This window comes from Acetobacter lambici (assembly GCF_011516885.1).
In the GTDB taxonomy this organism is placed as follows: Bacteria; Pseudomonadota; Alphaproteobacteria; order Acetobacterales; family Acetobacteraceae; genus Acetobacter; species Acetobacter lambici.
Genome location: NZ_WOTD01000015.1, coordinates 1 through 57671 on the forward strand (window position 1 = coordinate 1; position 57671 = coordinate 57671).

Annotated in this window: 49 protein-coding genes, 1 tRNA gene, 1 pseudogene and 2 riboswitches (1 of these 53 running past the window's edge); of the genes and pseudogenes, 19 read left to right on the forward strand and 32 right to left on the reverse strand. The window is 58.9% G+C overall.

Features of this window, described 5'->3' with window-relative positions; translation table 11 throughout:
- Positions 1-143 precede the first annotated feature (143 nt).
- The 7 genes from GOB86_RS16595 to GOB86_RS08405 form a co-directional block, all read right to left on the reverse strand.
- On the reverse strand, positions 144-977 hold the full coding sequence (locus GOB86_RS16595; protein WP_165991896.1) for an SDR family NAD(P)-dependent oxidoreductase: 834 nt from the start codon (positions 975-977) through the stop codon (positions 144-146).
- Between the two features lie 477 nt (positions 978-1454).
- Positions 1455-2897, reverse strand: coding sequence for a glycosyltransferase family 39 protein (locus tag GOB86_RS08380; RefSeq protein WP_165991897.1), 1443 nt, complete (start codon positions 2895-2897; stop codon positions 1455-1457).
- A gap of 484 nt (positions 2898-3381) precedes the next feature.
- On the reverse strand, positions 3382-4707 hold the full coding sequence (locus GOB86_RS08385) for an outer membrane beta-barrel protein (protein WP_165991898.1): 1326 nt from the start codon (positions 4705-4707) through the stop codon (positions 3382-3384).
- 211 nt (positions 4708-4918) lie between these two features.
- Positions 4919-5470, reverse strand: a complete 552-nt coding sequence (locus GOB86_RS08390; protein ID WP_165991899.1) for a flavodoxin family protein — start codon at positions 5468-5470, stop codon at positions 4919-4921.
- A gap of 199 nt (positions 5471-5669) precedes the next feature.
- Positions 5670-6308 carry a ubiquinol-cytochrome c reductase iron-sulfur subunit gene (petA, locus tag GOB86_RS08395; RefSeq protein ID WP_165991900.1) on the reverse strand — a complete coding sequence of 213 codons (639 nt, stop codon included), beginning with the start codon at positions 6306-6308 and terminating at the stop codon, positions 5670-5672.
- A 22-nt stretch (positions 6309-6330) separates the two neighbouring features.
- Positions 6331-7107, reverse strand: coding sequence for a cytochrome c1 (locus GOB86_RS08400; RefSeq protein WP_165991901.1), 777 nt, complete (start codon positions 7105-7107; stop codon positions 6331-6333).
- Positions 7107-8300: a cytochrome b gene (locus GOB86_RS08405; RefSeq protein WP_408737355.1), complete on the reverse strand. Its 1194-nt coding sequence runs from the start codon at positions 8298-8300 to the stop codon at positions 7107-7109. The genes GOB86_RS08400 and GOB86_RS08405 overlap by 1 nt, the downstream gene beginning before the upstream one ends.
- A gap of 382 nt (positions 8301-8682) precedes the next feature.
- Positions 8683-8830, forward strand: a riboswitch (FMN riboswitch).
- Positions 8831-8949: 119 nt separating this feature from the next.
- On the opposite strand from GOB86_RS08405, the gene ribD reads away from it, so the two are divergent.
- The 6 genes from ribD to GOB86_RS08435 all read left to right on the forward strand — a co-directional run bounded on the left by ribD (position 8950) and on the right by GOB86_RS08435 (position 16212).
- Positions 8950-10002, forward strand: coding sequence for a bifunctional diaminohydroxyphosphoribosylaminopyrimidine deaminase/5-amino-6-(5-phosphoribosylamino)uracil reductase RibD (gene ribD / locus GOB86_RS08410; protein ID WP_408737354.1), 1053 nt, complete (start codon positions 8950-8952; stop codon positions 10000-10002).
- Positions 9984-10586 (forward strand): riboflavin synthase, encoded by a 603-nt coding sequence (locus GOB86_RS08415; protein WP_165991903.1) that lies wholly within the window; start codon positions 9984-9986, stop codon positions 10584-10586. The genes ribD and GOB86_RS08415 overlap by 19 nt, the downstream gene beginning before the upstream one ends.
- Positions 10571-11908, forward strand: coding sequence for a 3,4-dihydroxy-2-butanone-4-phosphate synthase (gene ribB / locus GOB86_RS08420; RefSeq protein ID WP_242012566.1), 1338 nt, complete (start codon positions 10571-10573; stop codon positions 11906-11908). The genes GOB86_RS08415 and ribB overlap by 16 nt, the downstream gene beginning before the upstream one ends.
- A gap of 46 nt (positions 11909-11954) precedes the next feature.
- On the forward strand, positions 11955-12443 hold the full coding sequence (gene ribH, locus GOB86_RS08425) for a 6,7-dimethyl-8-ribityllumazine synthase (RefSeq protein ID WP_165991904.1): 489 nt from the start codon (positions 11955-11957) through the stop codon (positions 12441-12443).
- A gap of 54 nt (positions 12444-12497) precedes the next feature.
- Positions 12498-13508 carry a lysylphosphatidylglycerol synthase domain-containing protein gene (locus GOB86_RS08430; protein WP_165991905.1) on the forward strand — a complete coding sequence of 337 codons (1011 nt, stop codon included), beginning with the start codon at positions 12498-12500 and terminating at the stop codon, positions 13506-13508.
- Between the two features lie 109 nt (positions 13509-13617).
- Positions 13618-16212, forward strand: a complete 2595-nt coding sequence (locus GOB86_RS08435; RefSeq protein ID WP_165991906.1) for an MMPL family transporter — start codon at positions 13618-13620, stop codon at positions 16210-16212.
- A 143-nt stretch (positions 16213-16355) separates the two neighbouring features.
- Here the strand turns inward: GOB86_RS08435 and GOB86_RS08440 are convergent, their stop codons facing one another.
- From GOB86_RS08440 to GOB86_RS08470, 7 genes are all read right to left on the reverse strand, one after another.
- A complete protein-coding gene (locus tag GOB86_RS08440; RefSeq protein WP_165991907.1) occupies positions 16356-17615 on the reverse strand; it encodes an NAD(P)/FAD-dependent oxidoreductase in 1260 nt (419 codons plus the stop codon).
- Positions 17616-17722: 107 nt separating this feature from the next.
- Positions 17723-17959: a DUF3297 family protein gene (locus tag GOB86_RS08445; protein WP_165991908.1), complete on the reverse strand. Its 237-nt coding sequence runs from the start codon at positions 17957-17959 to the stop codon at positions 17723-17725.
- Between the two features lie 83 nt (positions 17960-18042).
- Positions 18043-21387: an efflux RND transporter permease subunit gene (locus GOB86_RS08450; RefSeq protein ID WP_165991909.1), complete on the reverse strand. Its 3345-nt coding sequence runs from the start codon at positions 21385-21387 to the stop codon at positions 18043-18045.
- Between the two features lie 44 nt (positions 21388-21431).
- Entirely contained in the window at positions 21432-22238 is an 807-nt protein-coding gene (locus GOB86_RS08455) for a DUF4097 family beta strand repeat-containing protein (RefSeq protein ID WP_165991910.1), read from the reverse strand.
- Positions 22239-22247: 9 nt separating this feature from the next.
- Positions 22248-23210 (reverse strand): efflux RND transporter periplasmic adaptor subunit, encoded by a 963-nt coding sequence (locus GOB86_RS08460; protein ID WP_165991911.1) that lies wholly within the window; start codon positions 23208-23210, stop codon positions 22248-22250.
- A 15-nt stretch (positions 23211-23225) separates the two neighbouring features.
- The gene (locus tag GOB86_RS08465) at positions 23226-23426 is read right to left on the reverse strand and encodes a DUF1656 domain-containing protein (RefSeq protein ID WP_086645545.1); all 201 of its coding nucleotides are present in this window, start codon (positions 23424-23426) and stop codon (positions 23226-23228) included.
- 4 nt (positions 23427-23430) lie between these two features.
- Entirely contained in the window at positions 23431-25515 is a 2085-nt protein-coding gene (locus GOB86_RS08470) for an FUSC family protein (RefSeq protein ID WP_165991912.1), read from the reverse strand.
- A gap of 282 nt (positions 25516-25797) precedes the next feature.
- On the opposite strand from GOB86_RS08470, the gene GOB86_RS08475 reads away from it, so the two are divergent.
- Together GOB86_RS08475 and GOB86_RS08480 are read left to right on the forward strand one after the other, a co-directional pair.
- Positions 25798-26946: a metallophosphoesterase family protein gene (locus GOB86_RS08475; protein WP_165991913.1), complete on the forward strand. Its 1149-nt coding sequence runs from the start codon at positions 25798-25800 to the stop codon at positions 26944-26946.
- Positions 26943-29621, forward strand: a complete 2679-nt coding sequence (locus GOB86_RS08480) for an AAA family ATPase (RefSeq protein ID WP_165991914.1) — start codon at positions 26943-26945, stop codon at positions 29619-29621. The genes GOB86_RS08475 and GOB86_RS08480 overlap by 4 nt, the downstream gene beginning before the upstream one ends.
- Here the strand turns inward: GOB86_RS08480 and GOB86_RS08485 are convergent.
- A pseudogene (locus tag GOB86_RS08485) lies at positions 29622-31081 on the reverse strand (carbohydrate porin).
- Between the two features lie 214 nt (positions 31082-31295).
- On the opposite strand from GOB86_RS08485, the gene moaB reads away from it, so the two are divergent.
- On the forward strand, positions 31296-31850 hold the full coding sequence (moaB, locus tag GOB86_RS08490; RefSeq protein ID WP_165991915.1) for a molybdenum cofactor biosynthesis protein B: 555 nt from the start codon (positions 31296-31298) through the stop codon (positions 31848-31850).
- Positions 31843-32421 (forward strand): DJ-1/PfpI family protein, encoded by a 579-nt coding sequence (locus GOB86_RS08495; protein WP_165991916.1) that lies wholly within the window; start codon positions 31843-31845, stop codon positions 32419-32421. The genes moaB and GOB86_RS08495 overlap by 8 nt, the downstream gene beginning before the upstream one ends.
- An 86-nt stretch (positions 32422-32507) precedes the next feature.
- Here the strand turns inward: GOB86_RS08495 and folE are convergent, their stop codons facing one another.
- From folE to GOB86_RS08525, 6 genes are all read right to left on the reverse strand, one after another.
- Positions 32508-33116: a GTP cyclohydrolase I FolE gene (folE, locus tag GOB86_RS08500; RefSeq protein WP_165991917.1), complete on the reverse strand. Its 609-nt coding sequence runs from the start codon at positions 33114-33116 to the stop codon at positions 32508-32510.
- A 17-nt stretch (positions 33117-33133) separates the two neighbouring features.
- A complete protein-coding gene (gene apaG, locus GOB86_RS08505; RefSeq protein ID WP_165991918.1) occupies positions 33134-33604 on the reverse strand; it encodes a Co2+/Mg2+ efflux protein ApaG in 471 nt (156 codons plus the stop codon).
- Between the two features lie 217 nt (positions 33605-33821).
- Positions 33822-35030 (reverse strand): O-succinylhomoserine sulfhydrylase, encoded by a 1209-nt coding sequence (gene metZ, locus GOB86_RS08510; protein ID WP_165991919.1) that lies wholly within the window; start codon positions 35028-35030, stop codon positions 33822-33824.
- Between the two features lie 121 nt (positions 35031-35151).
- A riboswitch (SAM riboswitch) is annotated at positions 35152-35231 on the reverse strand.
- Positions 35232-35337: 106 nt separating this feature from the next.
- Positions 35338-36321, reverse strand: coding sequence for a bifunctional GNAT family N-acetyltransferase/(deoxy)nucleoside triphosphate pyrophosphohydrolase (locus tag GOB86_RS16370; protein WP_165991920.1), 984 nt, complete (start codon positions 36319-36321; stop codon positions 35338-35340).
- Positions 36314-37420 carry an aromatic ring-hydroxylating oxygenase subunit alpha gene (locus GOB86_RS08520; protein WP_194301137.1) on the reverse strand — a complete coding sequence of 369 codons (1107 nt, stop codon included), beginning with the start codon at positions 37418-37420 and terminating at the stop codon, positions 36314-36316. Before GOB86_RS08520 ends, GOB86_RS16370 begins: the two co-directional genes overlap by 8 nt.
- A gap of 113 nt (positions 37421-37533) precedes the next feature.
- Entirely contained in the window at positions 37534-38403 is an 870-nt protein-coding gene (locus tag GOB86_RS08525; RefSeq protein ID WP_165991921.1) for an ATP-binding protein, read from the reverse strand.
- 130 nt (positions 38404-38533) lie between these two features.
- Between GOB86_RS08525 and yajC the strand changes: the two genes are divergently transcribed.
- A complete protein-coding gene (gene yajC / locus GOB86_RS08530) occupies positions 38534-38878 on the forward strand; it encodes a preprotein translocase subunit YajC (RefSeq protein WP_165991922.1) in 345 nt (114 codons plus the stop codon).
- Between the two features lie 27 nt (positions 38879-38905).
- Here yajC and GOB86_RS08535 read toward each other — a convergent pair whose 3' ends face one another.
- Positions 38906-41170: a primosomal protein N' gene (locus GOB86_RS08535; RefSeq protein WP_165991923.1), complete on the reverse strand. Its 2265-nt coding sequence runs from the start codon at positions 41168-41170 to the stop codon at positions 38906-38908.
- Between the two features lie 104 nt (positions 41171-41274).
- Between GOB86_RS08535 and GOB86_RS08540 the strand changes: the two genes are divergently transcribed.
- Genes GOB86_RS08540 through GOB86_RS08550 form a run of 3 tightly spaced genes read left to right on the forward strand, consistent with a single transcriptional unit; the run spans position 41275 to position 44179 of the window.
- Positions 41275-42264: a tyrosine recombinase XerC gene (locus GOB86_RS08540; protein ID WP_165991924.1), complete on the forward strand. Its 990-nt coding sequence runs from the start codon at positions 41275-41277 to the stop codon at positions 42262-42264.
- Positions 42265-42269: 5 nt separating this feature from the next.
- On the forward strand, positions 42270-43235 hold the full coding sequence (gene pip, locus GOB86_RS08545) for a prolyl aminopeptidase (protein WP_165991925.1): 966 nt from the start codon (positions 42270-42272) through the stop codon (positions 43233-43235).
- A complete protein-coding gene (locus GOB86_RS08550) occupies positions 43232-44179 on the forward strand; it encodes a retroviral-like aspartic protease family protein (RefSeq protein ID WP_242012567.1) in 948 nt (315 codons plus the stop codon). Before pip ends, GOB86_RS08550 begins: the two co-directional genes overlap by 4 nt.
- A 48-nt stretch (positions 44180-44227) precedes the next feature.
- On the opposite strand, the gene GOB86_RS08555 is transcribed toward GOB86_RS08550, so the two are convergent.
- The 5 genes from GOB86_RS08555 to groES form a co-directional block, all read right to left on the reverse strand.
- Positions 44228-44710, reverse strand: a complete 483-nt coding sequence (locus tag GOB86_RS08555) for a hypothetical protein (protein ID WP_165991926.1) — start codon at positions 44708-44710, stop codon at positions 44228-44230.
- Between the two features lie 214 nt (positions 44711-44924).
- On the reverse strand, positions 44925-45347 hold the full coding sequence (gene arfB / locus GOB86_RS08560) for an alternative ribosome rescue aminoacyl-tRNA hydrolase ArfB (protein WP_165991943.1): 423 nt from the start codon (positions 45345-45347) through the stop codon (positions 44925-44927).
- 113 nt (positions 45348-45460) lie between these two features.
- Positions 45461-46861 carry an ammonium transporter gene (locus GOB86_RS08565; protein WP_165991927.1) on the reverse strand — a complete coding sequence of 467 codons (1401 nt, stop codon included), beginning with the start codon at positions 46859-46861 and terminating at the stop codon, positions 45461-45463.
- A 303-nt stretch (positions 46862-47164) separates the two neighbouring features.
- A complete protein-coding gene (gene groL / locus GOB86_RS08570; RefSeq protein ID WP_165991928.1) occupies positions 47165-48805 on the reverse strand; it encodes a chaperonin GroEL in 1641 nt (546 codons plus the stop codon).
- Between the two features lie 52 nt (positions 48806-48857).
- Positions 48858-49151: a co-chaperone GroES gene (gene groES, locus GOB86_RS08575; protein WP_059024221.1), complete on the reverse strand. Its 294-nt coding sequence runs from the start codon at positions 49149-49151 to the stop codon at positions 48858-48860.
- Positions 49152-49363: 212 nt separating this feature from the next.
- Here groES and GOB86_RS08580 point away from each other — a divergent pair, with 212 nt between their 5' ends.
- A complete protein-coding gene (locus tag GOB86_RS08580; protein ID WP_165991929.1) occupies positions 49364-50032 on the forward strand; it encodes a dienelactone hydrolase family protein in 669 nt (222 codons plus the stop codon).
- 141 nt (positions 50033-50173) lie between these two features.
- Positions 50174-50377 (forward strand): cold-shock protein, encoded by a 204-nt coding sequence (locus GOB86_RS08585; RefSeq protein ID WP_025827469.1) that lies wholly within the window; start codon positions 50174-50176, stop codon positions 50375-50377.
- 24 nt (positions 50378-50401) lie between these two features.
- On the opposite strand, the gene GOB86_RS08590 is transcribed toward GOB86_RS08585, so the two are convergent.
- From GOB86_RS08590 to efp, 4 genes are all read right to left on the reverse strand, one after another.
- The gene (locus tag GOB86_RS08590; protein ID WP_165991930.1) at positions 50402-53353 is read right to left on the reverse strand and encodes an ATP-dependent DNA helicase; all 2952 of its coding nucleotides are present in this window, start codon (positions 53351-53353) and stop codon (positions 50402-50404) included.
- A gap of 63 nt (positions 53354-53416) precedes the next feature.
- A complete protein-coding gene (locus GOB86_RS08595; protein ID WP_165991931.1) occupies positions 53417-54211 on the reverse strand; it encodes a class I SAM-dependent methyltransferase in 795 nt (264 codons plus the stop codon).
- Positions 54212-54262: 51 nt separating this feature from the next.
- Entirely contained in the window at positions 54263-55093 is an 831-nt protein-coding gene (locus tag GOB86_RS08600) for an inositol monophosphatase family protein (protein ID WP_194301141.1), read from the reverse strand.
- A gap of 47 nt (positions 55094-55140) precedes the next feature.
- On the reverse strand, positions 55141-55707 hold the full coding sequence (gene efp / locus GOB86_RS08605; RefSeq protein WP_165991933.1) for an elongation factor P: 567 nt from the start codon (positions 55705-55707) through the stop codon (positions 55141-55143).
- 149 nt (positions 55708-55856) lie between these two features.
- Here efp and GOB86_RS08610 point away from each other — a divergent pair.
- The 3 genes from GOB86_RS08610 to GOB86_RS08620 all read left to right on the forward strand — a co-directional run bounded on the left by GOB86_RS08610 (position 55857) and on the right by GOB86_RS08620 (position 57173).
- Positions 55857-55946: transfer RNA gene (locus GOB86_RS08610), tRNA-Ser, on the forward strand.
- A 361-nt stretch (positions 55947-56307) separates the two neighbouring features.
- On the forward strand, positions 56308-56583 hold the full coding sequence (locus GOB86_RS08615; protein WP_165991934.1) for a hypothetical protein: 276 nt from the start codon (positions 56308-56310) through the stop codon (positions 56581-56583).
- On the forward strand, positions 56556-57173 hold the full coding sequence (locus GOB86_RS08620; RefSeq protein WP_253544447.1) for a class I SAM-dependent methyltransferase: 618 nt from the start codon (positions 56556-56558) through the stop codon (positions 57171-57173). Before GOB86_RS08615 ends, GOB86_RS08620 begins: the two co-directional genes overlap by 28 nt.
- 114 nt (positions 57174-57287) lie before the next feature.
- Here the strand turns inward: GOB86_RS08620 and GOB86_RS08625 are convergent, their stop codons facing one another.
- A protein-coding gene (locus tag GOB86_RS08625) for a coniferyl aldehyde dehydrogenase (RefSeq protein WP_194301138.1) crosses the window boundary here: on the reverse strand, positions 57288-57671 show its final stretch. The gene runs 1053 nt beyond the window's last position; the window shows 384 of its 1437 coding nt (coding positions 1054-1437); its start codon lies off the right edge, out of view; its stop codon occupies positions 57288-57290.

A 57671-nucleotide genomic window follows, 5' to 3' on the forward strand; every position in this document is an offset into this window, starting at 1 on the left:
TCGATATCGCCTGCCATGCCTGGAACCAGCTCGTCGATCAACCATGGCGCATCATGTCAATCGGACTGCGCAAGTGGGCTCATGGGTTATAGCAATCAACGGTTGGTATTAGCAGGCGTGCTTCCCGCCAAAGTGGTCAAAAACTACCCGGACTGACCGGAACGGTTTTTCAACAGGCTCTTCCGGTATCGTGTGCGGCTTGCTTTGGCCCATGCCGTCATGAATGGTAGGCAGAGACGTAAGAACCGGGGAGACCACAGGAAGAGACTGCAAAACAGTCTGTCAAAGCTCGATGGAAAGTTTTCTACATGCTTGCCAACGCCGTTTGAAAGAATCCAATTGGCTATTGCTTCTGGTTCTTGCGGTGCAGACATAAAGTTTAGAACCGAACCGCCATGTTCCATTTCCGTGGCGAGCATGGATGTGTTCACGCTCCCCGGGAATATGGAAGAAACATGAATCTGCTGGGGCTTGAGTTCCTGCTCCAACGCCAGAGCAAATCCGCGCAAGCCGAACTTGGATGCGGAATAAACGCTGCTTCCGGCCAGAGGAAAAATACCCGCCATGGAATTGGTATAGATAATATGCGAGCCTTTTGCCATCATGGGCAAAATGGCATTGGTCAACAGCATAACGCCAACCAGATTGATCTGAACCTGCTCTGTGGCAAGGCCATGCTCAAGCGTAGCTACGGACTGGGGGGAAATAACGCCCGCACAAAATACGAAAAGATTGATACTGTCACAGGTATTCCCAATAGTCCGGGCAGCGTCTTCAATAGTTTTTGAATCCGTCAGGTCGCATGTCAGCATGCAATCTACATATGCTGTGTCCACCGCGGGGTTTACCTGACGTGACAACCCAATGACCCAATACCCACGTTGGCGCAACTGATAACACAAAGCGCGCCCTATGCCGCCAGAAGCACCGCTTACAACGGCGGTTTTCTGGCCAGTTTTCTTGTTTTTTTCAAACAAAACAATTGCCTATCTCAACAATTCCCGATCCGACTTACATGCGGCAGGCCATGATTATGCTGCCAGCAATTGTGTTTTTCATGTACCATACCTTATCAGTCTTGTCTTCCTTGATCGTGCTTGATACCAGTTTAGTGGAGATGAGAATCATTCCTGATTTTGAACAGAATAAGTGGGGAAAAGTGAAAGCCTTATGGTTGTCTGCACAAGCCCACTAAAGATTTCTGTTCGGAGCCGGAGTTATATTTTTTAATTCTTTAACATTCATCCCCCAACGCATAGGTCCTGCTCACTTGTATCAGTAAGTCAGAAGGATGTCGGCCAATTGGTCTTGTTATATGGCCAAACGGGGTTGTTGAATAATAAACGTTATATATTCAGGCAGGTTCCTGCAAAAAACCCACAATATAGTTTGTGGCTGCGTTCTATTCCTTTGGGTGCAACTCCTGCCTGGAGCGCACCATCAAGTCCAAGCCTTTAGTGGGCCAGCATCTCCGAATTTGTCTGAGGTTGGGCTGGCTGCACTAATTTGTAAATTGAGAGTGAGAACTTGTTCGGTCGTGATGGCCGTACATTTATTGCATAAATTAATTGGTAATGTGCCTGTATCCACTGGCATACCGGCACTTCAACCTGATGGCGCGCGCAGGCATCATAGGGCATAACAACGTAAGGTGCGTTCTGCTGGAGGTCCTGTAGGTAATGTTGCCATGCCTGCTGGCCATACATGATGTCTATATGGGTATAGAATAGGTAAATATCAAACGGCTTGAGGTCAGCCATATAAAATACTGATTCATGAGTTCGAATATTCAGAACCTTTTTTTGACCAATTTCTTTGTGGATCGCAGCATAGTTTACCCGGTTGCTAAAGCGCAGGGTGTTGTAGTTCTTGTGAGTATTCTGCACCATAAAAAAAGCAACGGATGCAAAGAAGGGTATAAGCATATACCCTGTAGATGCCGCGCCCTGCCGCAACAGAATAGCCCACATAATGGCAGCGGGCACAAAGCAGAGCTGGAAGTAGTGGTCAAAGGGATGACCCGACAAGATGGTTGCCGGTAGGGACGATAAAAACCAGAGTGGCAACAGTAAGTTTTTGCGGTTTTCTTCAGTCCAGTTCAATGGGGAAAAACGTCTGCACCATGCAAGCAGGATGGGGCTAAGCAGTACAAGATCAATCGTGTTCCAGAGTAGGCCACGCAACCGCTCGTGCCATGACCCGCTATAATGGTGCAGGAAGTTCTGTTGCATGGAAAAATACGTCTGTAACGCACCGTGCCCAGCCATGATGTAGGGCGAGAACAGGAGCATCAACCCAGTCATGCTCCCCAGTAAAGTCAGGCCGCAGCGTGAGAGGCGGAACCAGCCGGGGGAAAGCAGCAGCACGGCGGCAGGAGCCGGAAGGCAGAGTGCTGAGAGGTAATTGACATTAACAACAAAGGCCGCCACGCAGCCTGCCAGAAAAAACAGGCTATTTTGATTGTTTTCCAGACCTTTGAGCATGAGGGTCAGGCATAAAGCTTCCCCCGTAAGTAGAACGAGTTCGGAGTTACCCGAAAGTATGTCGAACATAGATCCACAGACGATCAGCAGTATAAAAGCTGTCCGTCTGGAAAATTCACCAAATGCATGGCAAATGCAGGTAATAAGACCAATTAAAACAAATGCGAGAAGAGTAAATTTGCCTCTATAAAATGGAGTTATCTGGTCCCATAAGCCATAAAACAGGTCAACGCCAAATGGTTTATGGTCAAATCCGTAGGAATGAGGGAAGAGATGGTACCGTATTATGCCGCGCCCTAAAACGGTATAGTAAGCGGGGTCTTCATTTGAAAAAGGGATCAGTAGGTAGCTCAGGATATAAATAAAAACAGCCAGAAGCAGGCCGTATTTTAGGGCTGTATACCCTGTTGGCACGCGGCAGTCGGGGAGCAGGGCCGAAAAAACGGCATCTGTTCTGTTTTTTTTCTGCGGCATGCCATAAAACCCGACAGTGTAAAGACAGCATGCCCTTACAACTAATTAAGGCAGGATGTAACTCTTTATCGCAAACAGTAACCCCCACAGCATGGGGTGCCTATCCTGTTGGGTTTGTGGCTGTTGGAGTGGTGAGTTGAGCGGAACTGTTCCTCATCCATCTTTTCAAAGCACATGAAAATGGCCAAAATGCTGTGGGATGTATGGGGGTGTGCACCTGAGCGTTGGTTGCCAGTCGGTCTGGTGGCGCATCTTGTTGGTGGCGTGCTGTTGCGCGGGTGGCTCTTTTGCGCATGGCCCATAGGCTGCGCACGCATGGCGGCGATGGAACGAGATCAATACATGTGGCACGCCCACCTCCATTTGGGTGGCGGGCGTGCCAGAAGTTGTTTTTGTTCAGGCTAACTGTGGGGGCGTGTGTGCTTTAGAAGCCGATCACTGCGTCCCCACCAAAGGTGAACATGCCGTTGTTGCGACCGCCATTAAAGGGCGTGGTGCTGTTAAGCGCGCGGTCAAACCGGATTTCCGGGCGGAGTTGGAAGACGCGCACATGGTGCCCCAGATCTGGGCGGTAAGCGACGTTAAGCGAGAGATCGCCGTAGGTGGTGCCGTGGCCACTTGCGCCGGGCACAAGATCGGCCGGGCGGCCTGCAATGGCGTTCATATAGGAGTTATTGCCGCGGAAGGAGGCGACCAGCGAGTTGTTGTTGTCGCGGTAGATTTCGCCACGGTAGTTAAACGTAAAGTCCTTATTGATCTTGTAGCTCAGGAAGCTGACAAAGCTCTCGGCATCCGTGCCTGCAAACTGGCCGCGTGCGCCAATGCCGCGTACACCTTCGTCGTGCAGGTAGTTGAATTCGGCCGTCAGGCTCAGCTTGTCGTTGACCTGATAGGTCGCGTTAATATCGTTCCAGAAGCGCTGGGCATGGTTGGCTTCGTAACGAGAGATCGTGGAGGAGCCACGCCAGACGTCTTCTGGCCCCACGCGGCTGAGTTCGACAATCCGGAGTTTGCCGCCCAGCAGATTGTTCAGGTTAAAGCCAAAATAGCCCGCAGGCTTGTCGTTGTTGTCCGACGAGCCAAAGGTTGTCTGGTTGCCGGTATCAATCCCGAAAGTGACGTCCAGAATGGGAGTGACATGCCAGTTGAACATCGCGCCCACATGCTGGAAGGGCACGGAGTATTCAGATGTATAAGCCAGCGTGTAGAAGGCGCGGGAGGCGGGGTCCAGCCCTTCCACACCCATGGGGGCCTGTAGAATACCGGCCTGCATGTCCAGCCCGCCGGAGGTCAGCCAGGGCAGGTGCACGTCAACATGGGCCTGTGCGGGAATAAGCTGGTAGCGGGCCTTCCATTCCTGATCGGACACGCCGACCAGATGGTAGTACCGTGCGTCCGAACCATAAAGACCTTCGAGCGTAAAGCCAATCTGGTAGGTGTTCTTGCTCGGATCAATGGCTTTGGAGAGCGTGAATTCCGCCTGGTTCAACTGGACCTGATTGGCATGGTCGGCCAGAAAGTCACCAAAGTTGTAGCCGGGATTGGGGCGGGCCGGGTTAGCCATGATACCGCCTTCAATCTGGCCGATCAGCGTAACATCGGACAGCCAGTGCGACAGGTCGGACCCCCCACTGGAAAAAGCTGAAAACGGGTGAACCTGTGCCTTTGCCGACTTAAAAGGAGCGGCCACCAGAACAGAAGCAACGCTTAAGGCAATGGCAAAACCTGATTTTTTTCTGGACAGATTCATTACTCAGATTCCCGCACTTTTATTGTATTTATATGTGCTGCTAAGGTGATTGACTAGTCCGATTGGTAACATTCCGATATCAGAATGAAATAGCAAAAACGACAAGCGGGTATCACAGTTGCGTGATACCCGCTGACAATGGCGCGGTTTTATTTATCTTTTTAAAGAATAGACCATCACCACGCAATTTCCTGCCGTATAAATACGGATTTCATGCAAATCGTTCTGTAATTTCGGCAATGCGCAGGCCAAATGCAGTGGCCGTATCCAGCCCACCTTGTGGAATTTCGTCCACGCTGGCGTCAGAGGGGCTTTGCACCAGCAGGCCGGTGGAGCCGCCAAGGGCGTTCAGGTCTGTGTTTTTGGCAGCTTTGGTGTTGGAGGGCAGCATGCCAAGGCTGATCCAGATGCCGCCATGCTGGCCTGCAAGGGTTTGCAGCCATGCCAGTGTTACCCCTTTGTCGCCTGCTGGGCTTGCGCTGTTGGTAAAGCCCGCGAACAGCTTGTTCTGCCAGCCCCGCATGAACCATATTTTGGATGAGGCATCCGCGAATTTTTTGAACTGCCAGCTTGCGTTGCCCATATAGGTGGGCGCGCCAAACACAATGGTTTTGGCTTCGGCCAGCTTGTCCCATGCACTGTCGGGCAGGTCACCATTCTCATCAATGGCAATCAGCTCGGCTTTGGCACCTTGGGCAAGGTGTTCCGCCACTTTGCGGGTGTGGCCATAACCTGAGTGATAAACAACAACAATCCCGGACATATCTGCAATTCCCTGTGTATTTTAAGGCCGGACCGCAAAGGGCCTGCCCCGATTACACAAGCATGGCGTAGTCCGTCATGGCTGATAAGCGGCTTTTGGGCAAAAGCATTTCACACCATGGGTGTGAGCTTTGTGTGCGGTGAGAGTGGGGAGAAGGGCTGGAAAAACCCCGCCAGACACGGAACAGGCGGGGAAGGGGTTAGATCTGCTCTATGGTCGAAAAATCGAATGTTTCCCCTTTGGGGTTCTCGCCCAGCCGGATCACTGTGGCAGACGCCATGGCGTAAGGGGGTACAGGCAGGTTGTAAGGTGCTGGAGCGCCTTTTTGCACCCGTCCCGCCAGATCAAACTTGGAGCCATGGCACGGGCAGCCATACCCGCCCGATGCCTCCGGCCCGCTCCCCTGAGGGGGGATGTAGGCTGGCACGCAGCCCAGATGTGTGCAGATGCCAACATAAACCCCGTATTCGGGGGCAATGGACCGGTGCCAGTTGCGGGCATAGCCGGGCTGCTGGTTGGCGGTGGAGCCGGGGTCCTTGAGCTGCGCGCTCAGCTCCGCATTTTGCAGGCTCGCCAGTTCTTCAGGCGTGCGGCGGATAATAAAGACCGGCTTGCCCTGCCATACGGCCACCATCTGCTGGCCGGGAGCAAGGCGTGTAATATCCACATCAACCGGCAGGTGGGCTGCAGCGCTGTCCTGGGGTTGCAGGCTTTCCACAAACGGAATGGCGCAGGCCGCAATGCCTGTGACCGTGCCAGCCGTGGTGACCATGCCCAGAAAGTCGCGGCGGCCGGGGGCCTGTTCGGGAGCTGGGTTGGTGTCAGTCTCGCGTGTCATGGTTGTGCGTGCTTTCCGTTCTTCACTGCGTTTTCAGGCGTTTCCAGATTTTGCGTTTCCATGCAACGGCCAGCGCCAGAAGCACGGCCAGATAGGCCATAACGGCCTTGCCAATACTATGGCGTTCATTGCGGTGCGGATCGGACGCCCAGACCAGAAAAGTGGTTATGTCGCGTGCCTGCTGTTCCACCGTGGCGGGTGTGCCATCGGGGTAATGGATCATGCCGTTCATCAGGGGCGGGGGCATGCCAATCATGTGGCCTGTGGCCCAGTCGTTATAAAACTTGCCTGGCACCATGGGGGCATCGGCTGGTGGTGGCATGCGGTAGCCGGTCAAAAAAGCATACAGCCAGTCTGGTCCGCCGGGGTGGGTCATGGCAAGGCGGGACTGATCGGGCGGGGCCACGCCCCCCATCATGGCCGCAGCGGCTGCATCGCTGGGGAAGGGGGAGTTTAGGTGGTCGTCGGGCAATCCGGGGCGCGTGGTGGGTTGCCCCATGGCGTCTGGCGCGCCGGGTTGTGGTTTGGCTTTTGCGGTTTCGGCAATCTGCTGCTGGGTCAGGCCAATGCCAGCCAGATCGTTATAAGTCAGGTTACGCATGCCATGGCAGGTGGAGCAGACGCGCTGGAACACCACAAAGCCGCGTTGCAGGCTGCCTTTGTCATACTGGCCCAGTGGGCCGTCAAAGCTCCATGCCTGATGCGGGGGTGTTTTGTCCGGCTCATTGGCCAGCGCTGCACCGGACAGGCCAAGCGCCACCAACAGACCCAGAGCGGGGCGGGTAAAAGGACTCCGCATCAGTGATCTCCTTCCGCGGCGGCAATGGAGGCGGGGAGGGGGCGTGTTTTTTCCCGGCTTGAGGCAAGGGGGAGCAGCACCACGAAGTAGCTGAAGTAATAAATCCCGGCCAGTCGCGCCACAATCAGCCATCCGCCCTGAGCATGGTGCTTGCCCGCCGCTGCCAGCAGAATAAAAGCCGCGACAAGCCCGAACAGGCCAATCCGGCAGAGCGGGCGGAAGCGCATGGAACGCACGGGGGAGCGGTCCAGCCAAGGCAGGGCAAACAGGATAAGAAGGGATGCGGCGGAGGACACCAGCCCGCCAAATTTGGAAGGAACGGACTGGAGCAGGCCATAAAAAGGCAGAAAATACCATTCCGGCTCAATATCCGCCGGTGTGTGCATGGGGTCGGCCGGAGTGTAATTATCCGCCTCGATCAGCACATTGGGCCAGAAGAACATAAGGGCCGCAAACACCATGGCGAACACGATAAGGCCAACCAGATCCTTGCTGATGTAATAGGGGTAGAACGGCACGGTATCCTTTGGGGTGCGTGGTTCAACTCCCAGCGGGTTGTTGGAGCCATTGACATGCACAATGGTCACATGCAGCCCAACAACCCCAACGACCACAAAGGCCAGCAGAAAGTGCAGGACAAAAAAGTGGTGCAAAAACACATCCCCCAAATGGTCCCCGCCCGCCATAATGTGCTCAAGGCTTGGCCCAATGCCGGGTATGGCGCCCACGGCTTTGGTAATCACGTCCGCTCCCCAGTAGGACATCTGGCCCCATGGCAGCATGTAGCCTGCAAAGGCAGTGGCCATGACCAGCACCAGCAGGAGCAGGCCGCTCAGCCACAGCAGCTCACGCGGAGCCTTGTAGGAGCCGTAATACAGGCCACGGAACAGGTGTACGTAGAGTGCGGCCAAAAACAGGTTGGCCCCGGTCATATGCATGGCCCGTAGCAGCCACCCGCCAGCAAGCTGGCGATCTATGGCCTCGACCGACAGAAAAGCCCCCGCATTAGTGGGGGTGTAGTTCATGGCCAGAAAAATGCCGGTAGCCAGCATAAGCAGCAGAACAACAGTGAGAATGGCGCCAAAATTCCACAACCCGTTCAGGTTACGGGGTAGGCGGAAGTCAATATATTCAGCCCGGAAGGCGGAAATAACAGGCAGGCGTGCCTCCACCCACCCGGCAAGGCCGGTCATGGCCACGGGGGATGAGGTGGTTTGGGGGGCCGGGTCTGGCTTGGTCATGGCTGGTCCATGGGGGTTGAGGGAGCACCAACATACAACGCGAATGCAACCGGAGGGAAGGAACACAGGGTAAGCAAGGGGAAAACCTGCCAGAACTCATGGTTGCAAAAGGGCCGCCCGCTTGGTCCACGGCTGGACCGGGGCTGCGTGTGCCTCTCATAACAGTGTCGGAATGTTAGGCAAAGGGGGGTGGCTTTGCGTGGCGTTCCAACGGGGCTGGTGGGGGGTGTGTCAGGGCTGCCCGGATCAGCCATAAGGAGATGTGAAGTGTTTTGCCCTTGCAACCCGCAGGGCTTGGGGCCATCATATTAACAGAGCACCCGCTGTGTGGGTGCGACGTTCTCAGGGCAGGGTGTAATTCCCTACCGGCGGTAAAGGGGTGGTGCGCTACCCCAAGCCCGCGAGCGCCTGCTTCGGCAGGGTCAGCAGATCCGGTGTAATTCCGGAGCCGACGGTCATAGTCCGGATGAGAGAGAACGAAAAAGAGAGACTCGTTTTTTGTCCGTTATGCCGGAGTCCGGTTTGCGTGCAAGGAGCGGGCGACCTTTTTTGACGCCCTGAGTCCGTCTGTAACGTGCAGGTATGGACTGAAGAGAACAGGGTGAACAGCATTTCACAAACTTTCTCCCACGCAATGCCAGAGCGTGTTGGCGCAGCCTTTGATCTGGCTGTGTTCGAGGCGTGGCGCTTTGCCGGGCAGACAGCGCCAAACCCCGCCGTGGGGTGCGTGTTGCTGGACGCACAGGGAGCCGTGCTGGTCATTGCCGCCCACCATAAGGCAGGTGAACTGCACGCCGAACGTCTGGCCGTGGAACAGGCGCGCGCCCTGGGTGTGGTGGAGCGGATTCATACCGCTGTGGTCACGCTTGAGCCATGCAACCATACCGGGCGCACACCCCCCTGTACGCAGGCCCTGCTTTCTACCCCCGTGCAAACGGTCTGGATTGGTTGTGCAGACCCCAACCCCCATGTGCCCGGCGGAGGGGCAGCCTATTTGCAGGCCCAAGGGCTGGCTGTGCGCTGGCTGGCCCACGCGCCCAATGGTGCGGCCTGCATGGCGCGCTGCCGTGCGCTGCTGGCCCCGTTTGCATGGCGTATGGTGCATGAGCGGCCGTGGATTACGGTCAAACAGGCCGTTAACGCCCAAGGCAGCATGGTGCCCCCCGCAGGCAGCACAACCTTTACAACCGCGCAATCGCTCCAGTTTGCCCATGCCCTGCGGCGGGTGACGGACGGTATTGTTACGGGCACGGGCACAATACAGGCTGACCAGCCCGCCTTTACCGTGCGGCATGTGCCAGACCACGCCAGCCGTCGGCGCGTGCTGGTGGTGTGTGGGGCGCAACGCAATGTGCCGCCCCACTGGCTGGCACAGGCCGAGCAGCGGTTTGATGTGTTGTTCTGCCCAGATTGCGCCGACCTGCCCGCCCTGCTGGCTAACACGTCGGCCCTGTGGGTCATGGTGGAGGCCGGTCCTACCCTGCTGCGCGCCATAAGTGCGCAGGGTCTGTGGGATGACTGGCTGCATATCGGGCAGGACGCGCAGGGGTGTGACCATTTTTCTGTTTCCACCCGACACGACATCTCCCCCCTTTCCCTTTTCCCTCAATGGGCAGAATGCACGCAGGAGCAGGCATGTTTTCCGGTATTATAGAATCCCTCGGTCAGGTCCTTAAGGTGGAGCAGGGTGCTCGCTCCCTTATGCTGGAAGTACAGACCGGGCTTGCCGATGTGGCCGAAGGCGAGAGCATTGCCGTTAATGGTGTGTGCCTGACAGCCGTTGCTCCGGCACAGAACATGCCCGTCCGTTTTTTTGTGAGCAGCGAGACACTGGACCGCACCATGCTGGGCACGCTCACGGCAGGCTCACGGGTTAATCTGGAACGCGCGGTCACGCCTTCCACCCGTTTGTCGGGGCATATTGTGCAGGGGCATGTGGACGGGCTTGGCCGGTTTGTAGGCGCGACCTTTGTGGGCGATGCCCGGCGTGTGGAATTTGATATTCCAGCAGACCTGCGCCGCTACATGGTGGAAAAAGGCTCCGTCGCACTCGATGGGATCAGCCTGACACTGAACGAGGTGGGGGCTGTGCATGATGGTATGTTCCGCATTGCCCTCATGATCATTCCGCACACATGGGACCACACCACGCTGGGCACGCTCAACGTGGGGGATGCGGTGAATGTGGAAGTGGATATCATTGCAAAATATGTGGAGGCACAATGTCAGGCAAAATGACACAGGGGCAGACCGCACCGCTCCAGCCTTCCGGGCGTCTGTTGCGCGCGCTGGACGCCGTGCGCGCGGGCCGCATGGTCGTGATGGTGGATGATGAGGACCGCGAGAACGAGGGAGATCTTGTGATGGCGGCCGAATTCATGACCCCGCAGGCCATGAACTTCATGATCACTCATGCCCGTGGGCTGGTCTGCCTGCCCCTGACTGCGGAGCGGGTTGCGCAGCTTGAACTGCCCATGATGGTCCGCCAGAGCGACAACACCGCCCAGTACGGCACGGCCTTTACCGTGTCGATCGAGGCGCGGGAGGGTGTGAGCACGGGCATTTCCGCAGCGGATCGCGCGCAGACGGTACTGGTCGCCACAGCGGATGATGCCGGGCCTGCGGATATTGCATCCCCTGGGCATATCTTCCCCCTGCGTGCCGAACCCGGTGGGGTGCTGGCGCGCATTGGTCATACGGAAGGCTCCATTGACCTGCTGCGCCTTGCAGGGCTCAAGCCCGCCGCGGTGATCTGCGAAATTCTGAACGAGGACGGCACAATGGCCCGCCGCCCTCAGCTGGACGTGTTCGCCCGCCAGCATGACCTGCCCATTATCTCCATTGCCGAACTGGTGACGTGGATCGGGGCTAACGGTCTGGCACCTGTTGCTCCGCAACCCGCTGCGGCTCCCGTGGCGGCGGAAGAGACCGTGCCCGATCTGGCCAAGGCCGCCCTGCCCAGCGTTTATGGCGGGAACGATCTGATTATCCACGCCTTTAAGGACGAAAACGGCGTGGAGCATGTGGCTCTGGTCAAGGGCGATGTGCGGCCCACAGGCCCGGTGCCGCTGGTGCGCCTGCATTCCGAATGTGTAACAGGGGATGCGCTGGGCTCCCTGCGGTGCGACTGCGGGTCCCAGCTTCAGGCGGCCTTGCAGGCCATTGGGCAGGCGGAGTGTGGCGTGCTGGTGTATGTGCGTGGGCATGAAGGGCGCGGCATTGGTCTGGTCAACAAAATCCGTGCCTACGAATTGCAGGATGCGGGGCTGGATACGGTGGAGGCCAACCACAGGCTGGGCTTTGCCACCGATGCGCGGGACTGGCGGGCAGCGGCCGGTATTCTGCGCAGCCTTGGCGTGGGGCAGCTTGATCTGCTGACCAACAACCCCGACAAGGTGCGCGCGCTGGAAAGCCGTGGCTTTGTGGTGCGCAAAAGACTGGGGCTGGAAATTCCGGCCAACACGTTCAACCGTGCCTACCTGCATGCCAAGCGCCAGCGCATGGGCCACCATCTGAGCTGCGATGCCCCAACCCCGGCGCTGCACACAGTTTCTGCCTGATCTGAATTATATCACGACGTAGCGATTATTAAGGAAAATACGACCCATGGGTACACGTTCCCCCGTTACTCTGCCTGACCTTAAGGCACTTTCCCCCGCTCCCCGTCTGGCGCTGGTTGTCAGCCGGTTTAATGAGACGGTAACAGGTGGCCTGCGTGATGGCGCCATTGCATGGCTGGGCGAGCACAACATTGCCGTGGCCGAAGGTGATGTGTTTGCCGCCCCCGGCGCGTTTGAAATGCCCCTGCTGGCACAGGCACTGGCCAAAAGCGGGCGGTATGAAGGCGTGATCTGCCTTGGCTGCGTGGTCAAGGGTGATACCGCGCATTTTGAATTTATCAGCCTTGGGGCGACCATTGGCATCATGCAGGCAAGCCTTGCAACGGAAGTGCCGGTCGCGTTTGGTATCCTCACCACTTATTCGGAAGAACAGGCGACTGTGCGTTCTTCGGATGATGTGCATAATAAAGGGCGTGAGGCCGCTGCGGCATGTGTGGAATCTCTTGCTCTCCTGCGCCAGATCAGGGAGGGGTAAAAGGAGCCACATGCCGGGGTCAGCAGCGCCTGGGGCATGGGATGGGGAGACTGCATGAAGCGCATCACTCTTGTGGCCGGCGTTCTGGGGCTGGGCCTGACGGTATGGATGCTCTCGCGCTTTGGCGCGCAGGCCATTTTTGCGCTTGTGATGACTGGCGGCTGGGGAATCCTTGCCGCCATTGTCTTTCATGGTGTTCAGGTTTCCCTTTCCGCGCAGGCGTGGCGTATTATTGCACGGCGTGACCTGCCCCCGCATCTGCCCCTGCGTGACTTTTTCATGCTCCGCTGTGTGCGCGAAGGGGTGAATAATCTGCTGCCCGTAGCGCAGGTGGGGGGGGAGGTTGTCTCCAGCCGCCTGCTGGCCCGGCGCGGTCTGGGTCTGCGCCGGGCCGCGGCCGCTACCATTTGTGACCTTACGATCGAACTGCTCAGTCAGGTGCTGTTTACGGTGGCGGGTCTGCTGTTACTGCTTGCTCTGGTCCAGCGCTCCGCCGTGACCGACAGGCTGCTCGAAAGTGCACTGGTCCTTGCCGTTATTGGTGTTGCCGTATTTGCCAGCCAGTGGCTTGGAGCCGTGGCGGTGGTGGAAAAGCTGCTGGAGCGGATTGCCGCCCATCTGGGCTGGGGCGGGGTTGAGGGTATTCGCGGTATTCATCAGGAAGTGCTGGGTCTTTACAAAACCCGGCGCAACGCGGTGACCTGTCTGGTCATCCAGTTTGCGGCATGGGCGCTGGGGGCGGTGGAAGTCTGCCTGATCCTGCATTTTATGGGGCATGACTGCTCGCTGGCGACCGGCTTTGTGATTGAGGGCGTGGGCGAGGCCGCCAAGTCCGCGGGCTTTGCCGTGCCCGGAGCACTGGGTGTGTCAGAGGGGGGGTATATGGTTGTCGGCGGGCTGTTTGGCATTGCCCCACCTGTTGCCATTGCGCTCTCGCTTATCAAGCGCCTGCGCGAAATTGCGTGGGGTCTGCCCGCTCTGGTGCTGTGGCAGTGGCTGGAACACGCATGGTCCGACCACGGGAAAAGCGCGGAAAAATCCCATTTTCCCCATTCTGGACGGTAAAAGAAGAGTGGTCTGTGTATATCGTCACTTGCATCGTGCGAAGCTGTTAGGCAAACCAAGGCGGTTTTGTGCCTGACGCCATGACTTTTCTAGGATCTTGTCGTTTATCATGCTCTTTGCACCCATAGGTCGTTTTATCACCCTCTGTGCGCGCCATGCGTGGCTGGTCGTGGCACTTTTTTGCGTGCTGTCAGGTGCTGGTGTTTATGCGGGCATGACACAGCTTGGCGTGACCACGGATACGAGCAAAATGCTCTCCCCCCGCCTCCAGTGGAAACAGCGCTCCGATGAGATGGCCCGCCTGTTCCCGCAAAAGGAGAACCTGCTGGTCGCGGTGGTGGAAGCCGATCTGCCAGAAGAAGGGCAGGAAACAGCCCAGCAACTGGCCACAAAGCTGGCGGCGGACCACAAGCACTTTGCCTTTGCCAACAGGCCGGATGCCAACCCCTACCTTGAGCGCAACGGGCTTATGTTTCTGGAGCCCAAACCTCTGGCGGGGATCCTGAACGACACAATTGCGGCCCAGCCCTTTTTGTCCGCTCTTGCGCAGGACCCGTCCGCGCGCGGGCTTTTTGGAGCACTCTCCCTGATAGCGGAAGGGGTCAAGACCGGGCAGGCCAATCTGGCTGGTTTTCAGGCACCCCTGACCGGCTTTGCCAATACGCTGGAAAAAGCAGCGGATGGTCAGGCGACTCCCCTGTCATGGCAGCGTCTGCTGGGCGGGCAGTTGTCCGACCTTGCCGGGCGTTACCAGTTTGTTATGACCCAGCCCATTCTGGACTATGGCTCCTTCCAGCCCGGAGGAGAGGCCACGGACGCCATGCGCGACGTGATCAAGGATCTTGAATTCGTGCGCACTGGCCACGCCAAGGTCCACCTGACCGGGCAGGTGCAGCTTGATGATGAAGAGTTTGCAACCGTGGCCGAAGGCATGGTGGCAGGGCTTGTCGGGTCCTTGCTGCTGGTCACACTGTGGCTTGCGCTGGCCGTGCGGTCATGGCGCGTGGTGCTGCCGATTGTGGTAACACTTGTTGTGGGGCTGTTGCTGACAACGGGCTTTGCTGCGGTGGCCGTGGGCACGCTCAATCTGATTTCGGTCGCATTCGCCATTCTGTTCGTGGGGATTGCGGTGGATTTTGCCATCCAGTTTTCCGTGCGCTTCAGGGCACAAAGCCCGATTGCCACGGGCAAGGATGGCATGTATGAAGCCCTGCGCATGACGGGGGAGGAAACGGGGCATCAGATTCTGGTTGCCTCCCTTGCCACGTCCGCCGGGTTTTTGGCGTTTACGCCCACAGCCTTTCTGGGCGTGGCCCAGTTGGGGCTGATCGCGGGTATTGGCATGCTGGTGGCATTTGTGTGCACAACCACCCTGCTGCCCGCGCTGCTGTGCATCTGCCACCCGCCGCTTAACTGCCCCAGCATGGGGTATGCGTGGATGAAGCCGGTGGATGTTAAAATCCGGCATCACCGCAAATGGCTTCTGGCGTTTTTTGGCGTGGTTGCGGTTGTCGGGCTGGCGCTGGTGCCTGCCTTGCAGTTTGATGGAGACCCGCTGCACACCAAAAACCCCAACTCCGAGGGCATGCGTGCGCTCAGCCTGCTGATCGGCAACCCGCAGACATCCCCTTACAGCGCGGAGCTTCTGGTCAAGTCTCTGGCGGAAGCCGAGAAAGAAGCCGATCGTCTGGATGAACTGCCCGATGTGCATGACGTCATGTGGCTTGGTTCATACGTGCCCAACCAGCAGCCAGAAAAACTCGCTCTTATTCAGGATGCGGCCTCCATGCTGCTGCCAACCCTGATTGTGCCCAACCCCAAGCCCGCACCCACTGCGGCAGACCTGCGTGCCGCTGCGGCCAGCACGGCCAAGGCTCTGGCAGAGGTGCAGGACAAGCTGCCAGCCAACGACCCGCTGCGCAGGATTGCTGCGGCACTGACCCGTCTGGCCACAGCGCCAGATGCTACGGTTGAAGCCGCGAACACAGCACTGGTACGCTTTTTGCCGCCAGAACTGGCACAATTGCGGAGCATGTTGCAGGCTGGGCCTGTGAGCATTCATGATGTGCCGCCAAGCATTGCAAACGACTACCTGCTGCCCGATGGCCGCGCTCTTGTGGAAGTCCACCCCAAAGGGGTGATGAGCAGTTCCGGCGCACTGCGCAAATTTGTTGCGTCCTTGCAGAAGGTCGAACCCGATATGGCCGGTACGGCGGTGGATATTGTGGAAAGTGCCCGCTCCATTGTGCGTGCGTTCGAGCAGGCCGCGGGGGCTGCTGTGGTCATGATCGCCATTATCCTTATGATCGCGCTGCGCAGGGTTAAGGATATGGCGCTTGTGCTGGCTCCGTTGCTGCTTTCCGCGCTGATGACGGTCATTCTGGTCGTGCTGCTGCCCGAAACGCTGAACTTCGCCAATATTATTGCGCTCCCCCTGCTGCTTGGGGTTGGTGTTTCCTTCAACATCTATTTTGTTATGAACTGGCGCGATGGGGTTCAGTTTCCGCTGGCGTCTCCCACAGCGCGGGCCGTGCTGTTCTCGGCCCTGACCACGGGTACGGCCTTTGGCTCGCTCGCCCTTTCTCACCATCCCGGCACGGCCAGCATGGGGCGTCTGCTCCTGCTATCGCTGACCTGCACATTGTTGGGTACATTGGTGTTTGTCCCAGCCCTGCTGCCCAAAAGACCGACTGACGACGTTTGAGCCCAAGGGGCACCGGGCGCATCAGGTTGCCCGGTCATGCGCGTAAAAAAACCTCCCCGGTTTGCGGGGAGGTTTTTTTATTGGCTACGCGTTAACCCTGCCGCACCAGACTGAGCGGATGCGGCAGGGGGTGGAGATATATGTCAGTTCTTGGACCAGTCAGGGTGGTGCGGCACTTCAATGTCGCGGCCCTTGAGCATCATGTCCCAGTAAACATGGGGGAACACGGTGGTCTTGAGGAACCATGCAAACCGGCTGGGCTTACGCTGGTCGTAGGGGAAGCTGGGAGCGGGCTTGCCGCCATACAGGAACTCGGCCAGCACGATCTTGCCATACGCCACGGTCAGCGGGCATGCGCCGTATCCGTCATACTGCCCGCTCAGTGAGCGACCATCGAGCGATGCCAGAACGTTGCGTACAACCACGGGGGTTTGTGCGCGGGCTGCTGCCATGGTCTTGGCGTTGGAGGTGTTCATAACATCCCCAATACCAAAAACGGTGGGGTATTTGGCGTGCTGGAGCGTTGTGGCGTTTACGTCCAGCCAGCCTGCGGCATCGGCCAGCGGGCTCTTTTTTACAAAGTCAGGGGCACTCTGGGGTGGGGTGACGTGGAGCATGTCAAACTCCCGAACCACCTTTGTTACCTTGCCGTCGGGTCCGGTTACCGCAAAGGTGGCCTTGCGCTCGGGCCCGTTTACGGCAATCAGGTTATGTTTGTATTGCAGGTTAATGCCGTAGTAATCCACCGCCTGCTGCAAGGCGGGGCGGAAGTAGGCCACACCAAACAGTGCGTCCCCCGCAAGGCAGAAGTCCACACTGGTGCGGTTGAGCGTACCCTGTTTGCGCCAGTGGTCAGCGGCAAGGTAGGCAATTTTTTGCGGAGCGCCCGCGCATTTGATCGGCATGGGCGGCTGGGTGAACAGGGCCGTGCCCCCCGCAAGGGACTGGATGCAGGTCCAGGTGTATTCCACCGTATCCTTGGAATAGTTGGAGCATACGCCATTGCGGCCCAGTGTTTCGCTCAGGCCTTCAATCTTGTCCCAGTCAAGCTGTAGGCCGGGGCAGACGATCAGGCGGCCATAGGCCACGGTGCGCCCGTCCTCAAGCGTGAGGGTATTGTTTTCTGGCGCAAAGGTGCTGACTGCCGCGCGCAGCCATGTGCAGCCCTTGGGAATAAGCCCGCCTTCCTGCTCCAGTGTGTCACGCAGCTTCATGACCCCTGCGCCAACCAGCGTCCAGCCCGGCTGGTAAGCGTGGGTTGTGGCGGGGTCTATAATGGCAATGTCCAGTGTGGGGCGTTCGCGCAGCATGCGGGCTGCAACGGCAATGCCAGCGGACCCGCCGCCAACAATAACAATGGTGTGCCTGATGGTGGCTTCCGTGCTGGGTGCTGTTTGGGTCATGGAGTGGTTTCCCTTCTGGTCGACCTTGAATTATGCGTGACACTATTCCAAACACTGACAATTAAATAAAGTATTTAATTGTCAGTGCGCCATGCTCTGGCGGAAGGTCAGTCCTTAAGCCAAACTTCAACCGGGCCGGTCAGTTTCATGGTCAGGGGGTTGCCGCGGCGGTCAACCGTCTTGCCAACAGCCACACGGACCCAGCCTTCGCTGACGCAGTATTCCTCAACGTTGGTTTTTTCCACGCCCTTGAACCGCACGCCAACACCGCGTTCGAGCAGGGCTTCGTTATAGAACTCGCTGTTGGGGTTGACGGAAAGACGGTCAGGCATTGCATCGGACATAATGGAAACTTCCTTGGTAAAACGATTGTTCGAACGGTGTTTTAAAAGCTTTTGAGCAGAAAGGCCATGCAATGCCAGCCGTGTTATGGCGCGGTGTTTGGCCGGGTGGTGCCCCCACGCGCCAGCTTGCGCCGAAACCACGCCGCGGCGTTATGGGCAAAGGCTGCCAGCCTGTGCATGAGCAGATAGACAACGGGGGTGGAATACAGGGTAAGCAACTGGCTGGTAGCCAACCCGCCCAGAATGGCAATGCCCAGCGGCAGGCGTAGCTCCGCTCCATAACCGCGGCCCACAATCATGGGAATGGCGGCAAAGGCTGCGGCCATGGTGGTCATAAGAATGGGGCGGAAGCGGGTCAGACATGCCGTTTTTATGGCCTCATGCGGGGGCAGGCCCTGTGTGCGCTCGGCATGGAGGGCAAAGTCGATCATCAGAATGGCATTTTTTTTGACGATCCCCACAAGCATGATCACCGCAATCATACTGATCAGCGAGAAGGGCTGCCCGAACAGCCAGAGTGTGAGCACCGCGCCAAAAGCTGCCGAGGGCAGGGTGGACAGAATGGTCAGTGGCTGAATGTAGCTTTCGTACAGAATGCCCAGAGTGATGTACATGGTGGTAATGGCGGCCACAAACACCAGAGCCTCGTTCACCAGATCCTTGTGCAGGTCGCCTGCCTCGCCCGAAAAATCGCCTTTCAGGCTTTCTGGCGCGTGCAGGTCACGCATGGTCCGGCGGATTTCGGTCTCCGCATCACTGAGTGAATGACCAGCGGCAAGGTCGAAGGAGAGTGCTCCAGAGACAAACCCGTTCTCGTGGCTGACCTGCAGTGGGGTAGGGGCACTGGCAATGCGGGCAACCGTGGGCAGGGGCACCATGGTTTCGGACGCGGCGGAAACGGCCGAACCATTGGAGGCCCCGGCTCCACCCCCGGCCAGCCGGTTGGCAATGGCGTTGCGGAAGGACTGTTCGGACAGGTTATCGCTGCGTGTGTCCGTGGCGTCTGCGGGTTTGCGCACCCGTATGGTGTTGGAGGCCACAGCCCCCGATGCCGTGCCGCCAGCAGTGGAGACCCACAGGGTTTTCAGCATTTCCGGGTTATCGCGGAACTGCTTTTGCACCTCCATGATCACGTAATAGGTTGTGAGCGGGGTGGAAATGCTGGACGCCGTGCGCTGGCCATACGCATCGTACAGGGCGTTGCCAATAAGCTGCGGGGTTATCTGGTAGCGGGCTGCGTTGTCGCGGTTGATCAGCACATGCAGCGCCATGCCGTGCCCGGTCGTGTGGCTGCTGACCCCGCTCAGAATGGTGCTTTTGCGCAGGGCTTCGGTCACGCGGGGCACCCACAGGTCAATATCGGCCTCGTTTTCGCTCCGGAAAACAAAGCTGTAAGCCCCCTCATGCACACGCTGGCCGCCACCGTTAATGTCACCCGCGTTGGAAATGCTGGCCGTAAGCCCCGGTATGGTGCGCACGGCCTGCTGAATATAGGCGGCAATGGCTTCGGGCGTTTGCGTGCGCTGGTCTTTGGGTTTGAGCTGGGCGTAGACCTCCGCCTCGTTCGCGGCATCCTCCCCGGTAAAGCCGATCACGCTCTCCACCCCCGGAGCTGCCTGCATGGCATCGAGCACCGTGCGCGCCTTGGTGGACATGGCAGAAAAGGAGGATGTCTGGTCCACGCTCAGGTAGCCTTGCAAAAGGGCAATGTCCTCCGCAGGCAGAACGGTTTTGGGGATAATGATGATCAGCCCGATGGTGGCTACAAAGCTGAGCGGGAGTGAAAACAGCGTCCACCATGGGTGGCGCAAAGCCACATCAAGCGAGCGTTGGTAAACACGCATCATCCATGCCAGCGCATGGTCCGTGGCATCGGCCAGCAGGTGGGCTGCACGGACGAACGGATTGGCTGATTTTGGGAGTGGTGCCTGCGCGGCAGGATGCACTTCCAGAAAACGGGCGCACATCATGGGGGTGAGCGATACGGCCAGAAAAAACGAGACCGAGACGGCAATGGTCAGCGTCATGGCGAATTCAAAAAAGATTTTGCCCGCAATGCCCCCCATGAGCAGCAGAGGCAGAAAGACCGCAATCAGGGAAATGGTGATGGACAGAATGGTAAAGCCGATTTCCTGCGCGCCCTGCAATGTGGCCTGCATGCGGCCCATGCCTTCTTCCATGTGGCGGGCAATGTTTTCCACCACCACAATGGCGTCATCCACCACAAAGCCGGTCGCAATGGTCAGCGCCATGAGCGAGAGCGTGTCCAGCGAAAAACCCAGCAGGTGCATGAAGGCCAAAGACCCGGCGAGTGAGACCGGCACCGTAATCGCGGGAATAAAGGTGGAGCGCCAACTCCGCAAAAAGGCGAGCACGACCAGCACGACCAGCACGACCAGCAGGACGGAGCCAAGCAGGGTCTCCTGCGTGTCCTCCAGCGCTCCACGGATGGACACCGAGCGGTCCGAAACCAGCGTAAACGCCACATCCGTAGGCAGGGCATTGCGCAAAATGGCCGCGCGTGTGCGAATGGCGTCTGTGACCTCGATCACATTGGTGCCCGGCTGTGCGCGAATAATGGCCAGTACGGCGGACTGCTTGTTGTACCACCCGGCTGTGCGCTCGTTCTGGGGGCCGGAGCGTACCGTGGCCACGCTGCTCAGCCGTACGGGGCGGTTGTTGCGGTAACCAATCACCAGATCGCGGTACTGTTCGGGGCTGTGGGCCTGATCGTTGGTTTCCAGCGTTAGCCGCTGGCCCCCGGTTTCTATGAATCCTTTGGGGGTGTTGGCGTTGGCCGAGGCAAGGGCGGAACGCACATCCTCAAACCCGATGCCATACTGGTAGAGCAGTTGGGGGTTAACCTCCACACGGATGGCAGGTTTGTCCGAGCCGACAATATCCACCCAGCCAACGCCCTTGACCCCGGCCAGCATGGGTTTGAGGTGTGTTTCCCCCAGATCACGCAGGGCGGTTACGTTGCGCGTGGCGGAGGTCAGGGCCGCAACCATGATCGGGCTATCCGACGGATTGGCCTTGTAATACTGGGGCTGGTCCAAAAGTGTGTGGGGCATGTCCGCCCTTGCCGCGCGCAGGGCGGCCTCCACATCCCGCGCGGCACCATTTATGTCTCGGTTATTATCAAAAAACAGCAGGATAAACGCGCTGGAATCCGTGGTGTCCGAGCGCATGCTGCTTACGCCCGCAATCTGGCCTAGCCTACGCTCCAGCGGGGTGGTGACCGCACTGGCCAGTTGCTGGGGGGAACTGCCGGGTTGGGAGGCAATAACGTAAATAACCGGGACAGAAATATTGGGCAGGTCCGCCACCGGCATGGCGCGGTAGGCAAAAAGCCCCGCCACCATAAACGCAACCGCCATAAGGGTTGTGCCAACGGGGCGCATAATGAACAGCCGACTGAAAGACACCGGCAAGGCTCCTCTGGCTTTGTTGGGTATAGTGAGTGTGCCTGCTAGTTCTGCTGCGCAGGGGGGACGCTGGGCAGATTGACATCTATCCGCCCCTTGCCATCGCGCTCGGTCGCTATGGTGCCGGTTGCCTTGTACACGCTAATGCCACCTGCGCCCTGCACATGCAGGGCCGCAACGCCCGTTGTGCCACCAAAGCTGGCCTGGCCCTTGCCTGTATTATTGATGTCCAGTGCCCTGAGCGTGCCCGAGGGGACCGTAAGGCTTGCCGTGCCAGCAAGGTAGACTGCCAGTGCCGGGGCGTTGGCCTGATGGATGGTAATGGGGGCCGATACTGTGGAGCGCAGGCGGGCCGATCCGGCCAATGTGCCTATACTAATAGGGCCGGTGGAGTCCGATGCCAGATCAACAGGGCCGGTCCTGCCAAGGTCAATCGCGCCCGAACCGGACTGAATGGACATGGGGCCACTCCGGTCGTCAATAACAATGCGTGTGGCCTGCGGGCTGTCTATGGCCAACGGCATGGCCGAGGGCATGTGCAGTTCCAGATTTTGCCCGGTGGGGCAGCCTACCTGCGTTAGGGTTATGGTGCCATCTTCTGCCGTGGTGCTTTGCAGGCCCAACGGCCAGATCCCCCCAACGTCCACCCTGCCGGATAGGGTCTTGTCGGTGACAATATGCAGGCTGTTCAGGCACGGCGCGCTAACCTGTACCCGCTGGCCGGGTTGTCCCGCGCATAGGCGGCGGAGGTCAGGCACAGACCAAGGGTGCAGAGCACAGCAGTCAGGCGGGGCAGGGCAAAGGAATGGCGCATAGCTGTGTTTGTGCCAGCATGGGGGGCGGGCGTCCATACTCTATCCCTAATGCCGCGCGCCGTTGCCCCCCGTGCCGCCCATAAGGGCATCATGCAGCCTGTCCAGTGCTTCGGTCAGGGAATCATGCGCGCGTTTGCCCTTGCTGCCAACAATAGTAACTGTGGTGGTCATGCCCGCGGCAAGCTGGGTGCCGGGGGGAATGCTGTCAATCTGTACGCGTACGGGAATACGCTGCGCCAGCCGCACCCATGTATAGACCGGGTCCACAGATGGCAGCCCTTGGGTGGAAGGCGTTGCATTGGGTGTGGCAATACCGCGCGTAATGCTGGTGACATGCCCCCACATGGGCTGGCGGTAGCCCATAAGGTCCAGTCGGGCGGGGTCGCCAATATGGATGGAGCGGATTTTGGTTTCCTCAAAATATCCGTCAACCCAGTAGGAGGAAGCGTCAATCACCTGAATATTGGCTTTGGCGGCGGTGGCGTAGTCACCTACGCGCATGATCAGGTTGGTAACGTACCCGGTTACGGTGCTGCGCACATGGGTTCGATCAAGGTTGATATTGGCTTGTGAGAGTGCTGCCATGGCCGAGGCATACTGCGCCTTGGCAACCTCCGCCGTGGCCTGGAACACCTGTTTTTCCTCGCGGGAGGCAGCGGCGTCGGTCAGGTTGTTGCGACGGTATTCCTGCGTGGCCTTGAGCACCATGTCCGCCTGACGTTCGTTGACCAGTGCGGTGGCCGACGCCACATCCACCTTAAAGTCAAACGGATCAATATCGTACAGAACATCACCTGTATGGACAAACTGGTTATCGCGCACCTTGATGTCGATAATCTGGCCCGAAACACGCGGCGCAATATCGGCCACCTGTACGCGCACCTGCCCGTTACGGGTCCATGGGGCGGCGGTGTAATAATCCCACAGCACAAAGCAGACCACGGCCGCAATGGCCAGAATTATGCCGGTCGTAACAAATTGCAGAAGGCGGCGCGCACGTTCAAACACGGCGGAAAAGCCCTTTCACAGCAGGATGGTATAAAGGCCGATAAGGCCGATAAGGATGCCAAATTCGGCCAAAGGCAGGTTCCACACCACGCGGCGTGCACGCACCTTGGCCAAAAGCGGGTTGAGTGCGAGCAAGGTGGCAATGGCCAGCCCCGCATGCACCACAAAGGAGGAAACCAGCAGACCGCCAATATCCAGAACAGGCTGGAGTTGCATCATCTTAGCGGGCCTTCCACTGCTGGTCGGGTACGGGCAGCAGGTCATATAGGTGTAGGGCGGAGCGGTTGTGTTCGAGCAGCCTAATGGCTCCCACCATGGCGGATACGGCGGCAAGGGCGGTGGCCATCTGCCCATGTGGCAGCCCAATGGCATGGTCGAGCAGAATGCGGGCCTTGTGCTTCATACGCACAAGGGCTGCATCCACGTTGTAAATAATGGTGGAGCGGTAGGCGGATTCCGCATCCAGCCGGATGGCGGGAATGGTGGCCGCGCGTTGCAGGTGGCGGCGGGCGCGGGCCAGTTCAAGGTTGAGCGTATCCAGGCTGGCAAGGCGGGCAAAAACACGCTGGCGCGCTTTGTTGGCGGGCAGGTAGCGGTTCCATTCCAGAATACGGCATAGCCGGTCGTAATGGCGGCTGATCAGGGCGGAGCCAGCCTGCTCGCCATGTCCTTCAAACTGGAGCAGCAGGTCATGCCCGATGGTAATGCCCACCCGGAAGCGCCTGCGTGATGCGGAGGGAGGGAGGAGGAGGACCAGCGAAATAAAGATCATGATCGCGGCAAACAGGTACAGCACATTACGGTCAATAAAGGCCGATGGCTCGTAATTCTGCTGGTCGGCTACCCCCAGAATAACAAAAAAGAACACCCCGGCATTAAACCCGATCGTGGCTGTTCGAGGGTGCATGAGCAGCAGGCACCCGCCAAAAATAACGGGAATAATGACCAGCGCCAGAAAAGGCATGTCCGCCCCATGGGGGAGAATGCCAAAGTTGAGCACGGCCGCCACAAAAATGGCCAGTGGTGTGCCCAGGAGTGCGCCCATGCCAAAGCCGCGCACATTGTAGGTTGTGGCCGCAAGGGTGAGGATGATCGCAACCTGCGAGAGAGCGGAATACGTGGCCGGAATATCGGAAATAATGCACAGCCCTGCTGCCACGGAAAACCCGATGAGTGTGCGCAACCCGTTCAGCAGGGCGGCAATGACGTCATCATGCTGGTCAATTTTAAGCTCGGGGGCCTGTGTGCGTGCGCGTTGGCCGTGTTCAAACGCATCTATGCCATCCACCGCCCATCGTGCGTCGGACAGAAGGGCCATGGAGCGTTCAATCAGCCATGCCTCATCCAGAGTTGGACCAAGGCAGAGTTCGTTTTCGTGCGCTTCGCGCGCTAGGTCTTCCAGATCATGCACCGCTTGTGCCGGGGAATCGACGGGGGTGCCATCTCCAAAAGAATTGCGGATGTGTTTGAGCACCGTGGCCGAGACCTCCCCCTTGCGCAGCACAAGAGCAATGGCCTGACTGCACGAGAGCATTTCCAGCAGCGCCACCATGGCCGAGTGCGCGCCTGCAAGCCGTAAGCGTGCATCGGGCAGTTCGGTCTTGGCGAAGGAAATTTGCGAGGTCAGGGCAATAATTTCCCCCGCAAGGCCCGCGCAGGCCATGCTGTCGGGAATGCTGTGGCCAGCCAGTGCGTCCTTGGCAATGCGGCGCACCATGTCCGACGTGCGGCGCAGGTTGGCTGTCAGTTTTTCAAACGCAGTGGGGGAGCCAAAAATGTCGTTGATCGCGGCGGTGGAGGCAATGCCTACAACAATGCAGGACACGCGGTTGACCGTAACATCAAAAATGCCCGCCGGGTTATCAATACAACTGATCCCCACAATAGCGACCGTATAGCCCGAGAGCATGGCCGCGTAGGCCCGGAAGTCGCGCTCAAGCGTGCCAACTATGGTGCACAGGGTCAGCCACAGCGCCACCCCCCCCAGAAAAACCCCCCGTTCCTGATTGAAGCAGGCGGTCAGAAAAAGCGCGACAAACGCGCCAATAATAGTGCCCGCCAGACGGTACAGCGCCTTGGAGAGCACCTGCCCACGCAATGGCTGGGCCAGAATCATAACCGTAACAGCCGCCGTGCCGGGGGAGGAAAGTTGGAGCCAGAACGCGGTGCCAAGTGCCAGCACGGCAGACAGCCAGGTCCGCAGGCAGAACAGGAACCACCCGGGAGAAAACACGGAGGGCGGGAGTTGGAGGAACCAGCCCCGCCACCCCGGTCTGTGCATAAAAGCTGTTTTCTCAGCGGTCATTCTGGTCTGCTTTTGCTGTGGCCACTGAGGTAGGATTGCCCCCGAATCCGAATTGACAGGCGTATATTAAAATAAAATATAATGTTTGAGGAAAGTTCTGCCCATAGTCTGGCATTGCGTTAAACGCGCAGCAGACCTGAAGCATAAGCCTGCAAACTATAATGGGGCTAATCAACTCTGGGTCTGGCGCACGCATGGCTGTTATTGGCGGCATGGTTGTGCCTACCATCATGCCATATTCCGTCTTGTCGATCTATTGGTGGTGCAGGCACAACAGTGTGTATGAAAATTGTTCATACCTCCGACTGGCAGATCGGCCGGACCTTCAGCTTTGTAAATGATGATGCACTGGGCGCGCTTCAGGCGGAGCGGCTGAATGTGATCGAACGCATAGGTCTGCTGGCCCGCGCAGAGGGTGCCGCGCATGTGCTGGTCGCAGGCGACGTGTATGAACACGAAACCCCCTCCGAGCATACATTGCGCCAGCCCATGGAGCGCATGCGCCAGTTTGCGGATATAAGCTGGCACCTTATTCCCGGTAACCACGACGCCCATATTCCCCAAGGGGTGTGGACCCGCCTGCTGCGCGACAATGCGGCCCCCGACAATGTCAAGCTCCACCTTGATCCCGCACCGGTGGAACTGGATGCCGCGCATAATGCGTGGCTGTTGCCCGCCGTTTTGCAGCGGCGGCACACCCTGTCCGACCTTACGGCTTATATGGATGACGCCCCAACGCCAGAAGGGGCCTTGCGCATTGGGGTTGCCCACGGCTCGGTCGTAGGGTTCGGGAATGAGGACGAGGCCCAGAACAACCCCATAGCCATAGACCGCGCAGCCCGGGCCGGGCTTGCCTATCTGGCATTGGGGGACTGGCACGGTTATCGCCAGATCAACGAACGCACGGTGTATTCGGGCACGCCGGAGGTCGACCGCTTTGGCACAGGGGGTGCTGGTGGTGGTGAATGCGTGGTGGTGGAGTTTGCTGGCCCCACGGCCCCGCCACGGCTGAGTACACACAAAACCGGGCGCTTTATCTGGCGCAAGTTTGAGAACGTGGTGCTGACCAGTGGTGCGGATATAGAAGCGCTGGAAAACCGTGTGCGCGCCATAGCCCCCGAACAGCCCCATACCATTCTGGCATGGCTGGAGGTCAGCGGCATGCTCGGGGTGGATGATCTGGCATTGTATGAATCCCTGATCGACCGCCGCCTGCGTAGCGCGCTGACCTGTCTGCGCCTGACGGGCGCTCCGGGGCTTGCCGCGGGGGAGGATGATCTGGACATGCTTGGTACGTCCGGCCCCGTGCGCGCGAGCGCTGCGGCCCTGCTGGAGCAGGTCAATGCCGGAGGGGCCGAGGCCGCCGTGGCGCAGGAGGCACTGCAAAGGCTCTTCCTGCTCTGGGGCGAAGTACGGAGGGCCGCACAATGATCCTGACCGACATCCAGATCGAAGCCGTGCGCCGCTTTGCCTCCCCCATTCGGGTCGAAGGGCTGGGGGCGGGGCTGAACGTTCTGGCTGCCCCGAACGAGGCGGGAAAATCCACAGTGCTCAAGGCCTTGCGGGCAGCCCTAACCCTCAAGCATGGCTCCAAGGCCCAGCCGTTCAAGGACCTGCTGCCCTATGGGGGTGGCTCCCCCCATATTGGGGTGGCGTTTACGTGGAACGGTCAGTCCTGCTGGTTGGAAAAAAAGTTTGGCAACGGCAATCTGGCCCGGCTTGATCTGGGGGCCGAACGGTTTGACGGGGAGGAGGCGGAAGAACGCCTGCAAGCCCTGTTCGAGCTGGAAAAAATCAACAAATACGAAGCCGCAGGGCTTTGGAACGCCCTGTTGGTGGAGCAGGGCGAAAGCTTTGCCCAGCCCCCCCTGCAAGGGGCAGGGCGGGCAAGCCTTCAGGCCTGTCTGCAACAGAGCCTACAGGGGGTTACCGGCACGGCCGAGGCCAGCGCCATGCTGGCATTGGTGAGCAAACGGCTTGCCCAGTACCAGACCGCAACCGGCAAGGTCAGCCAGCGCATGCGGCAGGTGCAGGAGGCAAGCGAGCACGCCCATGCGCTGGTCGCCACACTTGTTGCCCGCCGGGAAGCACTGCATGAGGACATAAACGGGCTGGAGCAGACCCGCCGCATGCTGGCCGAGAGCGAAAACCCCGAACTGCGCAGGCAGGCGGAGGAAAAGCTTGTTGCCCTGCGCCACAAGCGCGATCTGCTGCTTGGACTGGCAGCGCAGGAGCAGGCTGCACAGGCACAGTTGAATGCAACCGAACAGAATTTGCAGCATTTTCAGGCCGAGCAGGAACGCCGTCAGACGCGCAGAGCCGACATTGCCCGGCTTGAGCAGGCACTGGCCGAAACCCGGCTTGGGCAGACCGAACTGGAACATCTGGCCCATGATGCGGACCAGAAGCTGGCTCAGGCGCAGGCTGGGTTGGGTGCGGCCTCAACCCGGCACCAGCAGGCCCGGGCCACTTTGTCCCGCGTGAGGCAAAGGGCCGCACAGGTGCATAACCAGCAGGCGCTGGCGCAGGAACGTACCGCTTTTGAGCGTGCCGACGCCGCATGCGCAAGGCTGGAAAAAGCACAGGCCACCCTGCGCGTTATGCCAGTGGATGCGGCTTTTATGCGGCGGCTGGCCAAAGCCGTGCAGGGGGTGCAGCAGGCTCAGGCCCGCATGCAGGCCCAGGCCACACGGTTTGTGGCCACCTTGCAAGCTGATGCAGCAGGCACCGTATGGCTGAACGGCCAGCCCTGCCCACTGACCCCCCAGTCCCTGACAGACGTGAGCGAACTTGTGGTGGATGGCGTGGGACGCTTTACCATAAGCCCCCCCACCCAGCAGAGCGAGGCTCTCCATACCGCCCTGGCAACCGCCCAGACAGCTTTGGATGACCTGCTGGGGGAGGTGGGGTGCCACAGTGCCGATCAGGCCGAAAGCCAGCATGAGGCCCGCAGGCAGGCCGAACGTGCGGTGGAACAGGCCAGTGCCGAGTGTATGGCCCTGCTCAATGTGCCACAGGCCAGCCACATAGGGAGTGCTCTGGACCAGCAACGCCAGAAGCTGAACGAGCGGGAAGCCCTTTTTGCCAAGGAGCAGGCGGCACAGGCGGACTTGCCCGTAGAGGATGCCGCACAACTGGATGAGGAACAGGCCAGCAGGCAGGAGCAGGATGCGCTTATGGCGGAGGAGGCCGCCCGCCAGCATGAGCGCGATGTACAGAGCCAGCATCGCGTGGCGCATACCCGGCTGGAGCAGGCTCTTGCCCAGACCGTGCAGCAGCAGCAGACCCTGCAACGCGACCAGCGCGAACTGAGTGTGTGGGTTGAACGCGACCCAGATGCAGCCCTGCTGGCCCGTACCAGCCAGAGTGAGCAGGACCGGCGGCACGCACAGGCCGAACTGGCCCGCATTGCCCAGATCCGCCAGCAGGAGGAACCTCTGGCTGTGGTGGAACAGGGCATTCTCCGCCGCGAGCAGGATATGGAGCGTGTGCGTGATCAGGTGACGCGCCTGTCCATGGATAAAATGGAGCGGGAAACACGTATCCGTCAGGCTGAAGGGGACGGGCTGGATGAACAACTGGCCAGTGCCGAGCGCCATGCCGAGCAGCTACAGGGGGAACTGGCTGCATGGGAGCGCGAGCGCGCAGCCCTTGCGCTGCTGGAAAGCACACTGCTCAAAGCGGAAACCACACAGACCGAGCGCTATCTGGCCCCGTTGGTGCAGGCCATGCAGCCTGCTTTTTCGGCCCTGTTCCGTGGGGTGACACTGGAAGTGGATACACAGTTTGCCCTGACCGGCCTGACCCGCCAGCGCGCGGAGGACATTAAAGACCTGTCCGATGGAACAAGGGAGCAGATTGCCGTGCTGGTCCGGCTGGGGTTTGCCGAACTGCTGCACAAACGGGGTGCCCCAGCCATTCTGGTGCTGGATGATGCGCTGAGTTTTTCGGACTCGCAGCGGCTGGAGACCCTGTTTGATGTGCTGTCCGATGCCGCAACACGGTTGCAGATCATACTGCTGACCTGCCACGCGGAGCAGTTTACCCCCTTGCGGGGGAATATGCTGAGCCTGCGCCCGATGGAGCGGTTTGAGGTTCCCCGTTAATTACAGAACCGCGTTGAACTGAAGCCCCATGACCGCCGCATCGTGGAAGACGGTGCTGCCACCGGGGCGGTTGATGTACTGAAAGTCCGGCTGCAGGGAAATGCCGGGGGCTACGTGGGCGTTGTAGAACACTTCGTAAATGTTCTCATGCGACTGAACGCCCCAGACCGGCCCCCACTGGTTGGAGGGGAAGGCCACACCGGCATTGACCGCGGCTTCCTGCTGCAAGGTGGAGGCGCGGCTCATGAGTTCCCACTGGTACATGGCACCAACACTATCCATCGGGCGGCCCCATTTGGCGCCGGTTTCCACCATGCCCGCCCAGATATGGTGGGACATGGCGGTGGTGTGCCCGTCCGCCCACATCCAGCCTGCAAGGGCGATCAGGCCATTGGTCGGGCCATCACCATTGCGGATCAGCATCTGGTCGGCCATGACCCATGCGCTGGCCCGGCCCGCGCGGTAGCGTTTGGGCATGCCGGTCTCAATCCACGGGTTGCCGTGTATGTCTTCCAAAAGGTCGGGGTAACTGGAGTTATCGTACCCAAAACCGGCCTTGTAGTGTCCGTTCAGGTGGTCTTTGCCAAATTTGGGTAGCCAGCCCACTTCCACGGGGGAGGAGAACTTGCCCAGACCATCCTGTGCCCATGCCCAGCCGGAAATGCCGCCGTTGAATGCGTGGGGAGAAACCGCAAACAGCGCACCCATGATATAGGTCTCGCTCGTGGGCATGACACGGGCGACAAACCCGAGGTTGCCTGATGGCCAGTCACGCGCGCCCTCGGTATATTTGGTGGGGGCGGGGTTACCGCACATGGCCACGTTCATGTACATACAAAACAGCGGGGAGGCGGCAAAAAAGCTGCCCGGCGGGATCCAGCCCGCACTGACGTCCAGATGATTATGGAAGAACGAATGTTCGGCATACAGGTAAACAAGGTGGGCCACCACGTTGCCTCGGCCACCATAAATCTGCTGCACGCCGCCTATGGAATCCCCAATATAATCCGTGCTCAGGTTCCGCCCGTGGCCGTTCACGACCATCATATGGGTCCAGAAGTTCTTGAACAGGTCCGTATTGGTCAGCTTGCCCCAGTCCACGTCCAGTTCCACACCAGCCTGACCGGCATCGGTCTCACCCTTCCTGCGGCCCCCGCGGAAGTTGCCTGCCAGTTCCTCATGCACGTCGGCCAGAATATGGATGCCGTGGTTGATCAGCCACGGCTGCGCACCACCCCAGTTGCCAAAAAATGGTCCTTGCCATAGGGGGCGGAAAACAGGGGGCCGGGGTCTTCGACCAGATTGGCCTCGTTATCAACTTCCAGACTGGGTAAAAGACCAATAGAACTGTTGCCACCGGGCAGGATCTGCGCCCGTGCGGGAAGGGCCGCAGCCATGAGGGGGAGAAGGAAGGCAAAAAGCCAGAACGTGCGAAAAGGAAAGAAAATACGTTTGGTCATGATCCCAATTATGTTGTCTTTGGATTGGTCTTGTGCGTGAGCCATAAGATCAATCATGGTTTATCGGGGTGTAACAACCCCAATCCCTAAATGTTTTTTAGGGCCGGTGCAGGCAAAAGGTTGCCCTTATGTGGTTATTTTCTGCTTCAGACGGCTATTATTCATTTCTCTGATGCGTTTTTGCATCATACTTGCGGAGATATAACAGTCAGCCATGTCCAAGATAGATATGAACCGCCCGTTTTTGCCTGTGCGTATTGCTGTTATGACTGTTTCGGATTCGCGCACGCTGGAGACGGACACCTCCGGGGCAGCCCTTGTGGCCCGGGTCGAGGCCGCAGGGCACACCATTGCCGCGCGCACCATTGTTTCGGATGATACGGACCTGATCGTAGCGCAGTTGAGCGCATGGATCGCGGACCCGCTGGTGGATGTGGTCATTACCAATGGCGGCACCGGAGTAACCGGGCGGGACGTGACACCAGAGGCGTTCGAGCGCGTTATGGAAAAACGGATCGAAGGGTTTGGCGAGCTTTTTCGCATGCTGTCCTATCAGAAAATTGGCACATCCACCATTCAGTCCCGTGCTGTGGCCGGTGTTGCGGGGGGGACATACCTGTTTGCGCTCCCCGGTTCGACCGGGGCAGTCAAGGATGGATGGGACGATATTCTGGTGTTCCAGCTCGATAGCCGCCACCGTCCCTGCAACTTTGTGGAACTGATGCCCCGCCTGCGCGAAGGGCTGAAGGAGAGCTCTCACCATGACTGATGACGTAAAGCTGCTGATGCTGGCGGGTGACTACGTGGAGGACTACGAGATTATGGTCCCCTATCAGGCACTCACCATGCTGGGCTACAAAGTGGATGTGGTCTGCCCCGACAAAAAGGCAGGGGATAAGGTCCTGACCGCCATCCATGATTTTGAAGGTGCGCAGACCTACAGCGAAAAACCCGGCCATGCCTTTACGCTGACCGCGGATTTTGAGGCGATTGATACGGACGACTATCTGGGGCTAATTGTGCCCGGTGGCCGTGCTCCTGAATATTTGCGGCTTAACGCACGGGTGCTCGATATTGTGCGTGCCTTTGCAGACCGGCCATTGGCTGCCATCTGCCACGGTGCGCAACTGCTGGCGGCCGCAGGGGTTATCAAGGGGCGCACGGTATCGGCCTATCCGGCATGCAGGCCGGAAGTGGAACTGGCTGGCGGCATTTATGCCGATATAGCAGTCACGGACGCCGTAACGGATGGTGAACTGGTGAGTGCCCCGGCATGGCCTGCCCACCCGGCATGGCTTGCGCAGTTTTTAAAGGTGCTTGGCGCTAACGTCAGCATTTGAGCGCGTCCTCCGCGCACCCCATGTTGGTGGGGGCGCGGAGGCAAATACCCGGCGGCAGCAGAGAATACGCCGGGTGTGCCGCCTGCTCAGTAATCGCTTACGGCAGGGCGGTTGAGCATGGCCATAAGTTCGCGCCGCGTATCGGAATTATTGCGGAACACGCCCAGCATGGTGCTGGTGACCATGGACACGCCGGGTTTATGTACGCCGCGTGTGGTCATGCATTCGTGCGCAGATTCAATAATAACGGCCACACCGTGGGGTTCCAGCTCGTCATTAATGGTGTTGGCGATCTGGGCCGTCATGCGTTCCTGAATCTGGAGGCGGCGGGCATAGGCGTCCACCACACGGGCCAGTTTGGAAATACCCACAACCCGCTGGCGCGGCAGGTAGGCCACATGCGCACGGCCAATAATGGGGGCCAGATGGTGCTCGCAGTGGCTTTCAAAACGGATGTCACGCAGCAGGACAATCTCGTCATACCCATCCACTTCGGAAAAAGTCCGGCGGAGCAGGTTGGCCGGGTCAATCTCATAGCCCGAAAAAAAATCGGTATAGGCGCGGGCAACACGGGCGGGTGTGTCCAGCAGACCTTCACGCGTTGGGTCATCTCCCGCCCAGCGCAGCAGGGTGCGTACGGCCTGTTCGGCCTCTTTTTGGGTGGGGCGGTCGGTGTGGTGCTCAGGCACGCTCATGCCGGTCTCCTGCTTTATTATTGGAGCTGGTGGTTCTGGAAAGGGCTGTCCAGACTGAAGGCGGGAATGGCGACGTCAAACCGGGTTCGGTCCGTGGTGGCTTGCAGCAGGTAGGACCCGCGCATGAACCCACCGGGCGTGGAAAGGGACGCCCCAGACGTATATTCATAAAGAGTGCCGGGCTGGATAATGGGCTGTTCCCCCACAACGCCTTCGCCATGCACATGTTCGGTGCGGCCGGTCGTGTCGGTAATATGCCATGTCCGCTCAAGCAGTTGCACCGGCCTGTTGCTGTCGTTGCCAATGCGGATGCGGTAGACCCAGCAGTAGCTGTGCTCATCCGGCTCAGACTGGTCAGGGAGCCAGAAGACCTGCACAAGCACGCGAATACCCTCGGTAACGGCTTCGTACACGGGGAGAGGCGAAAACAGTTCGTTCAGAGCATCTTCCGGGGATTGTGGAAGGGGGGCAACGGCCCAGTCGGCCATGGGTCTCCAGCTCCTGCAAAATGGAAAAAGGTTCGGCCCTCACCAGCCGTCCGTGCGCTCGGTCCGCATCTGCTGCGAAGAGCGTGGCAGTATCATGAACATGGGGGTTGTGCAAAGCGGCATCAGGCCCGCCATGTGCGCCAGCGGACCTTGGTAGCGGGCTGAGCCCCGTGTTGCCGGGGCATCAGACCGCTACCTGCGCAGGGATGCTGTTTTTTTACAGCGCCTTGAGTGCGGCTACGCCGCGCGCCAGATCGTCAATCAGGTCCGCACTGTCTTCCAGCCCGACGGAAAAGCGGATTGCGCCATCCGTAATGCCAAGTGCTGCCCGTTCCTCGGGGCTGATCTTGGAGTGGGTGGTGGTGGCCGGGTGGGTCACCAGCGAGCGGGAGTCGCCCAGATTGTTGGAAATGGCGATCAGTTCGAGGGCGTCCATAAAGGCAAAGGCCTCTTTTTGCCCGCCTTCAACCGCAAACGCGACCAGCGTGCCATGCCCGCTCATCTGGCGCTGGGCCAGTTCGTATTGCGGGTGGTCCTTGCGGCCGGGGTAGCGCACCAGTTTGATCCCCGGAGCCGAGGCCAGATAATCCGCTACAGCCGCTGCATTGCGGGCCATGGCTTCCACACGCAGGGAGAGCGTTTCCAGCCCCTTGAGCATGACCCATGCGTTAAAGGGCGAGAGCGCGTTGCCGGTGTTGCGGGTATAGGGCTGGAGGGTCTCGGTTATCCAGTCCTTGCGGCCCAGCACAGCACCACCCAGCACCCGGCCCTGACCATCAATGTGTTTGGTACACGAATACACCACCACATCCGCCCCAAGCTCCAGCGGTTTTTGGAAGATGGGGGAGGCAAACACGTTGTCCACAATCACAATCGCACCCGCCTTGTGGGCGCGCTCGGAAATGGCTGCAATGTCTAGAATGTCCAGCATGGGGTTGGACGGGCTTTCCAGCAGCACCGCATCTGTGGGGACAGACAGCGCCTCGTCCCACTCCGCCAGATTTTCGCCATCTACAAACACGGTTTCCACGCCGTAGCGGGGCAGCAGGTGGTTGACAATCCAGTGGCACGAGCCAAACAGCGCGCGTGAGGCCACAACACGCCCACCAGCCGTTACGTGGGAGAGCAGGGCGGAGGAGACCGCCCCCATGCCTGTTGCGGTGGTTACGCAGGCTTCGGCCCCTTCCAGATCAGCCAGACGGCGCTCAAGGGCTGCGGTGGTGGGGTTGCCAAAGCGGCTGTACTGGTAATGCGTGACCTCGCCCGTAAAGGTTTTGGCGGCCTGTTCGGCATTGTCGTACACAAAACCGGAGGTCAGGAAGAGTGCTTCGCTGGTCTCACCATATTCGGTGCGCTCCAGACCGGCATGGAGCTGACGAGTGGCAGGGCGCCACGCCTTGGAATTGGATGTCTGGTTATCACTCATGAGATTCGTATCCGGTTCTTTCGTGTCTGATCCAAACCATGGGGGCAGGTGCCGGGCCTTGCGTCCATCCGCACGGTTTTATCTCTCAAATTGACCGTGGAAACCATGACGTCGGGTTATGCGCGCCGTCGTCAAAGCCTCTTTAGCGCGTTTCTTTTACCTCGCCGCAAGCCGGCCTAACAAATCACGAGGGAAGGTCTCCGGTGGAAACATTCTGTTTTCTGGTTAGTCCCGCTCCTTATCATTCGTCAAGAATGTATTTTAGCGCACTCTAGGCATATTCCACAAATATGATCTGTGGTTTTGCCTAGAGCAGGGCTTGCAGCAGGGGGATAAATGGCAGGTCGGCCTCTGGCATGGCGTAGGTGCGCAGGTCCGCTGGCGCGACCCACGCCAGTTTCTGCCCTTCACGCGGGGTGGGGGTGCCCTGCCAGCGGCGGCAGATGTACAGGGGCATCAGCAGGTCAAAACCCGCATAGGCGTGCGAGGCAAACGTAAAGGGGGCAAGGCATGCGCGCGACATATCCAGCCCCAGTTCCTCGTTGAGTTCGCGCACAAGGGCTGCCTCTGGTGTTTCGCCCGCTTCCACCTTGCCGCCGGGGAACTCCCACAGCCCGGCCATGCTTTTACCCTCTGGCCTGCGTGCGAGCAGAATATGGCCGCGTGCGTCTATCAGGGCGGCGGCGGACACCAGCACCAGCTTGCGCTGTGTGTGCGAGGGAGCAGGGGCGATACTCATGTCCAGATCACTCCGGTTGGCTTCCATCATGGCCACGGGTAGCTCTGTTCCGCGTGCGGTAAACATCTGCCGGTCGGTGCCGCAATGGCGGAAGCCCGCACGCTCCAGAACACGGATGGAGGCAGGGTTGTCCTGTGCCGCCGTTGCGCGCAGGGCGGTAATGTCCAGATGGGCAAGCGCCCAGCGCGTCATGCGGGTGGCGGCGTGGGTGGCAATGCCCTGCCCCCAGTAGGGGCGGCCAACCCAGTAGCCCAGTATGCCCACACGCCCCACCTGCGGCAGGGTCTGAATCCGCACTCCGATACAGCCGAGAAAAGCCCCATCGGGCGCGATTATGGCAAAGTGGTAGCCCTCCCCACCCGCCTGCATCTGGCAGGTGGAGGCAATCCAGCTATCCGCCAGATCCCGTGGGTAGGGGAAGGGCAGGCGGCTGAGCATGCGCACCACCTCCCAGTCATTGACCAGGTGGTGCAGGGTTGTTGCGTCATCAGGGTGGAGCGGGCGCAAACGGCATGGACCCGCATCCAGTAACAGAGGTCCGGTATCAGGCATGAGACTCGCTGGCAGGGGAGATTCCGCACTCAACCAGCAGGGCTCTGAGCGCGTTGATCACGGGGAAGACCTCCACATTATGGTCCCCGCCCAAGTCGCGCCATGCCTGTTGCTCCAGTTCCACAATTTCGCGGTCCTCGGCAAAAATCCGTTCGGTAAAGGCCACAAGCAGCGGCCATGCCATATCCAGAATACCGGGGATTTTGGGGCGTTTGACCGAGAGCAGGCCAAAGGTCCGGTTGGTCAGTTCATCAGCACTCTGGGGGGTGTATACAATCCACAGGTCCATAACCGGGTCTTCATCCCCGGTCTGGATGCGCAGGGTCTGGTAGGGGTATTCCGTGCGGATGGTCATGACATCGCGGTGCTGGAATTTTTCCGACACGTCGCGTCGTTCGCCAAAGATCAGCGCTTCACCAAAAGGCTGCTTGCCGCTTGTGCGGGCAAAGCTGTAGCGGGCTTCCACCAGACCGGGCTCGCGCTTCTGGCCTAAAAAGCGGGGTTTCATCTGCCCCATCTGTTTGGAGTGCATGAACTGGTGGTTCATATCCATCAGGTTTTCATGCATGAAGCTGTAGTGGCAGCCAACAGTGCGACCAAAATAGCGGGTTTTATAAGCAGGGTTGTCCGCCTTGGCCAGATGTGGGGCCAGCGGTACGCTGTCCGCTTTTTCCGGGTCGCCGGGGAAGACAAAGATCATGCCGTTCTGTTCACGGCAGGGGAAGGTGCGTACCCCGTTGGGCAGTTTGCCCTTGCCCAGATAGGGCACATCAATACACCGGCCAGAGCGGCCATAGGCCCAGCCGTGGTAGCAGCATTTGACCGAACTGCCCGAGACAACGCCCTTGCTCAGGGGCACCTGCCTATGGGCGCAGCGGTCTTCGAGCGCAAAAACGGGACCATCCACCGGGCGCACCAGAGCAATGGGCATGCCTGCGTAACGGGTGCCTATGGTCTTGCCGGGTTTAAGCTCGCGCGACCATGCAACCGGGTACCAGTAATCCGGGTTGGAGCGTACCCTGCGTATGTCCGTTGTGTTCGAGCATGTCTCGGTATCAAAGGACGTATCGTCAGAAGTGGGCGGTACTGTCTGGTTCATGTCGCCTCGAATCAGGGGAGCCCCCGCGGCATCGGGCCGATGCCGCTATTTGCGAACGCTATCTCAACTCATACCTATGTGGGATGCAAGACCATAGCGGCGGGCGGGGCAAATTAATGCGCGGCCAGTTCGGCGGTCAGGGCTTCCACAAACTGGTATGCCACACGGCCCGAGCGGCTACCACGGGTTATGGCCCATTCGTTGGCGCGGGCAAGCAGCACGTCGGTCGCAATAGGCAGATTACGCGCATGGGCATAGGTTTTGACCATGTCGGTATAGGTATCCTGCTCGCAGGCATGGAAGCCAAGCCACAGACCGAACCTGTCGGAAAGGGAGACTTTTTCCTCCGTGGCTTCGGAGGGGTTTATGGCGGTTGCGCGCTCGTTTTCGATCATGTCGCGCGGCATCAGGTGGCGGCGGTTGGATGTGGCGTAGAACAGAACATTCTCTGGCCGTCCGGCAATACCGCCATCAAGCACGGATTTGAGGGCCTTGTAGTCGCGGTCCTCTTTTTCAAACGACAGGTCGTCGCAGAACAGAATGAAGCGGCGGTGGTTGTTGCGCAGCAGGCTGAGCAGCAGCGGCAGGCTGGTCAGGTCCTCGCGCTGGATTTCTATCAGCGCCACGCGGCCCGCGCCCGGAGCACAGGGTTTGCCATCCACCTGATTAACCAGCGCGTGCGCGCCTTTGACCAGCGAAGACTTGCCCATGCCGCGCGCGCCCCACAGCATGGCATTGTTGGCGGGCAGGCCGTGGGCAAAGTGGCGTGTGTTCTCCAAAAGAATGCGGCGTTGCAGGTCTATGCCCTGCAACAGGTCAACGCGCACATGGGCCACATGGGGTATGGGCAGCAGCCGCCCGCGTTCTGGCAGCCAGACAAAAGCATCCGCCCCATCCACCCCATCCAGCGTTGCGGGGGGAGGAGAAAGGCGCTCCAGAGCCGCGGCAATACGGTCCAATGTTGGCAGCAGGGTCTGGTCCATCAGCTTTTATTCCTTATTAAGGTCTTTCTGGCGGTCTTTCGTCAGCATGGGAGCTTGACGCGGGAGGATTGAAAATTATGGTCACTTCTTCTGTTTCCGCAACCAGCCATTGTTGAAGGTCTGTAACCTTATGTCTAATTTTCTTATCCCCGCTGCTTACGCCCAGACAGCCGGAGGCTCTGGCGGTGTTTCGGGGCTTATGTCCTTTTTGCCGTTTGTGGCTGTTTTTGCCATTATGTATTTTCTGCTCATCCGCCCCCAGCAGCAGCGCCAGAAGCAGCTTAAATCCGAGCTGAAATCCCTGCGCCGTGGTGACCGGATTGTAACCGCTGGTGGTGTGGTTGGTGTTGTGCAGCGCACCAAGGAAGATTCGAGCGAAGTTGAAGTGGAAATTGCCCCCAATGTGCGCGTTATGGTGATGCGTGAGACCATTTCCACCGTGCTGACCAGCACAGCCAAACCCGCCAACGACTAAGCAGCAGGCAGGCGCTGGCATCAGGCGCTACAGGAACGAGACGGGGTCTATATCCACCTCGACCCGCACGTGCCTGTCCAGCGGGACCAGACCCAGCCAGCGGTGCAGGATAGGCTGCACCGCCACACTGCGCCATGTGCGCAGCAGCAGGCGGCGGCGGTGCCGCCCGCGTAGCAGGGCAAGCGGGGCCGGTGCTGGCCCCAGTACCTGAATACCCTCCCCATAAGGGGCCGTGCGGCCAAAGCGGGCTGCGGCCTCATCGGCTGCCTGTGGTGTGTCGGCACTGATAATAAGTGCCGCCAGCCGCCCGTATGGTGGCCAGAAGCCTGGGCGGCGTTGCTCGGCCTCCTGCTCCATGAACTGGTCAAAATCGCCCGAAAGCAGGGCCTGCATAACCGGGTGTTCGGGTGTGTAGCTTTGCAGCACCACCCGCCCCGGAGCACTGGCCCGCCCCGCGCGTCCGGCAACCTGATGCAAAAGCTGGATCGTGCGCTCCCCCGCCCGCAGGTCCGCCCCCCCAAGCCCCAGATCGGCATCCACAATGCCGACCAGCGTGAGATGGGGGAAGTGCCAGCCCTTGGCCACAATCTGCGTGCCAATAATCAGATCCACCTCACGGCGGGCAATTTTGGCGACTGCCTCCGCCGTGGCGGCAGGCCCGCCCAGCGTGTCGCTCGACATGACAAGAATGCGCGCATCGGGGAAGAGCTGGCGCGCTTCCTCCGTTATGCGTTCAATCCCCGGTCCAATGGCGGTCAGGCTGTGTTCGCTTTTGCAGCTTGGGCATACGGGGGGCATGGGTTCCGTATGGTCGCAGTAATGGCAGCTCAGAACCTGCCTGTTGCGGTGTTCCACCAGCCATGCGGTGCAGTGCGGGCATTCCATGCGGTGCCCACAGGTGCGGCACAGGGTAAGTGGGGCGTAACCCCGACGGTTGAGGAACAGCATGGCCTGCTCCTCCCGCTCCAGTGTGGCGGTTATGTCCTCCACCAGTTTGGGGGAGAGGAACATCCCCCGCTCGGGTGGGGCCTCGCGCATGTCCAGCAGGTGCGTCTGGGGCAGGGATGCCCCACCATGGCGGGTGGGCAGTACAAGGCGCTGGTAACGCCCGGCCTGTGCATTGGCCAGTGTTTCCAGGCTAGGGGTGGCGGAGACCACAACAACGGGAAAACCCGCAAGCCTGCCACGCACCACCGCCATGTCCCGCGCGTTGTAGATGACCCCTTCCTCCTGTTTGAACAGGGATTCGTGCTCCTCATCCACAATAATCAGGCCGGGGTTGCAAAACGGCAGGAACAGGGCTGAGCGTGCGCCCACCACCACTGTGGCGGACCCATCTGCCGCGCCCAGCCATGTCAGGCGGCGGGCTTTTTGCCCTATTTCGGAGTGCCACACGGCAGGGCGTACGCCAAAGCGGCGTGTAAAGCGGTCCATCCATTGGGCGGACAGCGCAATTTCGGGCAGCAGCACAAGTGCCTGTTGCCCCTGTTCCAGACAGGCGGCAATGGCTTCGAGGTAGATTTCGGTTTTGCCAGAACCCGTTACCCCTTCAAGCAGGGTGACGGAGAATTTTTTGCCCTGCACGCTCTGGCGCAGGGCGGCGGCGGCATCCTTTTGCGCCCCTTCCAGCACGGGCGGGTGGTGCAGGGGGGCTGGCTGGGCAAAGGGGCGTGTGGGTTCAAGCAGCACCCCGCGGAGTGCGCCTGCATCGGCCAGCCCCTTGACCACGCCCGCACTCACCCCTGCCGCATTGGCTATATCGGTTGTGCTGCGGGGTGTTCCATCGGCCATAAGGGCAAGCACCTTCTGGCGCGCAGGAGTTACGCGCAGGTCGGTGGGCGGTGTGTTGTGTGCGACCCAGCCCATTGCGGGGGCGGGGGCTGTGCCTTTCATGTGCAGGCGCAGGGTCATGGCCAGCACCATGCCGGGGGGGGAGAGCGTGTAGGCGGCCACCCAGTCCACAAACCGGCGGAGTTCGGCGTTAAGCGGGGGGAGTTCCAGCCGTTCCGCCACGGCGCGCAGGCGGTTATCGGCCACGGTTTTGGCCGGGGTGGGGTGGACAAGCTCTGGCGGCAGGGTGCTGTGTGTGTCCCATACAACGCCGGTCTGGCGTCTGTTACCCAAAGGCACGCTCACAATATCGCCCGCCTTGAGCGCCATGTTGGCGGGGGCCTTGTAGTCAAACGGACCTGCAAACGGCATGGGTAGCAGCACGGGTATGCGGTGCATCTGTGCTACGGGCTGGTTTGCGCCCGAACCATGAGCCTGAGGGGGGGGAGGAGCCACTGCCATGGTTTTCTGTTTAAGCGCGCAGGTGCGCAAAGAACAGGGGTTGCTTGCCGGGCTTTTTGCCTGAACGTAGGAGAAGTGGGTGCGCAGGGCGGGGGAGCAGGGGTATGACAGCCGAAGACGCGATACAAAAATTTCTGGCATGGATGGCGGTGGAAAAGCGGGCCTCCCTTTTGACCATAGACGCCTATCGGGGGGATCTGGCGCGTTTTCTGGCGTTTATGACCACGCATCTGGGTGGCCCGCCTGATATGGCTGGTCTTGCCAGCATTACCCTGCGCGACCTCAGGGCATGGCTTGCGCACGAGGTTGCGCAGGCACAAAAACAGGCCAGCCGCCCGCTTGCGCGTAAGAGCACGCCCGATCAGGCGGCCCGCACGCGGGCGCGCCGTGTGTCTGCCTTACGATCGTTTTTTAAATATCTGGCACGCAGGGAAGGGGTGGAGAATCCGGCTGTCTCGCTTTTGCGCCTGCCGCGCACCAAAAAGACACTCCCCCGCCCCCTCGCGCGGGAGGACGCTCTGGCCGCCCCGGAGGATATTGCCAGCATGGCCCATACTCCCATGGAGGAGCAGCGCAACGCCACACTGTTTTTGCTGCTCTACGGCTGTGGGCTGCGTATTTCCGAAGCGCTGAACCTGAATATTGCCGACCTGCAAACCATGCGCGGGACTGGCGTGCTGCGCATTCATGGCAAGGGGGGCAAGGAGCGGCTGGTGCCTGTTTTGCCCGCCGTGAGCATGGCGCTGGAGGCATGGTGCAAGCGCCACCCCGCCCCAGCACCAGATAGCCCGTTGTTTGTTGGTGTGCGGGGGGGGCGGCTGCAACCCGCAATTGCCCAGAAGGCCATGCGGGAGTGGCGGACTGGCAATGGACTGCCCGAACACGTAACCCCCCACGCACTGCGCCACTCCTTTGCCACACACCTTATGGAGGGAGGGGCGGATTTACGGGTTATTCAGGAACTGCTGGGCCATGCCAGCCTGTCCACAACACAACGTTACACACTGGCGGACGAGGCCCGCCTGCTGGATGTCTGGACGCGTGCGCATCCGCGTGCGCAAATGGCGCGTAACACCCATGAAAAAGAAGGTTGAGGGTCATGATCACCACCGCACACCGTACCCCGTGGCCAGAAATAGAACCCTATGCCCACGGGTATCTGGATACGGGGGAGGGGCATCAGGTTTACTGGGAGCAGTGCGGCAACCCGCAGGGTATTCCTGTTGTATTCCTGCACGGTGGGCCGGGTGGTGGGTGCTCGGCAGCACAACGCCAGTTGTTTGACCCCGCACGCTACCGCATTGTGCTGTTTGACCAGCGCGGGTGTGGCCGTTCGCGCCCCCATGCCTCGCTCGAGGCCAATACAACGTGGCATCTGGTGGCGGATATTGAACGCCTGCGTACCCTGTGTGGGGTGGAAAAATGGGCCGTGTTTGGCGGTTCATGGGGCTCCACACTCGCACTGGCCTACGCCCAGACCCACCCCGAACGCGTAAGCGCGCTGATGCTGCGTGGTATTTTCACCCTGCGTAAGGCCGAACTGCTCTGGTACTATCAGGATGGCGCATCGTGGCTGTTCCCCGACAAATGGGAGGATTTTGTAGCCCCCATTCCCGCCTCCGAGCGAGGGGATATGATGGGCGCGTACCGCAAACGCCTGATCTCGGACAACAGGGCGGAACGGCTGGAGGCCGCGCGGGCATGGAGCCTGTGGGAAGGGCGCACGCTCACCCTGCTCCCCTGCCCGGAAATGGAACACCAGCATGACGAGGCCGATTACGCACTGGCGTTCTCACGTATTGAAAACCACTATTTTGTGCATGCTGGCTGGCTGGAAGAGGGGCAGCTTATCGCCAATGTGGAGCGTATCCGCCATATTCCAACCGTGATCGTGCAGGGGCGTTACGATATGGCAACCCCCGTCCGCACGGCATGGGACCTGCACAGGGCGTGGCCCGAGGCCGATTTGCAATTGATTGATGCCGCAGGCCATGCCCTGTTTGAACCCGGTATTCTGACCGCCCTGCTTAACGCCACCGACCGTTTTGCGCGGGAACTGGCATGACACCTGCATGGGTTTGGCAACGGGGCAAAACGGGCTGGCTATGCGGTGCGGCTGTTATGCTGGCCATGGGGGTAACACCGTGCGTTGCCAGTGCCCAGTCCTGCCACAGGCTTATGGCGCGGGTGGCGTTGCGGGATGATCTGGGTTTTCTGAACATTCCAGTCAGCCTGAACGGGCATGTCGCGCGTATGATTGTGGATACAGGCTCGGAGGGGAGCCTGCTCTCGCCCGAGGCTGCTGCGTTGTTTGACACACAACTCGACCGCTCCATGCACACCATGGTGCATGGCACGGGTGGGGTTGGGCGTATTGTGCCCAATGCGGTTGTGCGGTCCTTTAAAATGGGTGGGCTGGAGTTTGGTCCGGTCTCCATTCCCGTGGATGCCCTGCCCGCAGTCCCCCGGACCGACCCAGCGGTGGAAGGGCTGGTGGGGGGGGACCTGCTCTCGCGCTATGATGTGGAGTTTGACGTAGCCCAAGGCACGCTCTCCTTCTGGTCGGCGGGCACGGCTGAGTGTTCCGGCCCACAGGAATGGCGCTACATTTACCGCGCGGTTCCGTTGCAGAACGCAGGAGAGCGGGTGATTGCCCGCGTGGACCTGGACGGCCACGCCCTACAGGCTCTGGTGGACAGTGGCGCCCGCTCATGCATTGTCTCCACCAGTGCGGCGGAGCGCATGGGGGTAACCCAGCCCATACTGGCGGCCGATCCGGGTGGGCTGACAACAGGGGTGGATGGCCACGAGCAGACTTACCACTGGCACAAATTTGGTATGATGCAGATCGGGCAGGAGCAGGAAAAATCACCTGTACTCACCGTCGCTCCGGTGCAGGATACGGTGGATATGCTGCTGGGGGCGGACTGGTTTGCCGCGCATAGAGTGTGGATTTCGTATCGCACACATATGCTCTACGTCATGCCCGCAACGGGGCATACGCGCTAGTTATGCCGTAGCTTTGGGGTAATCCCCAAAGCTACGGGGTGTGGGGTGTTACTCGCCTTTGAGGCGCTTGTTGCACACGCTGTAGTAGCCACCACCTTTTTCAATCCACTTCAGCCCGCCATTGGCATTATTGGCCTTGTTGGCGTTGTACTGGTCAAGGCAGGTCTGCATGCGGGCCTTGCCAGCGCTGAGCTTGGCGTATTGCGGTGCCACGGCGGAGGGCAGGGTGGCGCTACTGGAGGCTTCCGCTACCGTGGCAGGTGCTGCTTTGGCGGGTTTGGGCGCTTCAGCACTGGCCGGGGCTGCGGGCGTGGGCGCTTTGGGGCTGGTGGTGGCAGGTGTGGTCGCTACGTCGCATGAACTGGCCTTGAATTCCTTGAAGGACTGGCCCTTGAGCGTGTTGGCGGTTTTGGCTTCCTTGAACTTTTCGTGGCACTCCTTCACCGTCATGGCGTGGGCGCTGGGGAGGGAAAGGGCTGTGGCACAGCCAAGCAGCAAAGCAGCCAGTCCGGTGCGGGCAACAACAGTCATGAATATACCTCATGCAAGGAGGATGATTGAGCGGCAGCCCATGCTGCCAGCGTTCTAACCAGTATCATGAAAAATCATGCGCTAGGAATGAAAGCCTGAGGGCTTTTTGCAGACAGCAGAAAATTAATATCTGAATGTGCTGGTGCTGGTGCTGGTGCTGGTGCTGGTGCTGGTGCCCCTGTGTTGTGGGCGTGTCCCTGCCGATGTGCAGGCTTTAGTCCTCAAACCGGGTGGAGCGTCCGCGTTTTATGCTGGCGCGGTGGGCCTTGCCATCCAGCCTGCGCTGGCGTGCCGCCCGGCCGGGACGTGTGGCGACCCGAAAAGCAGGGCGGTGGGCGGCCTCACGGATTAAGGCGACAAGCCGCTCAATAGCGTCCTCGCGGTTGCGGATCTGCGTGCGAAAGCGCCGGGCGGTTATGACAATAACGCCGTCGCGCGTGGCTCTGGTGCCTGCCAGTTCCAGCAGACGTTCACGAATCCGGTCGGGTAGGGAAGGGGAGTGTGCGGCATCAAAACGCAATTGCGCAGCCGTTGCGACCTTGTTCACATTCTGCCCACCGGGGCCGGATGCCAGAATATAGCTGACCTCCAACTCGGATTCAGGCAGGGACAACGCAGGAAGGATCGGAATGGCCATGGCCGGGGCATAGCATGGATTGCGTGCCAGCGCGTGGCCATTACCCATAAAAAAAAGCCTCCGTGTTTATGGCACGGAGGCTTTTTGCCGGAAAAGGAAGAAGGATTAACGGATCAGTTGTTAATCCGTTCACCATGCAGGGACATATCCAGCCCCTCCAGTTCCTGATCAGCGGTAACGCGCAGCCCAATGACCAGATCAATCACCTTGAGGATGATGAAGGAGGCAAGAGCACACCACACAATGGTCACCAGAACCGCTTCGGCCTGAACAACCAGCTGGTGCAGGGAGCCAACAACACCAGACGGGTTGGCGTCCGTTGCGGAAAGCGGGCCGTAGGCCAGCAGACCGGTCAGCAGGGCGCCAACAATACCGCCAACACCATGCACGCCAAAGGCGTCCAGACTGTCGTCATACCCCATCATGTGTTTGAGGGAGGTGGCACCCCAGTAGCAGACAACGCCCGTAATCAGGCCAATAACCAGTGCGCTGCCGGGCAGCACAAAGCCTGCTGCGGGGGTAATGGCAACCAGCCCGCCAACAGCACCGGAGATCACACCCAGAACAGTCGGTTTGCCCGAACGCAGCCATTCCGCCAGCATCCAGGAAACGCCAGCACCAGCAGCGGCAATCTGGGTTGCAGCCATGGCCATGCCTGCGCGGCCATTGGCACCCACAGCGGAACCTGCGTTAAAGCCGAACCAGCCAACCCACAGCAGGGCAGCACCAATAACGGCATAGGTCAGATTGAAGGGCGAGAGGTCGTCCTGCCCGTAGCCCTTGCGGCGGCCAAGGACCAGAGCACAGACCAGACCGGCCACACCGGCGTTGATGTGCACAACCGTACCACCGGCAAAGTCAGCCGTGCCAAGACCGGCCAGCCAGCCGATCGGGCTCCAGACCCAGTGCGCGATGGGGGCATACACCACCAGCGACCACACAATGGAGAAAATGCACATGGCGCTGAACTTCATACGCTCGGCATAAGCGCCGGAGATCAGTGCGGGGGTGATAATGGCAAAGGTCATCTGGAACATCATGAAGATGCTCTCAGGAATGGTCATGGTTGTTGCGTTGGGGCTATCCGCACCCAGCGTAAACCCAATATCCGCACCGTTATGGATATGCGCGCCAATGCCATTGAGCAGCACGCGGGAGAATCCACCAATCCACGGAGACCCGGTTGTGAAGGCGAGGGAATACCCTGCGACCATCCACACAATGGACATGATGCAACACAGTGCAAAGGACTGCATGAGTGTTGCCAGCACGTTTTTCTTGCGCACCATACCGGCATAGAACAGGGCAAGACCGGGAATGGTCATCATCAGCACAAGTGCGGTGCTGGTAAGCATCCATGCCGTATCACCCGTATCAATGGGTGGGGGGGCATCCGCGGCATACGCCTGAGAGCAGCCAAGTGCTGCTACAAGACAGGCTGACAGAACAGCCGTGGTCTTGCGAATAACTGGACCTCTCGCCGGATTGACAGCTAGGAAGGGTCGCGCTGACATGATGATGCGTTCTCCTTAAAATACGCAGCCATTGATGCTCGCCAGATTCGTGTAAGGAGCTTATGGGCCTAATCGTATTGTATCTATTCCGAAATGACTCGGGTGGCAATCCGGTTTGATAGCGAATTATTTGACAATCTGACGAGTGGCCAAAAAAAGCCACAAAAAAACAAGAGGTGCCGCGACCATAGCAAAAAGGGCGCGCACACCCGAAGGTCTGCACGCCCTTTTGCCTGTTCTGAGGGTAATCGGGGGCTGGTCAGACCAGCCCCTCCAAGGCCCTCAAAAACGGGTCTGGGTGACTTAGAAGTCCATGCCGCCCATGCCGCCCATGTCAGGACCGCCCGCAGGGGCTGCCTTCTTTTCAGGGCGTTCGGCAACCATGGCTTCCGTGGTGATCAGCAGGCCAGCAACAGATGCTGCATCCTGCAGAGCGGTACGGACAACCTTGGCCGGATCAATAATCCCGGCTTCAACCAGGTTCTTGTATTCGCCAGCCTGTGCATCGAAGCCGAAGTTGTAGTCTTCGCTTTCGAGCACCTTGTTAGCGACCACGGCACCGTCTTCACCCGCGTTCAGGGCGATCTGGCGCAGCGGAGCCTGCAGGGCGCTGAGGATGATGTTGCCACCAACGCGCTGGTCGTCGTTATGGTAGTGCAGGTGAGCAATAACCTTGGTTGCGCGGGCCAGAGCCGTGCCACCACCGGGAACAATGCCTTCTTCAACCGCTGCGCGGGTTGCGTGCAGGGCGTCGTCCACGCGGTCCTTGCGTTCCTTCACTTCAACTTCCGTGGAGCCACCAACGCGGATCACGGCAACACCGCCAGCCAGTTTGGCCAGACGTTCCTGCAGTTTTTCGCGGTCGTAGTCGGAGGAGGTTTCCTCGATCTGCGCACGGATCTGCTTGACGCGACCCTTGATGTCGTCGGACTTGCCGGCACCATCAACAATGGTCGTGTTTTCTTTGTCGATGTGAACCTTCTTGGCGGTGCCAAGCATGGTCAGGGTCACGGTTTCGAGCTTGATGCCGAGGTCTTCGCTAATGACCTGACCACCGGTCAGGATAGCAATATCTTCCAGCATGGCCTTGCGGCGGTCACCGAAGCCCGGAGCCTTGACAGCAGCGATCTTGAGGCCACCGCGCAGCTTGTTGACCACCAGGGTCGCCAGCGCTTCGCCATCAACATCTTCTGCAATGATCAGCAGCGGACGGCCGGACTGAACAACGGATTCGAGCAGCGGCAGGATCGGCTGAAGAGAAGACAGCTTCTTTTCATGGATCAGGATGTAGGGGTTTTCCAGATCGGCCGTCATCTTTTCCGGGTTCGTCACGAAGTACGGAGAGATGTAGCCACGGTCGAACTGCATGCCTTCAACCACGTCCAGTTCGGTCTGGAAGTGCTTGGCTTCTTCAACGGTGATCACGCCTTCGGAGCCAACTTTCTGCATGGCTTCGGAGATCATCTTGCCGATTTCAACTTCGCCGTTGGCGGAGATGGTGCCAACCTGCGCGGTTTCTTCGGGGGTGGTGACCTTTTTGGCGTTCTTCTTCAGTTCCTCAACAACCACGGCAACGGCTTTGTCCACGCCGCGCTTGAGGTCCATCGGGTTCATGCCAGCGGCAACGGCCTTCAGGCCTTCGCGCACAATGGCCTGAGCCAGAACGGTTGCGGTGGTGGTGCCGTCACCGGCTACGTCATTGGTCTTGGACGCCACTTCGCGCAGCATCTGTGCGCCCATGTTTTCGAACTTGTCAGCAAGTTCGATTTCCTTGGCGACGGAAACGCCGTCCTTGGTGATGCGGGGCGCGCCGAAGCTCTTGTCCAGAACAACGTTACGACCTTTGGGGCCCAGCGTTACCTTTACGGCGTCAGCCAGAATGTCCACACCGCGCAGCATACGCTGGCGTGCGTCTGCACCAAACTTTACGTCTTTGGCAGCCATTGAATTTCTCCTGTGAAGATCTTTGGTAAGTAAACGGTCGGATCAGAGCGGATCAGGCTGCAACAATGCCCAGAATGTCGCTTTCCTTCATGATCAGCAGCTCTTCGCCGTCGATCTTCACTTCCGTGCCGGACCACTTGCCAAACAGAACGCGGTCACCGGCCTTGACATCAAGCGCCACAACCTGACCCTGTTCATTGCGGGCACCCGCACCAACAGCGACCACTTCGCCTTCCATTGGCTTTTCTTTGGCCGTGTCGGGGATGATAATGCCACCGGCGGTCTTCTGTTCGCCTTCAAGGCGACGTACAACTACCCGGTCGTGTAAGGGACGAAACTTCGTCATTATGGATCACTCCACATTCATTTGCTGTGATGGCGCTCTTTGTCAGAAAGCAGCGCCACCCGTTTGAACCGCGCGTAACATAACGCCGCGTCGCGTTAGCACTCCACCCTCGGGAGTGCCAGAGCAGAAGGTAGGTTCGCCCATGGGGTGAGTCAAGGAATGGGGGAAAGTTTCTTTTTGATTTAACTTCATCCCAGACAAGGAGATTGAACATGGGACAGATACGCACATTAGAGGCCGCCGATGGCCACCAGTTTAGCGCGTGGGAAACCGAGCGTGGCGCACATCCCTACGCCTTGGTGGTGTTGCAGGAAATTTTTGGCGTGAACCACCATATCCGCACAGTGTGCGAGCGGTTTGCGCAGGCGGGTTTCCACGTGATTGCTCCCGCCTTGTTTGACCGCGCCCAACGTGGCGTGGAACTGGATTACACAACCGATGGCGTGCAAAAGGGCCTAGCCCTGCGTGCGCAGATCCCCCTGGCCCAGACTCTGCTGGACGTGCAGGCGGCTGCCCGTGCGCTTGATGCGCGCAAGGTCGGGGTGATCGGGTATTGCTGGGGTGGCACGCTGGCGTGGGAGGCCGCCACACAGACGGATGACTTTGCCGCAGCCGTAAGCTGGTACGGCGGGGGCATTGCCGCCCACAGGGAAGAGACTCCACATTGCCCCGTGCAATTACATTTTGGTGAGCGTGACACCAGTATTCCCCATACCGACATAGCCGCCATTCGCGCGGCTCAGCCCAAGCTTGAACTGTATGTTTATGACGACGCGGAACACGGTTTTGGCTGTGAGGAACGCGCATCTTACAATGCGCAGGCCTTTTTGCAGGCACAGGAACGCAGCCTTGCCTTCCTTAAAGGCACACTCAATCCGTAAGGTCCGCAAAGAGCAGGAAATGGGGTGCCGGACTGAATTGTGATTGACAAGCGCCCCCGGTCATGGGGGAGAATGTCCTTTCTCCTCGTGGTGCGTCGTGTGCCGGAGGAGTAACTGGCCGAAATAAGGATGACTTCGCTCATGTCGACAGGTACCGTTAAATGGTTCAACGCCACCAAAGGGTTTGGTTTTATTGCCCCCGATGATGGAGGGAAAGACGTGTTTGTGCATATTACCGCTGTACAGGCAGCCGGTCTGCGCGCGTTGAATGATGGACAGAAACTGTCCTACGACATGGTGGAAGAACGCGGCAAGCAGGCAGCCACCAACCTTAAACCGCTCTAATACAGCGGTCTGGGGTCGGGCCGGTCAGTCTTGTCCGGCCTGCTCCGCCAGAAAAGCGGTGATCTGGCGTGCGGTCTGCGCAAGCCCGCACCGCTCGACGGCCACACCATTGGGGAAGGCGCTTAAAAGCCTTGTGGGTGTGCGCCGGTCCAGCAGGACAAACACCCCCCGGTCTGACTGACGGCGGATCAACCGTCCAAAGGCCTGCCGCAGCCTGAGTCGGGCTATGCGGTCATCAAACCCTTTAGGGTCTCCCCCTGACAGATGAATCCGCCGCTCACGGTGCAGAATATCTGGCCGGGGCCACGGTACGCGCTCAAACACAACCAGACGCAGGGCATTGCCCGGAACATCCACCCCATCACGCATGGCGTCGGTGCCCAACAGACAGGCATGCTCCTCGGTCCGAAAAATATCGACCAGCGTGTTGTTGTCCATTGCATCCACATGCTGGGCGTAAATGGGCAGGCCTTCGCTCTCCAACGTAGGGGCTATGCGGTCATACACCCCGCGTAGGCGGGATATGGCGGTAAACAGGCCAAGCCCCCCACCGCCGGAAGACTGGAACAGCGTGCGGAAGGCCGCCGACAGATCCACAATGGAGCTGTTGTCCACATCCGTGACAATAAAGGCGCGGGTCTGCTTGGCATAATCAAACGGACTGGCCAGACTGGCGCGTAGCGCGGGGGAGGGAAAATGGTTGGCCCCTGTGCGTGCTTCCGCAGCTTCCCACGCGGTTTCCGCCTCGTCGCTCTCCTGCGCGCCGCCCTGCTGGTCGCGGAGTGTGGCGGAGGTCATGAGCATTCCTTGCGCAGGTACGGCCATAATGCCTGCAAACGGAATGGTCGGGTCCAGCCAGTGGCGGTAGAGCCCCACATCCTGTTCGTTCATGCGCTGTTTTTCGCGCCGCTCAAGGCGGATGAAGTGCACGTGTGCGGGAGTGTTCCCCGGCTCTGGTGGCTGATCGAGTGCGGCCAGCATGGCAATCCATGCATCCAGCCGGGATATGGCGCGGCGGCGCAGGGCGCGGGTCATGGCCTCTATACGCCCACGGGTGGTGGCGTCCAGCGTGTCCGCATCATCTTCCAGCCGCGCTTGCAGGCGCTCGGTCAGGGTGCGCAGGGGCTCCACAATACGGCTGAGCGCGCGGGCCAGTTGCTGGCCTGCCTCGGCCATGTCTGGCACCAGCGGGTGCAGGTCGCATTCCATGGCGGCATGGATAAACTGCTTGCCCCCCTCTGCCGAGCGCGCCATGGCCTGCTGGCGGAGCAGGCGTAAAAATGCCTCGGTCGGGTTTTCCATGACCGGTTGGTCCGCCGGGGGCTCGGGCGGGAACAGGGTGCTCAGGTCCATGGGGTCTGGTGGTGGTGGTTCGTTTGCCGCCTCGGGTGCCAAGCGGGTGGACCAGCCCGGGGCAGGCAAGGCTGTGGCTGCCAGCAGGGCCGCATCCAGCGGGCTTTCCAGCTTTGGGTGACCAACCACCAGATCGTCCAGCCTGCGCTTGAGCCCCCGCGCACGGGAGCGCCGCCCTTCCGCGCCCAAAAGCCAGCGGCGCAGTTCTGCTGTTTCCAGCCCCGAAAGCTCGGCGGAAAAGGCGCTGTCCGCCGCATCGGCCAAATGGTGGCCTTCATCAAACACATAGCGTGAGGGAATGTTGCTCTGGGCACCTGCCTCGTCATCATCGCTCATACCCGCCTGTGCGTAGGCGGCCTGCGTCATGACCAGTGCGTGGTTGGCAATAACCAGCGAGGCATCATGCGCGCGGCGGATGGAGTGTTCCACAAAGCAGCGTTGATAAAGCGCGCAGGCCCCGTGGATGCATTCGCCCCTGCGGTCGGCCACACCGGCCAGATTCCCATGGCCGAACAGGTCTCCAAACCAGCCGGGCAGATCGCCGCCAAACAGGTCGCCATCCGCCGTGGCCATGGCCCAGCGCGCGAGCATGCACAGGGCAATGGTAATGCCCGCAGGGCGGGAGGCGGCGGTATTGACGGCTTCCTCCATGTTCAGCAGGCACAGGTAGTTCTCCCGCCCCTTGCGCAGGACCACATGTTGCCGATGCGTTGCGGGGTCGGGGTAGAGGCGCTTTGTCTCCTGCTCAATCTGGCGTTGCAGGTGGCGGGTGTAGGTGCTGACCCATACAGCCCCGTCGTTGCGTTCCGCCCACAGACTGGCAGACGCAATATAGCCAAGTGTTTTGCCGGTTCCGGTCCCGGCTTCGGCCAGCACAATGGCGGGGTCGCCCCGTGTGGCGCGAGGCGCGAATGCTTCGGTTGAGACACTGGCAAAGTCCGCCTGTCCGGACCGTATTTCCGCATTACTCCCTAAAATTTTGCTCAGCCTTTCCCGCGCTTCTGCTGGGCTGATGGGGTGGGAGGCCGGGGGAGGGCGCTGGGCGTTTTCTTCCCATTTGGGCAGGTGCCGCCATACGCGCAGGGCGTCAGCGGGTTGTGTGGCCTCTTCCGCCAGTCGGCCATTGTTGGTCAGTCTGGCGCGCAGGTCTATGGTTTCGGCTACCGTTCCGGTCCATATCCAGCCCGCCTGACCTAGCCGGACGGTAAAAGCCGCCAGTTGTTCAATCTGTCCCCCCTTGGCCTGCCGTGCCAGTTCACCCAGCAGAATGGACAAAAGGTTGGGCAGCAGGTCTGCCTCCGCGCGGTCAATACCCTGTTCGTCTACCCCAAGGGCCAGAGCTAGTCCGCGCGCGGTTGGGGCTACGGGGCGTGCGGGGTACACAAACGCAAAGAGTTCAAGCAGGTCCAGCCAGGGGGAGGGCTGGCCTGTGGGGGGCAGGTCCAGTTTGCGCGCCAGAGCGGGGGCATGCACAACCAGCGGGCATGGCATGGCATGCAGCTGCTCGCGGACCTCGCCCGCACTCAGGCTCAGTAGTTCTCCATCTTCCGTCAGGAGCGAAAACCGCCCCTGACAGGGGGCAAGGGCCGGGGCTTCGTGGGCGGAGGGAAAGGATGGCTGCATGGCCTGCTTTACATGGGCGATTCTTGCAGTGAATGCCAGAGCGCAAAGCTGGAACGGTGTTCGTTAATTGCTCTTGCGCCGAAAAAGAACCGAATGGGCCGGTGTACGGTTTTTCATGTTTTTGTGCATGACAAACCCATAGCGTTCAAAAATCTGGCAGAGATTGTGGTGGTTGAAAAACTGCAAATGTTCAGGTGGGCAGATATCCGCCCATGACGGAAGATCCTTTGGCACTCTGGGGTGCCCTACATCTGGTGCCGAGATGTAAACATAACCATTGGGGCGGGTGATTGCGGCCAGTGTTGCCATGAACTCACTCGGGCCGGGAACATGCTCCAGAACTTCGGAACTGAATACGAAGTCAAATGTCAGATTGCGTTGACGGAAGGTAGTTAGGTCTTCGCAGTAAAAAGTGCTTTGGGGAACATGCTGCCTTGCATAGGCAATACTGTTCTGGCTGATGTCTAGCCCGGATGCGCGGGCACCCAGACGGTCGAATGCCTCGACCATAAAGCCACCGCCACAGCCAAGGTCCAGTACATCCTTATGCCGGATATAGCGGAGGAATCTTAGGCTCTTCCATAATGTACGCCTGCGGCGACTGGAGGATTTGGGGTAAAAATCGGCCGAAGCGCCTCGATATGCCTTTTCGTAAAATGCAGTGATCGTGGCAGCAGCCGGGTATGGGTGGACGAACAGAAAGTCACAGTCCGGGCACCGGAACAGGTCGTAGCCATTTTTGCTAAAAGCAAAAGATGCCCTGTGAGCGTGGCAGACAGGGCACTCTGTTGGGGAATGTAACACGTTCTGCCCGGAGGCTGGGCCAGCAGGGGCATGTGGGGGCAAACCTACAGACATGCAGCGTTGTTCCCCAGCAATGTTTGGCCCAGACTTTCGTGGATGGCAGCGTTATTCCGGATTTTTCAGGCTATCGGCAACAATTTCCAGCAGTTTGCCGTGCATATGGCCATTGCCTGCAACAATCATGACATCATCTGGCAGAGCGTCCAGATCACCGCCATCGGGGTCCGTAACCTGACCGCCTGCTTCGCGCACGATCAGAATACCCGCAGCACAGTCCCACGGCTTTATGCCGAACTCCCAGTACCCTTCGTAACGTCCGGCCGCGACCCATGCCAGATCAAGAGCCGCCGCGCCAAAGCGCCGAACACCCGCCACGCGCGGCATCAGATTACCAAGTACGCGCGCAAAAGGCAGACGCTGGCGGGCTGGCACCTTGGCAAAGGGAATACCCGTGGCAAACAGGGATTCGTGCATGTCCCGGCGGGCAGAAACACGAATACGCCGTTCGTTCAGGTAAGCGCCACTCCCCTTTTCGGCCCAGAACATCTCACCCGCTGCGGGGTTGTAGATCAGGGCTGCGGCCAGTTCCACCTTGCCATCAGGCAGACGGCGCTGAAGACCAATGGAAATGGCCCAGTGCGGAATGCCGTGCAGGAAGTTGGATGTGCCATCAAGCGGGTCAACAATCCAGCGCCATGTCCAGTTGTCGCTGCCCGATTCCCCGGATTCTTCCATAAGGAAGGCGTAACCCGGACGGGCCCGTTCCAGTTCTTCGCGCAGGGTCTGTTCCGCACGCAGGTCCGCCTGGGAAACAAAGTCACCTGGCCCCTTGATGCTGACCTGAAGCTGCTCGACTTCGTTAAAATCGCGCAGGAGACGCTTGGCCGCCTTCTGGGCTGCGGTTTGCATCACCATCATGACGGGGGAGAGACGCATGGCCACTGTAATTAAGTCCTGCTCTGGAGAGAAAAAAACTGAAAAAATCAGGCCTTGGCGCGTTCGACGTAAGACCCGTCTTCCGTGCGGACCACAATGCGTTCACCTGCTTCGATAAACGGAGGCACCATGGTTTTTACACCATTGGACAGCATGGCGGGCTTATAGGAGGAACTGGCGGTCTGGCCTTTTACTACCGGGTCAGCCTCAACGACTTCCAAGGTTACATGCGGGGGCAGGTCAATGCCAACCGGGTCACCTTCAACCAGATGCAGGTTGAAGGTCATGTTGTCCTGAATGAAGGGAGCCTGATCGCCCAGCAGATCAGTCGGGACAGAAAGCTGTTCAAACGTCTCGGGGTCCATCAGAACCAGCAACTCGCCATCTGTATAGGAAAACAGATATTCGCGGTCTTCAGTCATCAGCCGTTCGACTGTATCAGCCGTGCGCCAGCGTTCGTTGGTTTTGTTGCCGGTCTTGAGATCGCGCATTTCAACCTGAATGAACGCACCACCTTTACCGGGGGTGATGATCTGCTGCTTCAATACCGTCCAGCGACGGCCGTCATGCTCAATGACCTGACCGGCACGGATCAGGTTTGCCTGCTGTTTCATACTTGGTTCCTGAGAGGAATGGCTATTCTGTTTGGGGCTTGTACAGTTCCACGGCGGGAAGGGCAAGGCTGTGGGGTGAACTCTCCCGCTTTGCACCGCTGGACAGACCCCTTGCATCCTGTTTATAAGGCGGGCACCTGAACAGGTAAGGAAGGGTGGCCGAGCGGTTTAAGGCACCGGTCTTGAAAACCGGCGTGCGTGAGAGCGTACCGTGGGTTCGAATCCCACCCCTTCCGCCATATCTGTAGTTTTTCACGGGTATACGTGTTCGCGTTTTGTCTCTTGTAAATTTGTCGTTTTGTGGGTAACGGCAGATTTGCTGATAGATGCCCCGTCAAAATAGAGTAGGACCAAAGGCAAAGCTTATTGGCTGGTGGGCAATGAAGTCTACTTGCCCATGGCATTGCAACCGGCAAAGGTTCTGGCGCACGCATTGCAGGCCAGATGGTAAAGAGCGGATCCTGCTTTTTTGGGTATTACTTGTGAGTATTATTTAAAATTTCTGTATTTCCATTAAAAGATAGATATTATTTTTGAGTTGATTTTGTTGTGATTAATTGTATTTGTAATTTAAAATATGTTCATTTCCGTGAGGTTCTCATGCGTGATGATTTATGTTCTGTTTGTAATTCCAAAATGAATCTTGGTCTTCAGTCGTGGCACTGGGAATGTGCAAGATGTAAATATGAAAAATCTACATTGTCGCAAGCGATTAATGAAACTCTTGCGCATGAAAAAATTAATGAACTATCTCGTGAAAAAGGGTTAAAATCTATCAGGGTTGAAAATTTCAATAAGTTATTAAAGTCAATTAAAGCACTAGGAAAAAAACCGGCAATCTTTTGGATGTGGGGTGTGCTCATGGCTGGTTTATAGAAGCAGCCGAAAAACAAGGGTTTAAAGTGCTGGGTATTGAACCAGATGTGAATGTGTATAACGCAACAGCACAACGGGGATTGCCAGTTAGAAACGGTTTTTTCCCACAGGTTTTGTCTTCGAGCGAAAAATTTGATGTGATTGTATTTAATGATGTCTTCGAACATATACTAGATGTTGCAGATATCTTAAATAAATGCCGTTCTCATTTGAATCCTGATGGTCAGCTAATTTTGAATCTTCCCAGTAGTACGGGAATTTTTTATAGAATCTCCAAAGGTCTGGCTGGAAGAGGATTCAAAGGATTTTTTGAGCGTCTTTGGCAAAAAGGGCTTCCATCTCCCCATTTGCATTATTTTAATACAAGGAATTTATCCAAACTTTTACAGGATAATGGTTTCGAAGTTATTTCTACTGGGAGTCTGACAACCCTTCGTGCAAAGGGGTTGTTTACGCGGATATCATATGCCGGAAATCATTCGCTACCAATACGTTTATTGATTTATATTCTTTTGATTATGGTTGTTCCTTTTTTATACTTGATGCCGAGTGATATAATATATTTAATTTCAAAAAAAGTGGGGGATTGAATGGAGTATTTCTATAAAAGTTTTTAACAAAATAGCATAAAATATATCTGAACTTAGAAAATCCCAATTTCTAAAAATGGGCAGGGTTGGTTCTCCCTGCCCATAACTTTATTTTCATCGCCGTATAATAAAATTTGTTATGATATCGGTTATTTTTCCAAATGGGGGGTAGAGGATTTTTGCCATGTTGAAGCGGCCCTGCTGGTACACACCACGGGCATGGGTGAGTGTGATAAACCCTTCTTTTCCATGGTAAGCCCCGATCCCACTATCCCCTACACCACCAAACGGGAGATCATCCTGCGCAACATGCAGCAAGGTGCCATTGATCGTGACGTTCCCTGACACTGTGTGAGTCAGAACCCTATTGCGTTCATTACGGTTTTTTCCAAAGTAATACAGTGCCAGAGGACGTGGGCGCGCGTTGATGAAGGCGATTGCCTCGTCAAGATTTCTGTAGGTCAGCACTGGCAGGACCGGTCCAAAAATTTCTTCCTG

Coding starts and splice junctions, on each gene's coding strand:
- GOB86_RS08445 (WP_165991908.1), bottom strand. CDS start 17,959: ATGTCCGATGCAATGCCTGACCGTCTTTCCGTCAACCCCAACAGCGAG.
- groES (WP_059024221.1), bottom strand. CDS start 49,151: ATGACGAAGTTTCGTCCCTTACACGACCGGGTAGTTGTACGTCGCCTT.
- GOB86_RS08470 (WP_165991912.1), bottom strand. CDS start 25,515: ATGACCGCTGAGAAAACAGCTTTTATGCACAGACCGGGGTGGCGGGGC.
- GOB86_RS08390 (WP_165991899.1), bottom strand. CDS start 5,470: ATGTCCGGGATTGTTGTTGTTTATCACTCAGGTTATGGCCACACCCGC.
- GOB86_RS08535 (WP_165991923.1), bottom strand. CDS start 41,170: ATGGCAGTGGCTCCTCCCCCCCCTCAGGCTCATGGTTCGGGCGCAAAC.
- apaG (WP_165991918.1), bottom strand. CDS start 33,604: ATGGCCGACTGGGCCGTTGCCCCCCTTCCACAATCCCCGGAAGATGCT.
- folE (WP_165991917.1), bottom strand. CDS start 33,116: ATGAGCGTGCCTGAGCACCACACCGACCGCCCCACCCAAAAAGAGGCC.
- GOB86_RS08550 (WP_242012567.1), top strand. CDS start 43,232: ATGACACCTGCATGGGTTTGGCAACGGGGCAAAACGGGCTGGCTATGC.
- GOB86_RS08405 (WP_408737355.1), bottom strand. CDS start 8,300: ATGACCGGCCTTGCCGGGTGGGTGGAGGCACGCCTGCCTGTTATTTCC.
- GOB86_RS08580 (WP_165991929.1), top strand. CDS start 49,364: ATGGGACAGATACGCACATTAGAGGCCGCCGATGGCCACCAGTTTAGC.
- GOB86_RS08400 (WP_165991901.1), bottom strand. CDS start 7,107: ATGCGGAGTCCTTTTACCCGCCCCGCTCTGGGTCTGTTGGTGGCGCTT.
- GOB86_RS08565 (WP_165991927.1), bottom strand. CDS start 46,861: ATGTCAGCGCGACCCTTCCTAGCTGTCAATCCGGCGAGAGGTCCAGTT.
- GOB86_RS08590 (WP_165991930.1), bottom strand. CDS start 53,353: ATGCAGCCATCCTTTCCCTCCGCCCACGAAGCCCCGGCCCTTGCCCCC.
- GOB86_RS08435 (WP_165991906.1), top strand. CDS start 13,618: ATGCTCTTTGCACCCATAGGTCGTTTTATCACCCTCTGTGCGCGCCAT.
- ribB (WP_242012566.1), top strand. CDS start 10,571: ATGTCAGGCAAAATGACACAGGGGCAGACCGCACCGCTCCAGCCTTCC.
- GOB86_RS08540 (WP_165991924.1), top strand. CDS start 41,275: ATGACAGCCGAAGACGCGATACAAAAATTTCTGGCATGGATGGCGGTG.
- GOB86_RS08520 (WP_194301137.1), bottom strand. CDS start 37,420: ATGAACCAGACAGTACCGCCCACTTCTGACGATACGTCCTTTGATACC.
- GOB86_RS08615 (WP_165991934.1), top strand. CDS start 56,308: ATGCGTGATGATTTATGTTCTGTTTGTAATTCCAAAATGAATCTTGGT.
- metZ (WP_165991919.1), bottom strand. CDS start 35,030: ATGAGTGATAACCAGACATCCAATTCCAAGGCGTGGCGCCCTGCCACT.
- GOB86_RS08455 (WP_165991910.1), bottom strand. CDS start 22,238: ATGGACGCCCGCCCCCCATGCTGGCACAAACACAGCTATGCGCCATTC.
- GOB86_RS08440 (WP_165991907.1), bottom strand. CDS start 17,615: ATGACCCAAACAGCACCCAGCACGGAAGCCACCATCAGGCACACCATT.
- GOB86_RS08600 (WP_194301141.1), bottom strand. CDS start 55,093: ATGCGTCTCTCCCCCGTCATGATGGTGATGCAAACCGCAGCCCAGAAG.
- pip (WP_165991925.1), top strand. CDS start 42,270: ATGATCACCACCGCACACCGTACCCCGTGGCCAGAAATAGAACCCTAT.
- efp (WP_165991933.1), bottom strand. CDS start 55,707: ATGAAACAGCAGGCAAACCTGATCCGTGCCGGTCAGGTCATTGAGCAT.
- groL (WP_165991928.1), bottom strand. CDS start 48,805: ATGGCTGCCAAAGACGTAAAGTTTGGTGCAGACGCACGCCAGCGTATG.
- GOB86_RS08585 (WP_025827469.1), top strand. CDS start 50,174: ATGTCGACAGGTACCGTTAAATGGTTCAACGCCACCAAAGGGTTTGGT.
- GOB86_RS16370 (WP_165991920.1), bottom strand. CDS start 36,321: ATGCCTGATACCGGACCTCTGTTACTGGATGCGGGTCCATGCCGTTTG.
- GOB86_RS08430 (WP_165991905.1), top strand. CDS start 12,498: ATGAAGCGCATCACTCTTGTGGCCGGCGTTCTGGGGCTGGGCCTGACG.
- GOB86_RS08475 (WP_165991913.1), top strand. CDS start 25,798: ATGAAAATTGTTCATACCTCCGACTGGCAGATCGGCCGGACCTTCAGC.
- yajC (WP_165991922.1), top strand. CDS start 38,534: ATGTCTAATTTTCTTATCCCCGCTGCTTACGCCCAGACAGCCGGAGGC.
- GOB86_RS08525 (WP_165991921.1), bottom strand. CDS start 38,403: ATGGACCAGACCCTGCTGCCAACATTGGACCGTATTGCCGCGGCTCTG.
- GOB86_RS08385 (WP_165991898.1), bottom strand. CDS start 4,707: ATGAATCTGTCCAGAAAAAAATCAGGTTTTGCCATTGCCTTAAGCGTT.
- GOB86_RS08495 (WP_165991916.1), top strand. CDS start 31,843: ATGACTGATGACGTAAAGCTGCTGATGCTGGCGGGTGACTACGTGGAG.
- GOB86_RS08595 (WP_165991931.1), bottom strand. CDS start 54,211: ATGTCTGTAGGTTTGCCCCCACATGCCCCTGCTGGCCCAGCCTCCGGG.
- ribH (WP_165991904.1), top strand. CDS start 11,955: ATGGGTACACGTTCCCCCGTTACTCTGCCTGACCTTAAGGCACTTTCC.
- GOB86_RS08415 (WP_165991903.1), top strand. CDS start 9,984: ATGTTTTCCGGTATTATAGAATCCCTCGGTCAGGTCCTTAAGGTGGAG.
- GOB86_RS08480 (WP_165991914.1), top strand. CDS start 26,943: ATGATCCTGACCGACATCCAGATCGAAGCCGTGCGCCGCTTTGCCTCC.
- GOB86_RS08465 (WP_086645545.1), bottom strand. CDS start 23,426: ATGCAACTCCAGCCTGTTCTGGATATTGGCGGTCTGCTGGTTTCCTCC.
- petA (WP_165991900.1), bottom strand. CDS start 6,308: ATGACACGCGAGACTGACACCAACCCAGCTCCCGAACAGGCCCCCGGC.
- arfB (WP_165991943.1), bottom strand. CDS start 45,347: ATGGCCATTCCGATCCTTCCTGCGTTGTCCCTGCCTGAATCCGAGTTG.
- moaB (WP_165991915.1), top strand. CDS start 31,296: ATGTCCAAGATAGATATGAACCGCCCGTTTTTGCCTGTGCGTATTGCT.
- GOB86_RS08555 (WP_165991926.1), bottom strand. CDS start 44,710: ATGACTGTTGTTGCCCGCACCGGACTGGCTGCTTTGCTGCTTGGCTGT.